This is a genomic window from Reichenbachiella sp., from assembly GCF_039941815.1.
Lineage (GTDB): Bacteria > Bacteroidota > Bacteroidia > Cytophagales > Cyclobacteriaceae > Reichenbachiella.
Map to the genome: position 1 here is coordinate 288,357 of NZ_JBDVDW010000059.1, position 57,671 is coordinate 346,027.

45 protein-coding genes (1 of these 45 only partly in view) are annotated in these 57,671 nt (G+C 42.4%); 14 read left to right on the forward strand and 31 right to left on the reverse strand.

What is annotated here, in order from left to right; all coding sequences use genetic code 11:
• A protein-coding gene (smc, locus tag ABJF11_RS13870) for a chromosome segregation protein SMC (RefSeq protein WP_348120472.1) crosses the window boundary here: on the forward strand, nucleotides 1-1,516 show its 3' end. Its footprint begins 2,033 nt before the window's first position; the window shows 1,516 of its 3,549 coding nt (coding positions 2,034-3,549); the start codon falls outside the window, past its left edge; its stop codon occupies nucleotides 1,514-1,516.
• Nucleotides 1,517-1,540: 24 nt separating this feature from the next.
• Here smc and ABJF11_RS13875 read toward each other — a convergent pair whose 3' ends face one another.
• Both ABJF11_RS13875 and ABJF11_RS13880 read right to left on the reverse strand, forming a co-directional pair.
• Complete coding sequence (locus ABJF11_RS13875; RefSeq protein ID WP_348120473.1) at nucleotides 1,541-1,951, reverse strand: DoxX family protein; 411 nt, start codon at nucleotides 1,949-1,951, stop codon at nucleotides 1,541-1,543.
• Nucleotides 1,952-2,043: 92 nt separating this feature from the next.
• Entirely contained in the window at nucleotides 2,044-2,808 is a 765-nt protein-coding gene (locus tag ABJF11_RS13880; protein ID WP_348120474.1) for a LytTR family transcriptional regulator DNA-binding domain-containing protein, read from the reverse strand.
• 371 nt (nucleotides 2,809-3,179) lie between these two features.
• Here ABJF11_RS13880 and ABJF11_RS13885 point away from each other — a divergent pair, with 371 nt between their 5' ends.
• Together ABJF11_RS13885 and ABJF11_RS13890 are read left to right on the forward strand one after the other, a co-directional pair.
• Entirely contained in the window at nucleotides 3,180-3,587 is a 408-nt protein-coding gene (locus tag ABJF11_RS13885; RefSeq protein WP_348120475.1) for a GNAT family N-acetyltransferase, read from the forward strand.
• Between the two features lie 17 nt (nucleotides 3,588-3,604).
• Nucleotides 3,605-4,228 (forward strand): hypothetical protein, encoded by a 624-nt coding sequence (locus tag ABJF11_RS13890; protein WP_348120476.1) that lies wholly within the window; start codon nucleotides 3,605-3,607, stop codon nucleotides 4,226-4,228.
• A gap of 506 nt (nucleotides 4,229-4,734) precedes the next feature.
• Here the strand turns inward: ABJF11_RS13890 and ABJF11_RS13895 are convergent.
• The 8 genes from ABJF11_RS13895 to ABJF11_RS13930 form a co-directional block, all read right to left on the reverse strand.
• Entirely contained in the window at nucleotides 4,735-8,955 is a 4,221-nt protein-coding gene (locus ABJF11_RS13895; protein ID WP_348120477.1) for a CHAT domain-containing tetratricopeptide repeat protein, read from the reverse strand.
• A gap of 200 nt (nucleotides 8,956-9,155) precedes the next feature.
• On the reverse strand, nucleotides 9,156-11,675 hold the full coding sequence (gene priA / locus ABJF11_RS13900) for a primosomal protein N' (RefSeq protein WP_348120478.1): 2,520 nt from the start codon (nucleotides 11,673-11,675) through the stop codon (nucleotides 9,156-9,158).
• 17 nt (nucleotides 11,676-11,692) lie between these two features.
• Nucleotides 11,693-12,988: a glutamate-1-semialdehyde 2,1-aminomutase gene (gene hemL / locus ABJF11_RS13905; protein WP_348120479.1), complete on the reverse strand. Its 1,296-nt coding sequence runs from the start codon at nucleotides 12,986-12,988 to the stop codon at nucleotides 11,693-11,695.
• Nucleotides 12,972-14,792: a hypothetical protein gene (locus ABJF11_RS13910; RefSeq protein ID WP_348120480.1), complete on the reverse strand. Its 1,821-nt coding sequence runs from the start codon at nucleotides 14,790-14,792 to the stop codon at nucleotides 12,972-12,974. The genes hemL and ABJF11_RS13910 overlap by 17 nt, the downstream gene beginning before the upstream one ends.
• Nucleotides 14,793-14,873: 81 nt before the next feature.
• A complete protein-coding gene (gene pyk, locus ABJF11_RS13915; protein ID WP_348120481.1) occupies nucleotides 14,874-16,295 on the reverse strand; it encodes a pyruvate kinase in 1,422 nt (473 codons plus the stop codon).
• A 15-nt stretch (nucleotides 16,296-16,310) separates the two neighbouring features.
• Nucleotides 16,311-16,739, reverse strand: a complete 429-nt coding sequence (locus ABJF11_RS13920; protein WP_348120482.1) for an IPExxxVDY family protein — start codon at nucleotides 16,737-16,739, stop codon at nucleotides 16,311-16,313.
• Between the two features lie 142 nt (nucleotides 16,740-16,881).
• A complete protein-coding gene (locus tag ABJF11_RS13925) occupies nucleotides 16,882-17,610 on the reverse strand; it encodes a LytTR family DNA-binding domain-containing protein (protein ID WP_348120483.1) in 729 nt (242 codons plus the stop codon).
• Complete coding sequence (locus ABJF11_RS13930; RefSeq protein WP_348120484.1) at nucleotides 17,600-18,682, reverse strand: histidine kinase; 1,083 nt, start codon at nucleotides 18,680-18,682, stop codon at nucleotides 17,600-17,602. Before ABJF11_RS13930 ends, ABJF11_RS13925 begins: the two co-directional genes overlap by 11 nt.
• Nucleotides 18,683-18,863: 181 nt before the next feature.
• On the opposite strand from ABJF11_RS13930, the gene ABJF11_RS13935 reads away from it, so the two are divergent.
• Nucleotides 18,864-19,949 carry a DUF2911 domain-containing protein gene (locus ABJF11_RS13935; protein WP_348120485.1) on the forward strand — a complete coding sequence of 362 codons (1,086 nt, stop codon included), beginning with the start codon at nucleotides 18,864-18,866 and terminating at the stop codon, nucleotides 19,947-19,949.
• A gap of 69 nt (nucleotides 19,950-20,018) precedes the next feature.
• On the opposite strand, the gene ABJF11_RS13940 is transcribed toward ABJF11_RS13935, so the two are convergent.
• Both ABJF11_RS13940 and ABJF11_RS13945 read right to left on the reverse strand, forming a co-directional pair.
• Complete coding sequence (locus tag ABJF11_RS13940; RefSeq protein WP_348120486.1) at nucleotides 20,019-20,708, reverse strand: hypothetical protein; 690 nt, start codon at nucleotides 20,706-20,708, stop codon at nucleotides 20,019-20,021.
• Nucleotides 20,709-20,788: 80 nt separating this feature from the next.
• Nucleotides 20,789-21,289 carry a paraquat-inducible protein A gene (locus tag ABJF11_RS13945; protein WP_348120487.1) on the reverse strand — a complete coding sequence of 167 codons (501 nt, stop codon included), beginning with the start codon at nucleotides 21,287-21,289 and terminating at the stop codon, nucleotides 20,789-20,791.
• Nucleotides 21,290-21,504: 215 nt separating this feature from the next.
• Here ABJF11_RS13945 and ABJF11_RS13950 point away from each other — a divergent pair, with 215 nt between their 5' ends.
• Complete coding sequence (locus ABJF11_RS13950) at nucleotides 21,505-22,989, forward strand: NAD(P)/FAD-dependent oxidoreductase (protein ID WP_348120488.1); 1,485 nt, start codon at nucleotides 21,505-21,507, stop codon at nucleotides 22,987-22,989.
• A gap of 70 nt (nucleotides 22,990-23,059) precedes the next feature.
• Here the strand turns inward: ABJF11_RS13950 and ABJF11_RS13955 are convergent, their stop codons facing one another.
• The 6 genes from ABJF11_RS13955 to ABJF11_RS13980 all read right to left on the reverse strand — a co-directional run bounded on the left by ABJF11_RS13955 (nucleotide 23,060) and on the right by ABJF11_RS13980 (nucleotide 28,820).
• Nucleotides 23,060-23,947 (reverse strand): hypothetical protein, encoded by an 888-nt coding sequence (locus ABJF11_RS13955; RefSeq protein ID WP_348120489.1) that lies wholly within the window; start codon nucleotides 23,945-23,947, stop codon nucleotides 23,060-23,062.
• A 55-nt stretch (nucleotides 23,948-24,002) separates the two neighbouring features.
• A complete protein-coding gene (locus ABJF11_RS13960; protein WP_348120490.1) occupies nucleotides 24,003-25,283 on the reverse strand; it encodes a deoxyribodipyrimidine photo-lyase in 1,281 nt (426 codons plus the stop codon).
• A 1-nt stretch (nucleotide 25,284) separates the two neighbouring features.
• Nucleotides 25,285-26,700: an SDR family oxidoreductase gene (locus tag ABJF11_RS13965; protein ID WP_348120491.1), complete on the reverse strand. Its 1,416-nt coding sequence runs from the start codon at nucleotides 26,698-26,700 to the stop codon at nucleotides 25,285-25,287.
• A 23-nt stretch (nucleotides 26,701-26,723) separates the two neighbouring features.
• Nucleotides 26,724-27,212, reverse strand: coding sequence for an SRPBCC family protein (locus ABJF11_RS13970; RefSeq protein ID WP_348120492.1), 489 nt, complete (start codon nucleotides 27,210-27,212; stop codon nucleotides 26,724-26,726).
• A 4-nt stretch (nucleotides 27,213-27,216) separates the two neighbouring features.
• The gene (locus tag ABJF11_RS13975) at nucleotides 27,217-27,378 is read right to left on the reverse strand and encodes a Lacal_2735 family protein (protein ID WP_348120493.1); all 162 of its coding nucleotides are present in this window, start codon (nucleotides 27,376-27,378) and stop codon (nucleotides 27,217-27,219) included.
• A 92-nt stretch (nucleotides 27,379-27,470) separates the two neighbouring features.
• The gene (locus ABJF11_RS13980; RefSeq protein WP_348120494.1) at nucleotides 27,471-28,820 is read right to left on the reverse strand and encodes a fasciclin domain-containing protein; all 1,350 of its coding nucleotides are present in this window, start codon (nucleotides 28,818-28,820) and stop codon (nucleotides 27,471-27,473) included.
• 164 nt (nucleotides 28,821-28,984) lie between these two features.
• Here ABJF11_RS13980 and ABJF11_RS13985 point away from each other — a divergent pair, with 164 nt between their 5' ends.
• Nucleotides 28,985-29,863 carry a MerR family transcriptional regulator gene (locus tag ABJF11_RS13985; protein WP_348120495.1) on the forward strand — a complete coding sequence of 293 codons (879 nt, stop codon included), beginning with the start codon at nucleotides 28,985-28,987 and terminating at the stop codon, nucleotides 29,861-29,863.
• A gap of 99 nt (nucleotides 29,864-29,962) precedes the next feature.
• Nucleotides 29,963-30,388: an OsmC family protein gene (locus tag ABJF11_RS13990; protein WP_348120496.1), complete on the forward strand. Its 426-nt coding sequence runs from the start codon at nucleotides 29,963-29,965 to the stop codon at nucleotides 30,386-30,388.
• 110 nt (nucleotides 30,389-30,498) lie between these two features.
• On the opposite strand, the gene ABJF11_RS13995 is transcribed toward ABJF11_RS13990, so the two are convergent.
• Complete coding sequence (locus ABJF11_RS13995; RefSeq protein WP_348120497.1) at nucleotides 30,499-31,170, reverse strand: SiaB family protein kinase; 672 nt, start codon at nucleotides 31,168-31,170, stop codon at nucleotides 30,499-30,501.
• Nucleotides 31,171-31,353: 183 nt separating this feature from the next.
• Here ABJF11_RS13995 and ABJF11_RS14000 point away from each other — a divergent pair, with 183 nt between their 5' ends.
• The gene (locus tag ABJF11_RS14000; RefSeq protein ID WP_348120498.1) at nucleotides 31,354-33,141 is read left to right on the forward strand and encodes an ATP-binding protein; all 1,788 of its coding nucleotides are present in this window, start codon (nucleotides 31,354-31,356) and stop codon (nucleotides 33,139-33,141) included.
• Nucleotides 33,142-33,203: 62 nt separating this feature from the next.
• Here ABJF11_RS14000 and ABJF11_RS14005 read toward each other — a convergent pair whose 3' ends face one another.
• The 5 genes from ABJF11_RS14005 to ABJF11_RS14025 form a co-directional block, all read right to left on the reverse strand.
• Entirely contained in the window at nucleotides 33,204-34,814 is a 1,611-nt protein-coding gene (locus tag ABJF11_RS14005) for an alpha-amylase family glycosyl hydrolase (RefSeq protein ID WP_348120499.1), read from the reverse strand.
• Nucleotides 34,815-34,837: 23 nt separating this feature from the next.
• A complete protein-coding gene (locus ABJF11_RS14010; RefSeq protein WP_348120500.1) occupies nucleotides 34,838-37,600 on the reverse strand; it encodes an alpha-amylase family glycosyl hydrolase in 2,763 nt (920 codons plus the stop codon).
• A 128-nt stretch (nucleotides 37,601-37,728) separates the two neighbouring features.
• A complete protein-coding gene (locus ABJF11_RS14015; protein WP_348120501.1) occupies nucleotides 37,729-38,787 on the reverse strand; it encodes a SusE domain-containing protein in 1,059 nt (352 codons plus the stop codon).
• Nucleotides 38,788-38,856: 69 nt separating this feature from the next.
• Nucleotides 38,857-40,488: a RagB/SusD family nutrient uptake outer membrane protein gene (locus ABJF11_RS14020; protein WP_348120502.1), complete on the reverse strand. Its 1,632-nt coding sequence runs from the start codon at nucleotides 40,486-40,488 to the stop codon at nucleotides 38,857-38,859.
• 23 nt (nucleotides 40,489-40,511) lie between these two features.
• Complete coding sequence (locus ABJF11_RS14025; protein ID WP_348120503.1) at nucleotides 40,512-43,553, reverse strand: TonB-dependent receptor; 3,042 nt, start codon at nucleotides 43,551-43,553, stop codon at nucleotides 40,512-40,514.
• A 639-nt stretch (nucleotides 43,554-44,192) separates the two neighbouring features.
• Here ABJF11_RS14025 and ABJF11_RS14030 point away from each other — a divergent pair.
• The 5 genes from ABJF11_RS14030 (at nucleotide 44,193) to ABJF11_RS14050 (ending at nucleotide 52,538) form a co-directional block, all read left to right on the forward strand.
• Nucleotides 44,193-45,215, forward strand: a complete 1,023-nt coding sequence (locus ABJF11_RS14030; RefSeq protein WP_348120504.1) for a LacI family DNA-binding transcriptional regulator — start codon at nucleotides 44,193-44,195, stop codon at nucleotides 45,213-45,215.
• Between the two features lie 201 nt (nucleotides 45,216-45,416).
• Complete coding sequence (locus ABJF11_RS14035; RefSeq protein WP_348120505.1) at nucleotides 45,417-47,834, forward strand: TIM-barrel domain-containing protein; 2,418 nt, start codon at nucleotides 45,417-45,419, stop codon at nucleotides 47,832-47,834.
• Nucleotides 47,835-47,850: 16 nt separating this feature from the next.
• Nucleotides 47,851-49,854 carry a glycoside hydrolase family 97 protein gene (locus ABJF11_RS14040; protein ID WP_348120506.1) on the forward strand — a complete coding sequence of 668 codons (2,004 nt, stop codon included), beginning with the start codon at nucleotides 47,851-47,853 and terminating at the stop codon, nucleotides 49,852-49,854.
• Nucleotides 49,854-51,212 (forward strand): alpha-amylase family glycosyl hydrolase, encoded by a 1,359-nt coding sequence (locus ABJF11_RS14045; protein WP_348120507.1) that lies wholly within the window; start codon nucleotides 49,854-49,856, stop codon nucleotides 51,210-51,212. The genes ABJF11_RS14040 and ABJF11_RS14045 overlap by 1 nt, the downstream gene beginning before the upstream one ends.
• Nucleotides 51,213-51,215: 3 nt before the next feature.
• Entirely contained in the window at nucleotides 51,216-52,538 is a 1,323-nt protein-coding gene (locus ABJF11_RS14050; RefSeq protein ID WP_348120508.1) for an MFS transporter, read from the forward strand.
• A 139-nt stretch (nucleotides 52,539-52,677) separates the two neighbouring features.
• On the opposite strand, the gene ABJF11_RS14055 is transcribed toward ABJF11_RS14050, so the two are convergent.
• The 7 genes from ABJF11_RS14055 to ABJF11_RS14085 form a co-directional block, all read right to left on the reverse strand.
• Nucleotides 52,678-53,370 carry a sulfotransferase family 2 domain-containing protein gene (locus ABJF11_RS14055; protein ID WP_348120509.1) on the reverse strand — a complete coding sequence of 231 codons (693 nt, stop codon included), beginning with the start codon at nucleotides 53,368-53,370 and terminating at the stop codon, nucleotides 52,678-52,680.
• A 96-nt stretch (nucleotides 53,371-53,466) separates the two neighbouring features.
• Entirely contained in the window at nucleotides 53,467-53,919 is a 453-nt protein-coding gene (locus ABJF11_RS14060; protein WP_348120510.1) for a GNAT family N-acetyltransferase, read from the reverse strand.
• Between the two features lie 36 nt (nucleotides 53,920-53,955).
• Nucleotides 53,956-54,459, reverse strand: a complete 504-nt coding sequence (locus tag ABJF11_RS14065; RefSeq protein ID WP_348120511.1) for a GNAT family N-acetyltransferase — start codon at nucleotides 54,457-54,459, stop codon at nucleotides 53,956-53,958.
• A 75-nt stretch (nucleotides 54,460-54,534) separates the two neighbouring features.
• On the reverse strand, nucleotides 54,535-54,858 hold the full coding sequence (locus tag ABJF11_RS14070) for a hypothetical protein (RefSeq protein WP_348120512.1): 324 nt from the start codon (nucleotides 54,856-54,858) through the stop codon (nucleotides 54,535-54,537).
• A gap of 2 nt (nucleotides 54,859-54,860) precedes the next feature.
• Nucleotides 54,861-55,301: an SRPBCC family protein gene (locus tag ABJF11_RS14075; protein WP_348120513.1), complete on the reverse strand. Its 441-nt coding sequence runs from the start codon at nucleotides 55,299-55,301 to the stop codon at nucleotides 54,861-54,863.
• Between the two features lie 83 nt (nucleotides 55,302-55,384).
• A complete protein-coding gene (locus ABJF11_RS14080) occupies nucleotides 55,385-56,473 on the reverse strand; it encodes a helix-turn-helix domain-containing protein (protein WP_348120514.1) in 1,089 nt (362 codons plus the stop codon).
• Nucleotides 56,474-56,600: 127 nt separating this feature from the next.
• A complete protein-coding gene (locus tag ABJF11_RS14085; RefSeq protein ID WP_348120515.1) occupies nucleotides 56,601-57,083 on the reverse strand; it encodes a YHS domain-containing (seleno)protein in 483 nt (160 codons plus the stop codon).
• A 173-nt stretch (nucleotides 57,084-57,256) separates the two neighbouring features.
• Between ABJF11_RS14085 and ABJF11_RS14090 the strand changes: the two genes are divergently transcribed.
• Complete coding sequence (locus ABJF11_RS14090; protein WP_348120516.1) at nucleotides 57,257-57,553, forward strand: hypothetical protein; 297 nt, start codon at nucleotides 57,257-57,259, stop codon at nucleotides 57,551-57,553.
• The last annotated feature ends 118 nt before the right edge of the window (nucleotides 57,554-57,671 follow it).

Here is a 57,671-nt window from a genome sequence, read left to right on the forward strand (position 1 = left end):
CAAAAAACTGACTGCTAAACTCAACGAGGTCAAGTCAAATCTTGAAGAAAAAGTCGCCGATCTCAACAGACTGAAAGAGAGCAACTATGAGGAGCAGCTAGGGACAGTACAGACTGAGCTAGCCCAGATCAGTGAAGAATATGTATCGTTCACTACGAAACAAGAACAGTTTTCGAATTTGCTGACTGAGAATACTTCCAAAAGCGAAGACATCATAGACAACATCAATGCACTGAACGAGGAGATCGCTGAGCTGACTCCCAAAAAAGAAACTGAGCAGCAGCTGCTAAATGAACTGGAACTCAAAAACGGAAGCTTCAAGGAACAGCTAACTGCCTATAACGAACTGCTAAATGAAAAGTCTGCGGCGTTTAACCAGGAGAATATTCTCTACCATCAGCAGCAAAACAAAGTAGCGAGCGTAGCTCAAGAGATTTCCTACAAGGAGGCCAACCTGGCGTCCGCCAAAGAGCGAATAGAAAAAAATCAATCGGAGCTCAAGCAAACTGACGAAGAGATTCGCCAGCTCATCGAGAAGTCCGATTCTAATGACGATCAACTGATCGGCATGTACGAGGAAAAAGAATCCATCGAGGCCGCTGTCACCGAAGCCGAGAAAGCCTACTACGCCGAGCGAGAGCTAATAGAGACCGTAGAGAAAGAAGTGAGGGAGGTGCAGCGAGAAAGAGAGCAGACGGATATGAACACGATGGAGGTGCAAAACGAGCTCAACGAAACCCGGCTACAGCTCAGCGGAGTCAAAGAGCGCCTCTCGGTGGAGTTTAATATAGACATCGATCAGCTGCTCATAGACAACACCGCAGAAGACGAAAAATCCAAAGAGCTGGTGGGCATGAGCGAAGAAGAGCTACGTGCCAGAGTAGAAAAGCTCAAGAGCCGTATGGATACCATGGGACCGATCAACCCAATGGCGATGGAGGCTTACGAAGAAATCAAGGAGCGCCATGATTTCATCGTGACGCAGAAGGAAGATCTAAATAAGGCCAAAGAATCGTTGCTGGAAACCATCGGGGAAATAGACGCAGTGGCCAGGGAGACCTTCCTCGAAGCCTTCGAGAGCATCAAAACTAATTTCATCCGGGTGTTTAGATCGCTGTTTACAGAAGAAGATCAGTGCGATCTCAAGCTATCCAATCCGGACGATCCGTTGGAGTCTACGATAGAAATCATGGCCAAGCCCAAGGGCAAAAGACCATTGAGTATCAACCAGCTATCGGGTGGAGAAAAGACCCTCACAGCGACATCACTGCTATTTGCGATCTATCTGCTCAAACCTGCACCATTTTGTATCTTCGATGAGGTAGACGCTCCACTTGACGATGCCAATATTGACAAGTTCAACAATATCATTCGTGACTTCTCGACTGAGTCGCAGTTTATCATTGTGACCCACAACAAGCGCACGATGATATCTACCGATGTCATCTACGGGGTGACTATGGTAGAGCAGGGCGTATCGCGGGTGGTGCCAGTTGACTTGAAGGAATTGGCTTAGGCCAAAACAGAAAGCTAAAGTTTCCTACTGGAGATTCTGGTGATACTGACGATCATGAGGCAGAATACTGGCCAGGAATAGAAATGCTATCGCATTGAAAGCGATAGCCATTGCATCGTCCAGACTCGTACCAAAAATAATCCTCGTAGACAGCGCCCCAATCATCACTACAGCAAGTATCAGTGCTCCGAGCGGTCTGGTTTTGGGAATCAGGACCAGCAGCCCACCTCCCACTTCCAGCACCCCAATAAAAATCCGAAACCAAACAGGATACCCCCATCGAATAAAGGCTTTAGTCCACATGCCGTCAGGATCAAACTTACGAATGCCGTTTATACCCAATCTATAAGCCAGATAGGCGCCGAGTAGCCAGAGTAGAACAGGTTGAGTTTTGGTTAGAAAAATACGCAGATTGAGAATAGTTTTTGTGAGCATGTTTTGAAGTTTTTGTCTGCCCAAACATAAATATGTGGCCTGCGTCTAAGCAAAAAAATGTGGCGTATGGCAGCTATTCTGTGGCGAGTTACTTATCGATGCTTTTCGGTAATAATCTTAAGCTTGTCTTTGTAGCCCTTGCTCATTTTTAAGATACTACCATCGGCCATTGTGATTTGATAACCTCCATGAGGGTCTGTTTTCCAACCGACTACCTTCCGTGTATTGATAATGTACTTTCTATGAATTCGCTGAAAGGAAGCGGGGTCTAGAGAAGATTCCAGGTTGCCAATGGTTTCTCTGATCAGATACTTTTGCACATCCTGTGTCATGACCATTACATAGTTGTCATTGGATTCGAGATACAAAATGGCATCTACTTCGACGCTTATATACTGATCTTTTTGTCTGGCTGTCAACCGTTTCAGGTATTGTGGTGATTGGGAAGTGGCCACTCCCAGCAAAATCAAAGCAGCGTAGATGATAGAAAAGGTGAGTAGCACCTGAAGTCCGGAATGCTGGAGGGTAAATGTAAAACCGGACCAATAATGATACGATCTTGTACTGACCAGCCATTCCATCCAAGACAATAATGCTACATAAAGTAATACAAACACTAATGCCGAAATTCCCAAAACGACAGCTTTGCGCCAACCCTGAAAAACCCAGCTCCATGGGGCAATAAAAGCGATCCCAGAGAATGCGAGATACTCAAAAAATATTGGAATCAGCCCAAAAGTCGAAGGTCGTTGATAGTGGCTTGTGATCAAATAAACTTTGAAGGCCTCAGCCCCACCGAGTACAATAGCAATCATGATGATCAATACGAATGCCTGCTTGCTTCGACTCTGACTCATATTTGCTACTACATGACTAAATAATTTGATAACCAATCTGTTTTTGTCCACCGTACTTTTGAAGTTTAATTTTAGACAAAAATCTGCATAAATGGGTTACCAATCTCCAGATAGACTTGGGCTAATGACAAAACCCACCATGACGCCACTAGACCTTTTGAGATGCGCCTGATAACATTAGAACTTTCAAAATGTGATCTCCATCTAGTCCAGGCCTGATTTCGAAATTCCTACGAAATCAAGATCTGTTTGAAGCTCAGAAAACGGCAAATCATCCGGACCATTAATTAATTGAAAAATGGACCCATTTAGTGGTCCAGATTATTTCTAACTTGAATTTAGTATTGAAGGAATTCTAAGTGGAAATTGATATGATTACTTACAAAATAGAGAAGGACCTCAAGGTCTCAGAGTTTAAGGACGTGCTCATCCGCTCTACTTTGGGTGAGAGGAGACCCATAGAAAGTAGTGGCAGGTTGAAGAAAATGCTGGGAAATGGCAATCTCATAGCTACCGCCAGAAGGAATGGGATGCTTATCGGTATTGCACGCTCGCTAACAGATTTTTCGTTTTGCACCTATTTATCTGATCTGGCAGTAGACGAGGCATTCCAAGGGATGGGTATAGGCAAGGAATTAATCAGGCTTACAAAACTGGCTGCTCCTGAGGCCAGGCTCATTTTGCACGCCGCTCCCGATGCAGCAGCATATTATCCAAAAATCGGAATGAGAACGCTGGCACCATGCTACTCGCTAGCCAATGATGAGGATCTACTATAAGCTCAAAATTTGATATTATGAAAAAGAACGCACACCTATATTACCTACTGATCTTCAGTTATATCCTTGCAGTAGCTGGATGCCAGCAGCCAGTTTCAGAATCGGTTAATAAACAGATTGACTATGGAAAGTTAAATCCCGATGCTCCGAAAGAAACCATCCAACTGGGACAGCTAGTTGGGGAATGGCAATGCCTGTCCAAAGATCTGGTCACAATCAAACCCGATAGTAGTGTGTGGTATGAGAATGATGCCACCTGGACATGGGAGTATACCCTGGGAGGACATGCACTGATCAACCACTGGTGGCAGGAGGACAACTCCCCTACTGCCCGAACGGCCGAGTATTTTGCAGCAGGCATATTTATTGTAAATCCCGAAACTCACCTTTGGGAGGCAGTAGTGATGAACTCTCGTCCGCATAAGCTTTCTCCAAAATTTGAAATGGAATATATCGATCAGACGCTTCAAATGCATGATGGTACAGGTCAATGGTTAGTTACCTTCTATGATATAGGCGAGCAATCTTTTGAATGGAAATACGAACTCATTGATGAGCAAGGCCATCGAAAGACCATTAGTCGTATTTCGGCTCAACGAACAAGCTCATTTACATCGGACAATTCCAGGGCTATAGATTAGTACAAGATCTGGATTGGCGTTTAGATTTCTCCTATCGTCGAAATGACAAAAATAAGGTCGGAAGGACAGATCGATGTCGAAATAACAAAATTGGGATCGGAAAGACGGGGTAATAACAAGTTGGGTGAAAGAAAGTGGGTGAATGGGTAAAACTGAATGAATCGAAAATTTTGAGCAATAAATCTGGTTGAGAAACGACCAGTTTAACACAAAAATACTTCCTCATCGTCTCGATTTGTCATTTCGAGTGGAGGCTCGGCCGGAGCGAGAAATCTATACGGTGCCTAACACCATACTGATTTGTTGTTGTGGATTTTGATTTGAAGTATAGATTTCCTGCTATCGTCGAAATGACAAGAACAGGGTCAAAAGGACAGGCTGTAGCTTATCCATTCTTGTAGCCTTCCCTAAGAATAGGACAGTTTAAAAAGCTTGAATGCATTCGTCATACCTAAGACAAATGCATTCAAGCTTTTTTATGAGCTTACTACTATTTTCAATAACAATTAATCCAATCCTATCATGATAAATGGTCCCCAGAAAATCGGGTCCTTATATTCATCTCGAATTTCTTGTTTGGCTTGGATAAAGGAGGCTCGCTTGTCACCCGTTTCCAGCCATTTGGAGTAAAATTTCACCATCAGCTTTTGCGTGGCCTCATCCGAGACTTTGAACAAACTCATAATAATAGTACGTGCTCCAGCCACCAAAAACGCCCGTTGCAATCCAAAAACACCTTCGCCAGCCTGTATCTCCCCCAATCCTGTTTCGCAGGCAGAGAGCACCACAAGGTCTGTCTGGTCAAGGTTGAGATTCATGGCCTCGTAGGCTGTAAGAATTCCATCATCGAGATTAAAATTGGAAGTGGTCTCATTGAGAATGTCCCCTGCCCCACTCATCAGAAGCCCGGTTTTGAGGAGCGGGTTTTGCGCTGCCAGATTTTCGTTCATAGCAATATCCTCTGCGCTCAAATCAGCATCAGGCTGAAAAAATCCATGAGTGGCAATATGGAATATCTTAGGATTATTCATGGCTTTTATCGCTTGTTCTGTGGCTTCTACTTCCTTATGATCAGTAGTCACCCATCCATCTCGTCTCAGAAGATCTTTCAACTCTGTAACTTCCTTCTCCGTGCCTGGCAGCTGACCTATGACGTCTGGATTTCCACTACGAGTAGTCGCTCTACCAGTCCAATTCCCCGGTTTAGACGACACGTAATAAGTAGGGTTTCCAAACATGATGGCTGTATTGGCGTCTTGCACCACGTTTGGAGTAAGCTTGTCAAAATACAAATCTTTAGTATTACTCACTAAGATAATGTTTGACCGATCTAATACATAGCTACCATCTTCCAGTTTAATCGCTTCCAGGTTGAGCTGATTATAAACACCATCTGCTGATACATAAATGCGGCCCGGGTTACCGATCACATCTTGAATAGGTCTCCAGAAGTTGTCATATGATTTTTGATCTTCGATTCTGAACTTGATACTGTTTCTATATCGCATCAGGAATTTCGATTCCATATCCGCCCCGTTTTTCAGTAGAATTAGGCCAGGCGTGCTCTTCTTTTCGTTTTTCACATACATCACTGCATACATGATCGAGTCCTTGGAGAAACGGTGATCAAACACTCGAAATCTTACCATCTCAAGTGCGACTTCGTCAGGATTCAATGATTGCTGTACATCCTGCCAGGTGACCACTTTAGACTCAAATCCAGAGCTAAAATCCTCTGATTGCTGACTCAGCTGCTTCTCCAGGTTTTCTACCTCGGCCTGCAGTACATTGCCATCAATACCTGCCTGCGCCAGCTGATCCGAGCTCATGGATAATACCTGGGTCAAGGTCTCCTTTTTAGCTTCCCACTCACGATAGGTCGCAATCAGTTCTTCATTGCCTGATGACAATATTCGTTGTCTGATTTTGATAGATGAACTCAATAGCAATGCCTTGGTAAGCAAAGCATTATTGTATAGCGTACCTACGAGATCAGAGTTCTTTCTATTGTAGTTGATGACTATGGTATTGTAAAACTCATAGTCCTGCTTGATGGTATTCCAGAATTTAGCTTTCTCTCTTTCTGATAGCGACGGGAAGTAATCTTTGATAAATACAGCATAGTTACCAAGTACTTCTTCGATCGATTCCTGAGACTTTTTAATATCCCCTTGCATAAAATAGGTCTTGCTCATCTTGGAGAGTACCTTTACATACTCAGGATGGGATTTACTAAAGAAATCTTCATATAGTTTTTTTGCACTATCATAGTACTTTTCAGCTTCACTGTATTGTTTCTGACTGTAGTAAATATCACCCCTCAGAATATTGATGGTAGCGGCATTGATATTGTTTCTTCTGCCGATTCTTCTATCCCAAATGTTGGCAGCATCCTCTAGATATACAAAGGCTTCGTCATATCTTCCTTCTGCTACATAGACAATAGCAAGGTTTTTTAGCACTTCGGCATAATGTGGGTTTGATCCGCCCAGTTTTTTGCCAATGATGCTTTCCGCTCTAAGAAAAAGGTCCTCCACCTCTACGGTTGGCGCACTGCTATAGAATCGGACCAACGCCAGATCTGAAACGGCTCTTGCTACATCTATGTGATTTCTGCCAAACTGCTTTTCTCGTATTTCGATGACTCGTTCCAACTGGGTTTCCGCCACTTCATAGTCACCAATTGTCGTATTTATCTTAGCCAGTGTCACCAGCCCGGGAGTGATTTTTGAGGACTCGGGTCCAAAAATATCAAGTGTAATATCATAAGCTCTCTGGGCAATGGTTTCTGCTAAAGTATAATCTCCCAGTATCATTTTCAGTCTTGCCTGGAGAATCAGCGGATCACTTAAATGACGACTATTGGCACCGTATCTCCTCTCCTTCTTGGATAAATCTGAGTTGATAAGTTTTTCTGCGTCTCTGTATCTTCCAATATCGACGTATACTTCAGCGAGTTCGTCTTCAATGGCTATACCGGAGGTCTCTACAGTCCGGATCCCTTCCTTTTGAAGTTTCTCTGACTTGGAAATGTTGTCTTCCGCTTCGTCGTATTCACCCTTGATTGCAAATAATGTGGCTTGGGTAATCAGTGACTGAGCATAGTATCCGCCGGCAAGGGTCTTATCGGCTTTCTCAAGTATTCGAAGCGCTTCATTGATGTTTTCTTCTGCCTCACTATACTTTCCAATTTTGAATTGGAGATTGGCAATTTTGTCCAGCTCTATCGCATACTCCACATCTTCGTTGTCGTATTTTCTACGAGATGCTTCCAGCGCTACATCCAATATTGCTGACGCTTGATCGTACTGGTCATTCTCTTCATAGAAGACAGCTTGGTGGTCCAATATATCCACATAATCCAAATGACCTTCATGGATTTCTTTTTTTACAATTTGATCCCAACTGGTTTGATAGATAGCCAATGCCTCCTCAAATTTCTCAGTATAGTCCACATAGTAGTTAGCCAAGTGGATTTTAGTCAAATTGTATGCTGGCGACTCCTCTCCGTATAGGTTTTTCTTGATTTCCAGAATCTGAGTCAAATACTGATAGGAGTTGTCATGCCGCCCGTTGATCACAGCCACGCTATTGGCGAATTCTAGCATATCAATTCGCTTATGGTGATTTTTAGGGATTACAGACTCTGCTCCCAATATCTCCGCAACCTCGTTTTCAAGCCCTACATCCTTGCCTCCCAATAGGACATCGTAATCGATAGTCTCTAGCATCAAACTATTGAGGCTATTCTTATCGTAATATTGCTTGATTACCTTTTTGAATTCTGTGATGTGCGTATTGAGCTTAGCCTTATTGTTATTTTTGATATAACTTTTGATCAGTCGCTCTTTGATGCGAATAGTGACATAGTGAGACGGCAAATACTTACGAATGGTATTGACATATGCTTTTTCGTATAGATTGACCACTGCGTCTTTTTCCAGTCCATTTTCCTCAAGTAGAAGGGTGTTCAAATATTGATTTTCACTAAATAAGATATCTGCCTTACCAAGGTTTTTCTGAATCCACCGATCAGCATAGACGAAGGAGGAGTCGGCACTTAGGTAGTTTCCCATTTGACGATAGGCATCGCCCTTGAACATCATCATTCGGGCAAATTCTCTTTTTCTTTCCCTCACCACATTTTTTTTGGCTCCGTCATCTAGCAAGGCTCTGCCTTGATAAAAATCCATTTTACCATTGATCAGTTGGATAGCATCTGAGTAATACCCTCTACCTACTTTGATTTGTGCATCAAGTACATCTAGAGAAGCAGCGAGGTTTTCATCCATCTCTGCTGCCTCAAGGATAGCTTTGGCCTTTTCCAGATATTCGCTTGCCTTTACATAGTTTCCATAGAGAATCATGACCTCAGTGGATTCCTTCAATAGCAGTGCATGAACTTCTGAGTCGGCGCCGTTGACTACCTCACTCATCTCCAATCCTTCTGCTACGGACTGGTGCACTCCACCGAGGATACCCAAGGCGACATCATACTTAGCTTCTTTGATTCTGGCAATTGGTAAAAATTCGTTTACCCCACCAATTTTTTTCGTGGTCTGTTTTTTAATTTTCTCTATTTCAGATCTAGCACCGGGATAATTCCCCAATTCATACAGGTCATCTGCTTTCTCTAGTTTTTTATCATACTTAGTCTGGCCAAACGTGAGTGTACAGCTTACCAAAAGAAGTGTTGTGAATAGCGAAAGACACTTTAGATTTTTCATGTTGGATAAATTTAAAACTACAAGACAAACGTTGTTTAAAAGATCATCTTGTATACAGGTTCATTCTATAAAAATAAATAATTTTTGGTCAACTAAATGGGCTATAAAAAACGATTTCAACCCCAACTATTCATTATTCGATCAATTTCTATTTATAATGGTCCAAATACCGGAGGAGAACCATGACTGAGCGTATTGATTTAAACGGGATCTACATCAAAATATAACCTGAGCGACTTCAAATCCTTGCTTTGCTTAAGCTCTAGTCCAAGTTTGTAGATCAGACCCTTCACTTTATTAATATTGATTTTCTTTTTTTCCACTTTCACATATATCTCTTCAATATAGAGATTTCTAATCCTGGAGATCACAGGCTCTTGTGGTCCAAGTACACGCTGTCGCCCAAGCTCACCTATCAGTCGGGTAACATATTGTCTAGCCGCATCTTGCAAGACATTTTTCTCTTTATGTTTTAGAATAATTTTGATCAATCGATAGAACGGCGGGTATTGATAATTTTGCCTTTCAAGTATCTCAGATTGAAAAAAGGATAAATAATCTCCTGTTTTGATTTTGTAAAGCAAGGGTTCGTCTGGCTCTCCGGTCTGAATGATTACTTTTCCACCATCATCTTTTCTTCCAGCCCTACCGCTCACCTGAGTGATCAATTGGAAGGCTCTTTCGTGCGATCGAAAATCGGGAAAGTGCACGATGCGATCGTAGTCAAAGACTCCAACCAGAGAGACTTTATCAAAATCCAAACCCTTACTAAGCATTTGTGTACCCACCAGAATGTTAGTTTCTCCACGTTCGAACCTGTCAATAATCTGCTGATAGCTATACTTGCTTCTTGTGGTATCCTGATCCATACGCTCAACATGGGCATCAGGAAACAATATTTTCAAATCCTCTTCCAGTTTTTCGGTACCGAATCCTACCGTTCTTATCGCGGTTGACCCGCAGGCATCACAGATTGCCGGGACTGACTCTTTGTGCCCACAGTAGTGACAGATCAAGACATTGTTGTGCATATGATAGGTCAAGCTCACATCACAGCTTTGGCATTTGGGCACGTGATTGCAATCATGACAAATCAAATATGGAGAATATCCTCTTCTATTTTGAAACAGTATGATTTGCTCATTTTTTTCGAGCGCATTCTTAATCGCCTCTAGTAATTCGGGAGTAAAATCCCCTTTCATCCGTTTGCTCTTTCGTGAGGTCAAAAGATTGGCGAGTTCGAAAGTTGGCAGCTGCCCCTGACCAAAACGCTCATCGAGTTTTACTAAGGCATATTTTTCATCGAGAGCATTTTGATAGCTGTCTATAGACGGTGTGGCTGTCCCCATGAGTACATTGGACTGATGCAAATGCGACAGCCATATTGCAGCATCCCGGGCATGGTAGCGTGGAGCGGGTTCGTATTGTTTGTAGGAAGTCTCATGCTCCTCATCAATAATAATCAGACTGAGATTGTCAAAAGGAAGAAAGATAGCCGAGCGAACTCCGGCTACCAGATTGATCTTGCCGTTGTTTACCCCGTTCCACACTTCGACTCGTTCGTTGTCCGAATATTTGGAATGATAGACGCCTAACTCGCTGCCAAACACCTTGTGCAATCGCGAAACTATCTGGGTGGTCAGCGCAATTTCGGGTAAGAGGTATAGCACCTGTCCTCCACTCTCAAGTGCCTGCTGAATCAATTGGATATAGATTTCCGTCTTTCCACTTCCCGTAACCCCATGCAGCAACACCGGTTTTTGTGCTTGAAATCCTTCGTGTATCTCTGCCAGTGCTTCCAGCTGCATCTCAGACAATTCCATTGATTTCCGTTCAGGAACAATGGTCTGATCAAGTCTTGAGATGATTTTTTCTTCTTCGATGAATATCTGATTTTTCAGCAATGTCTTCAGCGATGAGGCAGAAAGATCTTCGGTCATCAGATCGGACTTCAGCACCTCTCGACTTGATTCGGTCGCTTCATCTATTCTCACTATACTGAGATATTTCAATAAAACGGCCTGCTGTTTGGTGCTTTTTTCGAGCTTTTCGAAAAGTGACTGCAAAGCTTGATCACTTTCGAAATAATGATCTGCTAGCCGAATTGACTTGATAGTTTTTGGCTTGAATTTGTCTTTAACCTGCTCAAAAAGCAAAATGCTTTCCTTTTGCATGAGGGACTTGAGGACTGGATGAATCATCTTGATACCCAAAAGATCGGACACCTGATCAAAACTCAGTCTGTCGCTGCTCTTCAAAGCGTCCAGTATGACCAACTCTTTTTCGGAGTATTCTTGCTCACCTGTACCAGACTCAGGATTGAGCTGAATCAAAGATTCGCTGGTGAGCTTTAGTCCACTTGGCAAGGCAGCGTTGAGTACCTCGCCTATGGTGCACATATAATATTGGGCCAGCCATGTAAAGAAGTCGAGTTGCAAGCCATTGACCACCGGAGAATGATCGAGGCTGTCTAGAATGTATTTGGCTTCATAGACTTTAGGCACCTTGTGGTGTATTTCTTTTACAATGCCGGTCAGGATTTTTTTTCTTCCAAATTGGACCACCACTCGACTACCAGCTTGCACTAGCCCTTCCATATCTCTTGGGATACGATAGGTATAGGTTTCGGGGAGCGGTATGGGAAGTATTACATCAGCAAAATAGGTGACTCGCTCTTCGAAGCTTTCGTCCAGATCACTATTTAGTTCTAGTTGGGACAATTATATGAGGCTAGAGATCATCTTTTATGAATTTCTTTCAAGGTATCATAGTTGGCCTGAATGATCAGATCCGCTTCTATCTCATCTATTGCAGATGATATAAATAGGGTCTCAAACTGTGAAGGCGCCAGGTAGATTCCTTTTTCAAGCATCCCGTTGAAATATTTTCCGAATAGGTTCAAATCGGCCTTTTTAGCGCCTTCAAAGTCTATTACTTTTTCATCGGTAAAAAACAAGCTGAACATGGACCCTACTGAGTTGACGGTATATTTTAATCCCAATTTGAGGATATTAAGCTTGATGCCCTGCACAATGTACTCAGTCATGGTCTCCAGGCGGGTGTATATTTCCGTGTTTTCATTTAGATACTTAAGCATTGCAAGACCCGCAGCCATGGCTACCGGGTTGCCGGATAGCGTACCGGCCTGATAGACTGGCCCACTCGGTGATACCATGTTCATGATATCTGCTCGTCCACCATAGGCACCTACAGGCATTCCACCACCAATGATTTTCCCTAGGGTGGTAATATCCGGCTTCACTCCGTAGTACTGCTGGGCTCCTGCCTTTGAAATTCTAAATCCGGTCATGACTTCATCAAATATCAATACGATATTGTATTCATCACAGATATCGCGAAGGCCTTGCAAATAGCCATTGACTGGAGGTACGCAGCCCATGTTTCCGCCTATAGGTTCCAATATTATTGCTGCGATCTGATCCGGGTAATCCATGACGATCTCCTTCACCTTTTCCAGATCATTGAATGGAATGGTGATGGTATCCTGTGCAGTACCTTTTGTCACACCAGGGCTGTCTGGCTCACCCATGGTAGCCGCACCGCTGCCAGCAGCAATCAAAAACGAATCACCATGACCGTGATAGCAGCCTTCAAATTTTATTATTTTATCTCTTTTGGTAAACCCTCGTGCCAATCGAACAGCTGACATCGTTGCCTCCGTTCCCGAATTGACCATACGCACTTTCTCAATATTGGGCATCATCTGACAGATCAAATCTGCCATTTCTATCTCGGCATTCGTAGGAGCTCCAAACGACAAAGATTTCTTCACTGCCTCTATGACGGCACGCTCTATCTGTATCTTACCATGACCCAGAATCATAGGACCCCAGGAGTTGATCAGATCGATGTACTTGTTCCCATCTATATCATGCATGTATGCGCCTTTGGCAGACTTTATAAAGATAGGTTCGCCCCCGACTGCTTTAAAAGCTCTCACTGGAGAATTGACACCACCAGGAATATGATTTTGAGCTAACTTGAAGCTTCTGAGGCTATTGGTCTTGTCCATTCTCATTTGGGTTTACTACTTTTTGCTTTGAATCGGAAAGTATCGTAATTGGCACGTATTGATTGCTGTTTTTGAAGTTAAACTCTGTACCCTGGAGCAACTGACCTTTGACAAATCCCACTTCTGGATTACCTTTTTGAAAATAGTGACCAAATGCCTTGAGCATTTGCCCAACATAAAACATCATTTCGTATGCGATGATGGCATTGAACGATGGTTCTTCACGATAATTTTGGAGGTACGATTTTCGAAAACGTATAAAGTTCTCTGTGCTATAATCCACATAGTGCGGGTCTATAAAATAGATATTCAGACGCTCCATTTCTTCCAGCGTGAGTGTGGGGAAAAACTTCCAATCACCACGTCCGATCAGCAGCGTACTATCAGCACGAATGGATAGTGCACTGATGAAATTTGAAGCAAACAAGGCCTTTGAGGAGGCAACATAGATGTGCCCGATGCTGTCAATGCCCAGTGTAAAAAACTCTTCGTAATATTCGATGCTGTCCTTAGTGATACTCGATTTTCTTTCTTTGATAAACCTGGAAGCATCTACTGCACGGATTGAGTCTACTTCGTCCTCGGTATAACCGACTTCATATTCCTCGGTCAGTAGGTCATAGGCCTGTCTGACGGTAGTATCTACTACGGCCGCATTGACCAATACCTCGAACCCTGCTTCCTGAATACGTTGGCTATAGGTATAGGCACTCAACGAATCGCGTTCGTTGTTTTCATAGAATATCATGGCGTATTTGTTGGTCACGCTATCTATGGCAAGCTGAGCCGCAGTCAAGGCTAGTGTTTCTACTTCGGCTTTGAATAGGAAAGAAAACGGGTTGTTTTGTATCGCGTCCGCACTTGAAATAAGCGGATTGATCATGTTTATTTCGTTTTTAAAACTAAAATCGTTGGCTACTCTAAGTGGACCTGGAAACAGGGGGCCGACGATTAGGTCCATAGATTTCAATTCGGCAAGGTCAAAAATTTCTTCTGTGACTTCCGCACTTCTTTTTGTGTCGTATGGAAATATGTTTATCGTTGATCCACTCTGATTGAGAGTATCCACGGCTTTTATTATGCCGGCATATAAATCCATGACGAATTTGTTGCGCTCTACTCTCAGGGTGTAACTGAGATCATCAAACATGAATGGCAGCAGCACAGCTACGTTATAGGAAGATTTCATTTTACTTTCTCCTATTTCTGGTAATCCATACTTAGCCTTGTTAAGGTCAAACTGGTTGACAATCTCGTTGAGGAGCTGGTAGTTTCGCTGTGAGATCGGCTGTGCATTGATTTTTTCAGCAATGATCTTGGCAACGATTGAATCTTCAGGAAACTGGTCATGAACATGCTTGAGCACGGCCATGCTATCGACCTGAGCCAGGTTCTTTTGAATCAGGTCTTTGGAAACGTCCAGGCCTGATTTTTTCGCGAAATATACACCACGGGAATAGTCTTCTTCTTCGAAATACACCCTGGAAAGCCAATAATGAACTTCTTTGATTTGAGGCCAATCCACATTTTTTTTATCCATTTGCAACCACATGGCCTTTGCACTACTCAGATCATCTTTTCGATAGGCTGATAGGGCGTAGTAGTAGGCGGCGTATTCCTGAAAGGCATGCTCTTGATTATCCCCGGCTAGTCGCCGGAAATAATCCATAGCAAAAGTATAATTACCTTCTGAAAAGTACTGTTTGGCAGTAAGGAAGTCTGATTGCTCATCCTGGGCTAAAGCCGGCCAGATAAGCAGGGAAAAAAGCGGGTAAATAAATGCAAATTTTAGTTGTCGTACCAAGCCGTTTGATTTGAATATAGATATCAATAAATGAGGCTTAAAACTATAAAATTTGGCTATCCGAATCTATGAATGTGGTAATTATTTTACCACATCCAGCTTCATCATATTGGTATGCGCTTGCCAATGTAGTGGCATAGAGGCTGTATTGATATAAACGTCACCAGTTTCCATCAATCCTTTGCCTTTCAGAATCTCCAATACTTCGTCGAATGTCTCATCGATAGGCTTCTGCTCCGCATAATAAAATCCACGTATGCCCCAAACAAGATTCATTGTTTTCAAAAGATGCTTGTCACTGGTAAAAATGTAAATGGCGGCTTCAGGCCTATTTTTCGCCAAGCTAAAACCTGTATATCCGGACTTGGTCATTCCGATAATGGCTTTTGCTCCTACAGATTTACTAAGCTGGCAAGCGGACTTTACAAGCATGTCGTTTTTGGCCGTTTCGCTCATATTATCTTCCCAAAACTTATTAAACACAACATGCGCTCGACCTTCTATGGACAAAATGCATCTGGACATGGCTTTGACAGATTCTACAGGAAAACTTCCTGAGGCCGATTCGGCAGATAGCATGACCGTATCTGCCCCATCCAGGATAGAGTTGGCCACATCATTGGCTTCGGCTCTAGTCGGTCTGGGGTTGTCAATCATGCTTTCCAGCATCTGAGTGGCAATGATTACTGGCTTTCCAAGTTTGTTGCACTTGGCCACAATTCTTTTCTGAATCATTGGCACGTCTTCCATCAGCACTTCCACACCTAGATCACCACGTGCGACCATGATAGCATCGGTCGCTTCGATGATCTCATCGATATCTGCTACAGCTTCCGGTTTTTCGATTTTTGCAATGATTTTAGTCTGCTTGCCTTTACTTTTTATAATATCTCTTAGCTCATGGATATCATTGGCATTTCTCACAAAGGATAGTGCCACCCATTGCACGTCGTGCACGAGTCCGAATTCGAGATCTTCTCTATCTTTATCTGTGAGTGAAGGAGCCGATATGGCTGTATTTGGCAAGTTGATGCCTTTTCTCGATTTTAGTTCGCCACCATGAACCACTTCTGTGGTTACCTCATTTTCGCCATTCGCAATGACCTTAAGCTGGATTTTGCCATCATCGACCAGGATCAAATCACCCGGCACTACATCCGTGGATAACGGCTTATAGGTAGTGCTTACTTTCTCACTGGTACCCAAAATATCTTCAGTGCTAATGACAAGCTGCTGACCTGGTAAAATTTCAGCACCCCCATCTGTCATTTGACCAATTCTGATTTTCGGGCCTTGCAAATCCTGAAGTGTACAGATATTGGTACCTAGTTCATCGTTGATTTCATTGATCAATTGGATTCGTTCCAAATGATCTTCGTGTGTACCATGCGAAAAATTGAGTCGAAAGACATCTGCACCTGCCTCAATCAATTGTATGATAATTTCTTTTTTCTCACTTGCCGGACCCAATGTGGCAATGATCTTCGCCCGTTTTGATTGCATCAATTTGTTTTTTGTTTAAAATAATAAACTGTCTTTTTCTTTGATTTTTTTTACGTCCAACTTGACTATAGAATCGATCTTTTCAGACCTTCTAAGTGCAGTAAAGAGCATATCCAAATCGGAGGTTTCTTCAAACTCTTCAATTTTCAGTAAATAATCAAAAGTCCCTAGTGAGGGGACATATAGTTTTTGGGTCATTGCATTGTCAGCCACCACCTTGTTGTTGAGTAAGGTAAATCGTCGAAAATCATTCTCAAAAACAAAGTTTGAGATTATAAGCTTCTCCGAGTTTTTCAAATCTACCTCAAGATCCGACTGTTTCATCAATCCAATGTTCAGTGCTTTGTTAATAGCCCATGACACTGTATAGTCCTTGGATTGAGAAATAATACCAATCAGTTGAAAATCATAGCTATAAACTGCATTTAATTTTAGCTTTTTCACTGACCGATTCATTGTGATTCAAAATTGACAACATTTTCAATGAATTCAAACTTTCATTGCAACTATTCGTATAAATGCGATATTTTATTGACAAATAATAGTCTATTTCTCTCAATTAGTACAAATCACAACAAAAGTAATTTTAGAGCATCAGCTCGTCTAGTCTTCTATGTACGGCCTGCTTATAATGTCGACCAATAGGAATGACAGTACCTTCTATTTCAATATCTGTGGCTCCATAGGCTTGAATTGCCTGAATGTTGATAATATAGGATTTATGAGCTCTTAGAAAGAGCTGATCTGGCAACTGTTCTTCCAAGTAATTCATTTTTAGATAGGTCATCACAGGCCCAGATTTAGTTATTATTTTGACGTAGTCCTTGATGCTTTCTATAAACAGGATGTCAGTGAGCAGAACCTTCTTCATTCTCTTGTCCTCTCTGACAAATATGTATTCTCTGTCCAAGGTATTGAGAGAGTCAGAGGCACTTTCGTTGGCTGATTGTCCTGATGATGAATCGACTATCTTGGATATTGCCTTCAAAAATCTTTCAAATGAGATTGGTTTTAATAGATAATCTACAGCTGACATTTCGAATCCCTCAAGTGCAAAATCTCGATAGGCAGTTGTAAATATCACTGCTGGTGGTCGTCTGAGTGACCTCAAGAATTCAAGCCCTGTGATTTGAGGCATCTTAATGTCCAAGAACATCAAATCTATGGCTTGTGCATTGAGGATATTGAAGGCCTCGACCGCGTTTTGCGATTTCCCAACCAATGTAAGATGGTCCAACCGTAGTATGTACTTCTCAAGTACATTGGCGGCGAGAGGCTCGTCATCTACTATCAGACATCTGAGTTTATTCTTCATTGAGGTCTATTTTAAGTCTTATATTGAATGATCCAGACGCTTGTTCGATTTCGAGATCATATTTGCCCGGGTATTCCCCCTCCAGTCTTTTTTTCACATTATCAAGTCCGATTCCCGAATTCTTGACAGATACCTTTTCATGGTCAGGCAGGCTATTCTTAAGATTGAGATTCAGAATACCATGTACTACGGTGACTTCAAAATGAACGTAGCATTCGGCCATTGTATCTCCAGCTCCATGTTTGAAACAGTTGTCGACAAATGGCAAAAGGATCAACGGTGCGATATCTACACCTTCTACAGATGAATTGATTTCGAATCTCAAATCAAGGCGCTCACTATACCTGAGTTTTTCGAGATTGATATAATTTTCGATGAGTTCCAGCTCCGTTTTTAGCGGCATTCTTCTGGTATTGCATTCGTAGAGCATATAGCTGAGCAAATCTGAAAGTTCGAGCAAAGCCTGAGAGGTCTTGGGAGAGCGATCGAGAGAGAGTGAATAAATATTGTTGATGGTATTGAACAAAAAGTGTGGGTGCACCTGGGCTTTAAGGTATTTCAATTCAGCCTCTAGTTTTTCACGCTGCAGCTCCGTGCGCATTTGGTAGTCGCGAATCCAGTGGGACATAAGATAGATAGCTGTCCCCAGTCCAACTACAGGATAGATAAAAACCAGATTGCGAAATGCAGTACCAAAGTCCCAAAAGACGCCTTTATCAAAATACAACATGGATATAGGATAGGTAATATAAATATCCATTGCTCTTCGGGCAAAAGCGGCAAATACCACCAGTAACACGAGCCAAACCACAAATATCAGATACCTTTTATTCAGAAGAAAACGCGGAATCAGAAAGAAGATCAGCACATACACCAAAAACATTTTGAGTGGCAATCGAATCGCCTCTATCAAAATGACAGTGAACTTGTCCTCTCTAAAAAATTCTACAACAAATATTTTGACCAGTAGATAGCCGGTCCAAAATAGTACATGCCAAATCCACTCTCGTCTAAAACCATGCATAGGGTAAAAGAACACAAAGTTGAGAATAATCAGGTTGATTATTCTCAAATATCACGAATACCACCCTAACAACTGATGGGGTCAGACCAACTACGGTTTGAATCCTGCATATGCCCTCTGTGAGATTCTATGAGCAGTTTAACCACATCGATCCGTGTTAGATAGTATACCGGGTAAAAGGATAAACCAAATAATATAAGTTCGATTTCGAAATCAAAAAGACTCAAAAATGAAAACTAAAATAATTGCTGCTTTGGCTCTGTTGGTCTGTCCTTTTTTATGCTCTGCTCAATATCATTCACTAGATATGCCTCAGACGAGTCCAAAAGTGATCGAATCTCAAAGATTGGGAATCACCACTATAGCTGTAGAATACTCCTCACCGAAGGTAAATGGCCGTGAGATCTGGGGACCTGTAGTGCCCATGAATGGTGACCCTATTCCTTGGCGAGTAGGTGCTAACATGAACACCAAAATCGCTTTCTCTACAGATGTGACAATTGAGGGGCAACCCCTGCCTGCGGGCAGCTATGGTCTACATGCCATACCATTGAAAGGCGAATGGGCACTATTATTCGCAAAAAACGACAATCTGTGGGGCAGCTATTATCTTGATACACTCAATGGGGTGGCACTTCGAGTAAAAGTCACTCCTCAGGAAAGCGTTCATTCTGAGCAGCTTGATTTCGAATTTAAAAACAGGACAGATAGTACTTTGCAGCTCGCCATAGAATGGGAAAAAATCAGTGTCCCTTTCACTATTGAAGTAGATCTCAATAAAACCACCATTGAACATTTCAGATATCAGTTAAAAGGAGCTACTACCTATGCCTGGGAGGCATGGGATGCGGCGGCTCAATGGTGTCTCAATCGTAATACCAATCTCGAAGAGGCACTCAGTTGGTCGCAACGCTCTATCACTGGTGGATATGGTGGATATGCAGCCAATAGCAATTTCACAAATCTCAGCACACAATCGGCAATACTCTGGTCGTTAGACCGAAAGAAAGAGGCCGATGAGATTATGAAAAAAGCCATCCCTTTAATGAATGATGCACCAAACGATTATTGGGTGGGCAAGCGCATGTCGGATCAGGGAAGAGCTAAAATGTCGAAACTCTTTTTCGATCAAATGATTGCTAGTTTTCCTGACGTTTGGTATGTATATCTGGGTGCAGTCCGTGCGGAGTACCTAAATGGCAACAGCAAAAAGGCTCTACAAAGATTGAATAAAACTCGGGCCATGGCTCCGGCTAATTACAAAGAGTATTTGGATGGTCTGGAGGCCAAAATCAACAAAGGAGAAACACTTTAGTGAATGTGTAGTCATTTGACAAGCGCCCGTTACGGTTACGGTATGTTCTTCGGGCGTTTGTCTTTTTTTTTAATAAGAAATGAGCAGGTCTTTGTTCATTTCGAGGGGCTCGAAAATGTCCGTTCCTGTGAGCTCCATCAAATCAGACTTACCTACCGGATTGTGCAGCGGAATAGTCTTGATGGCATTGAAATGACGTGTAGCCACCATCACACCAGTCTCTAGCTCTACCCATTTCTCCCAGCTAAACTTCATACCACCCAGTGGAATGATTGATACCCACAGCTTCCAACTCTTAGGTCTACCGTTGTCATCAAGAATCCATAAATAGGAGTCTCCCGGAGTAGAGCCACCTGATGTATAAGTGACCAGCAGGGCCTCTTTACCATACCAATCTACTATCCTACGCTCAGTACCAGGATCGAAGATTTTGCTTACCGGATTCAACCAAAAGGAATCATTGCCCCAGTATCTCCAGGCCCAGAGGCACTTGTCTTTTTTCTCTTCCATAGTCCAACCAGTGGTATCACCACTTGTAATCAACCCCTGCCTGTTGTTGATGTCTATAAGCACCTGATAGCCCTCAAAATTTACCTCTGCCAGGTGTCGAAGTCTGTCCCAAACGAAAGCGCGGTCATCATATCCCCAACTTACCGCTCCGGTTTTTATCCATGCCTCATGATTAATAGATTCGAGCATACGCTCTGCCAGCTGGTCAGCTTCCGGACCTTGTTTGCCTTCTGGCAAACCTTCATCCATATATTCAAATAATAAGAAACAAGTAAGAAATATAGCGAGAAGTGTTACCCAAAGGATTTTTAGCTTGTTGAACATTTCGGTTAGATGGTTACGGGCTTTTCGAGTTTCGCCATCTGAATTCCCAATAAGGATACAATACAGTAGGCGGCAAAATAATTGAACCCTTCAAGCAGATTGGCCTCAATCGAGCTATTCGACTGTGTAGATAGAAATGCCATGAATACGCCTACTACAAACACATCCGCCATAGACCATTTGCCAATGATATATACAAATCGATAGAGTCTGACTTTCAGGGAGAAATTCTTAAAAAGAAGCACCGCCAAAATGATTACGCCTTTTGTAAAAGGTACCACCACGCTAAATAGGAAAATCAAAATTGCGACGAGCTTGTTGTTGGTATGGTACAAGGTATCCACTGTCTGTAGAATACTTTGCGTCTGTTCATAAAAAGTAGTCTTGCCGATGATAGGCAATTCGGCAGATATCACTAATTGCAGAATGGGTCTAGTCAGTCCGGGATATAGCAGGGCAAGAGACACAATTGTGAGTATTAATGCTGCAATATTTCTCTTAAGCATTGGGAGTTATTTTGTAATTTTTGACATTCTGGTTAGGAGGTATTATGTTCAGGATATACAAGTATAAGCATATTATGACAATTGTCGGGATGATTTAAAATAGAAGGAGAATTATCCAATATAAGTCTCAAATTATTGCTAATATTAAATTAATATTCATAAATTTTGATTGAGACTCAGCTAGCTGCCCATTATTAAAACGAGAGAATTAGAGCATGGATAAGTACGATGTATGTGTAATAGGCGGAGGCCCCGCGGGATATGCAGCAGCTATGAGGGCTGTTGACTTCAAAAAGAAGGTGTTACTCATAGAAAAGAATAAAATTGGTGGGGCCGGCATTCAAAATGGTGCACTTTCCAGTAAAACGTGGTGGGAATTGTCGAGGGAGGCTTTTGCACTTCGCTCGCATTGTAAATCTACTAACGTACCGACACCAAAACACAATTTTCAAATTCTGAAGGAGGAGGTGAATAAAGCTGTGAATAAAAGGCGTGAGCTATTGGAGCATCATATGCACAATATCAACCTCAATGCCGGTGCGGAGCTTTTTCATTTTAGACAAGGAGTCGCTAAGGTGGTGGGAGAAACGGTAGTCGTGGTGAGAACCGAAGATGGTGAATTTGAAATCGAAGCAGACCACATCATTTTGGCTACTGGAAGCCGTCCCAGAAAATTGGACAATATTCCAATCGACGAAAACATCATCCTTACCAGTGACGGTATCGAAAACTTAAAAGAGTTTCCTAAAAGTATGGTCATCGTAGGTGCCGGGGTGATTGGTTGCGAATTTGCTACCATTTTCTCCAATTTTGGTCAGACCAAAGTGCATATGATCGATAAAGGAGATCGCATCCTGCCATTTGAAGACGAAGATATCGTAAAGATCATCGAACAAAACCTTGAAAGCAAAGATGTATTGATTCATAGAAACTCCCGACTGGTAGATATGAAAATCGACAACGGTATGGTGGTCTATACCCTGGAATACGACAATGGATCTAAAGAAATATTCCATGTAGAAAAAGCACTTGTATCAGTGGGCCGTGTTCCCAACTATGAGAATTTGCTGTCTGCTTCTGTGAAGATCGATATGGATAGTAGAGGTATAATAGATGACCTCACACAAACCTCTGTGCTCAACATTTACGCCGTAGGTGACATTACCGCAGATATTGCATTGGTTAATGTAGGTGAGCTCGAAGGAAGATATTCCATTGAAAAAATATTCGGTAAGCCTGAAAAAGACCTTATCTACGAAAATATTTCTACAATCATGTTCCTGGCCCCTGAAGTGGCAGGTGTGGGACTCAACGAATTGAAAGCCAGAGAACAAAACATTCCCCATAAGGTGGTGAGTTTAGATTACAGCTGTATTACAAGGGCTATTGCCATGAGGAATACTGAAGGGTTTATCAAAGTCATCGTTTCAAATGACGAAGATATGCGAGTGCTTGGTATGCGCGTGGTAGGAGAGCACGCTTCGAGTTCGATTGAGGCAGTCGCCCTGCTGATTTCTATGGGAAAGGGTATCGAAGAATTAGCCGAACTGATCCACCCCCACCCTTCCATAATTGAAGGTATTCAGGAATGTGTACGTATGCTGCTAAACAAATCCATGCTAAAGCCAGGTGTATTGAGAGATGCCATGAGATGCACCAGTTACGCTGATGGAGAGATAAAAAATGTAGAATTCATGTAATTCATTAAAGACTTGTCATAAAAAAAGGGCAATCTTTCGATTGCCCTTTTTTGTGCGCCAATACTGGCATTTATTTCTTTAGTCTCGACAATATTCTTGTTAGCATCTTATCAACCGCTTCTACCTGCTGCTTATTTTCAGTAGGTCGTACACGTCCGGCATCATCACAGAAATCGTCATACAAGTCAATGGTATCGTCATAGGTATCTGCAATAAGCTCGCGATCTTCATCTGTCAATTCAGCGATTTTATCAAGACAATAGAGCAAATCATCATACCAGGGCACATAGGTACCGTAGAACCAGTTGCACAATTCTGTTGGGTTATTAGTGCTCAATCCGCTAAGGTCATTCGCAAGATCCTCCGCCGACTCTGCTATCGCTTCGGTGTCACAGTCACAGCCTACAGCTAAATCCTTGCAAGATGGATCGTCGCATGCGCCACATCCAAGTACTATGTTATTGATGTTTTCTTTAGAAATTCTATAAGACGTACCTCCATCACTGGCAACGGCAAACTCATAGCAGCGTACATCATGACAAATTTGAGAGATATCACCGCAAAGTCCGGAGGGAATTCCCATTCCGAATGACAAAGAACCTGAATCGTTGCCTGAGGCTCCATCGATAGGAATCAACCATGTCTGACCGTTGGTTCCAAATCTGATTCCGGCATGCGTCACATTCGAATTAGACGCGGAAAAGGAAATGTTGATATTGATGGTTTGACCGGATTCAACTCGTGCTGGAGTAGCATCGTCGTTAGAAGAGTCTATAACCTCGATGGTCTCGTCCTCTACCAAATCCTCATCAGCGACTTGAAATGATCCTGGAGGCAATACAATCTCTTCATTCAGAGCGTCTTCTCCTTCACCTGCCGGCACCGAAGAATCTGAGTCTTTACAGGCAACGAAGAGAGTGGTTAGGCATAGAAGTAAAACGTGAATTTTGGTTTTCATTGTGGCGTAGTTTAAATGTAGAATGGTAATAAAAACGTAACACCACAATACTAATCTAGTTGTCAAATGAAGTCAATACCTTTTTATAGGTATTTATGGCCCTTATCCTGACTGCTTTGTGGTCTACCATGGGCGGTACAAATTCAGAAACCCAACGCTTGATATATTCCATCTGTGGATCAAACTTCTTCAATTGCTCTGTTGGGTTGAATACTCTAAAATACGGAGCTGCATCGCAACCTGTGCCTGCAGCCCACTGCCAGTTACCATTATTGGACGCCAGCTCATAATCGAGCAACTTGCTCGCGAAGTAGGATTCACCCCACCGCCAGTCGATCAGTAGATGCTTGCAAAGAAAACTAGCCACCACCATTCTCACTCTATTATGCATGTATCCAGTCTGGTTGAGTTGACGCATCCCAGCATCTACCATCGGGAAGCCTGTCTCTCCTTTCTTCCACTTTTCAAATTCAGCCTCATTGTTTCGCCAGGGAATACGATCATATTTAATTTTGAAACTTTGACTTACCACCTGAGGGAAATGATACAAAATTTGCATAAAAAATTCCCGCCAGATCAATTCGCTAAGAAAGACCTCATCCGATACGCTCAGTTGTTTTATGACCTGACGAACTCCGACCGTTCCAAATCTTAGATGAACGCTGAGATAGCTTGTACCATCCGCAGCCGGAAAATCCCGAAGCGTTTTGTAATTTTCCAATTGACTCAAGTCATAGGGCTTTACGGCTATTTTGCTTTTCTCAAAACCGAAGGATTCGATTGTAGGAAAGGCTTCACTAAATCTATGAAGGTTTTCATAATTGGCATTCAGAAGTTCTATTGGAGGTTGCTTCTTGAAATATTCGAGCCATCTATTTTTAAAGGGGGTGTAGACTGTATAAGGTTTACCATCACTTGGTTTCAAAACTTCATTTGGACCAAAAATAACCTGATCTTTATAAGTATTCCATTTCACCTTTTGGGATTTCGCTAGCTGCCTAACGGCACGATCACGCTCCATGGCGTAAGGTTCGTAGTCTTCATTCGAGTAAATGGAAGTAATGTCAAACTCCAAGATCAGTTTTTTCCAAACCTCTGATGGCTCACCAAATCTGATGCACAATGAACTTCCGTATGAAAGCAACTGATTATGAATCTCGTTGAGACTTTGATAGATGAATGAAACTCTTGCATCATCACGGTCTAGCTCATCTAAGATGGCAGAATCAAAAATAAAAACGGGCACCACTTGTTTGCCAGTATTAAGTGCCTGAAACAGGCCTGTATTATCTTCCAGGCGGAGGTCTCTTCTAAACCAAAATGCAACTTTCTCCATTTTATTTTGCTAACGCTCTAATCATACCTTGAAACACCAAGCCGTGCATAGGATATACTGCATACCAATACAGACGACCAAGTATCCCACGTGGTCGAAACGTGGCAGTCTGGTACAAGGTGTCCCCTTCTATTCTAAACTCCAACCAAGCCTCGCCGGGTAGCTTCATCTCAGCGAAAAGCAGCAATCTGCTTTGTTTTCTATCTGCTAAGAGTACCCGCCAGAAATCAACGGCATCACCAGTTGCCAACATGTCCGGATGAGTTCTGCCTCTGCGTAATCCTACACCTCCAAAGATTTTGTCTATAAATCCGCGAAACTTCCAAAGCCAGGTCATATGGTACCATCCCCGATCTCCTCCGATGTGCCAAATTTTGTCGAGTGACTGTTGCTTGTTGTTGACCTTCATAGATCGGGCATCTTTAAGGCAACCAAAACTGGGCACTTTCATGAAATCTGATAGGCTGTGTGTAAATGTGCCACTTACGAGTGAGTCTTTCCAGCTTGAGACTATTTCATGGTCTTCTATTTTCATGAATGTTTTACGCAATGCCTCCGCATATGACTTGGGCTGTACTTGCAGGATATCATTGATCCGCTGGTCTCTACAAATGACTTCTATTTTCATGCTACTGACCAATGCCGTGGCTAGCTTGTAGGAGGTGGAGGTCACAAAATAGAGCCAATAGGACGAGAGTCTCGGGGTCATTACCGGAATGGTGTAAATACTGCGTTTGAGTTTTCTTATTTTGGCATAGCCCTGCAACATTTCCTTGTAAGTCAATACATCTGGCCCTCCAATGTCAAAATTTTGATCATACATGCTTGAGTTCATCATGGTCAGACTCAGCATATCTATGACGTCCTTGATTCCTATGGGCTGACATTTGGTATTGAGCCACTTGGGCGTGACCATGATGGGTAGCTTCTCTACCAAATCTCTAATGATCTCAAAGGAAGCACTGCCAGATCCAATAATAATTCCTGCTCTCAGGGTGGTCAGATGATAGCTCCCTTGGCTGAGTTCTTCTTCTACTGCCTTTCTGGATGACAAGTGCTTTGAGAGGGTGTCTTCGTTGACAATACCACTCAGGTAGACTACATGCTTGATATCGGATCGGTGAACTATACGCCTAAAATTCTTGGCTATGGTAAGCTCCAGATTGTCGTAGTCAGTGGCAGAGCTCATCGAATGCATCAGATAGTAGGCCCCATCTATGCCGGAAGGAAGATTCACCTCTTCTTTGGCCTGCAAAAAATCTATTTCGAATACCTCTATTTTTCCCTTTAGGGAATCGGGAGGGTTGAAACGGTTTTTATCTCTTACACAGCATATGACCTCATGACCTGTTCTGATCAATTCGAGAAGCAGTCGCTTACCTATATATCCGGTGGCGCCGGTCAGAAGAATTTTCATATTGTATGTTGTGCATTATACCTTTAGGCTAATGTCATATAGCTCTCGGTGTCCTTAGCAAAATATTTTTCAACAGCTACCTTTCTATATTCGAATATATTATTGAGCTGCCGTCTAATATACAGCGAATTCGCTATCGCGCCTAAAAACCCTAAGGGTGGTTGATAAGTGATGATATCTTTCATCACTACCGAGCTGCCGAGCGCTTCCAACATATGCTGGTGATGCCACATGACGTACGGTCCAATGCGCTGCTCATCCACAAAAAATTCCCGGTCTTTGACATGGGTGATTTCCGTGACCCAGTCAGTTCTAAAGCCTGGTATCGGACTCACTTTGTATGAGATAATCATACCCTCGTACATCTTTTGGTTTGCATTATCCGAGGTGATATCAAATCCCATGTGCTCGGGAGTGATTTTTTTGAGGTTGGCTGGTGAAGAGATAAAATCCCAAACTTCATCTAGTGATGCCTCGACCACTTGTACTTTCTTATATTGATAAAACGCCATAGTTCTATTGCTTTAGGATTTGTTCTAATATGGCCTGTGCTTGCGCAAACTTTTCGTCACTCAATGCTCGATTGACTTGAGAAAGCTTATGAGACTCGGACATGAGTTTTTCGTATTTGGATTGAAGCTTTTCTGCTTCTGATTTTCCTTTAAATATTGAAAACATAGTTATTAATTTAAAAATGCTCTTAAAAAAATAGAAATCGGGGAATATTAATTCCCCGATTTCACTCTTACCAACAACCTACTACGAATATTTTATGGAACCAATACTGCATCGATCACATGGATCACGCCATTGGCTGCATGTGTATTTACTGCTGAGATGTTTACATCAGTATTGATGGTCAGATCAGTGAGATTGAAGGTCAGGTCACTCCCCTCTACTGTTGTGACTCCATTATTGGCATCCAACGCTCCAGCCAAATCTTTGTCATAAACCCTTCCGGATACTACATGATATTGTAGAACAGCTATCAGAGTCTCAAGCGGAATATCACTTAAAGTAGTCCAATCATCATTGCTATCCAGCAAGGCAGTGAAAGCTGCATCTGTAGGAGCAAATACTGTGAATGGGCCATCTCCGCTTAGTACTGTGATCAGATTCTGATCTGCAGTACCTTCGTCTGCTGTACGTGTCAGGGCTGCTACTAGTGAAGTAAATTCGCCGTCTTCAGATAGAGCGACAGCTACATCTACCACTGTGCCTTCTTCAGGAATCAATACCTTATCAATCACATGGACCACACCTGATCCTGATTCAATATCTACATTGGATATTTCTATGTCTCCATTGATGAAGTTGCCTGCATCTACTAATGAGAAGTAGATGTTTTCACCGTTGAGGGTTGCTGCGCTGGCAGGAATATCTGCACTCAGTACCTTAGATGTGATCACGTGATAAGTCAATACATCCAGTAAATCTGCTGCATCTGTATCGGCAACTACTACTCCTGAAGCAGTAAAAGCATCGTTAGTTGGAGCGAATATGGTCAGATTAGCGGTATTCAATAGAGTGCCGACCGCGTCTGCTTTTATGGCGGCTTCTATCAATGTAGAAAAGCTTTTATTGAAATACGCTGGTTCTAAAACTGTATTTACAAACTGAACGTGCGAATCTGGCACCAGTACAGCATCTATCGTATGTATAATACCGTTGGAGGCTACCACGTCAAATGGCTCCACTACATTGGCACTATTGATAGTGATTCCATCTGTGCCGACAGCTATAGTAATGTCGGACCCTTCGGCGGTCTCAGCAGTACCTGCGGATATTTCTGTAGAAGAAATAGAACTTCCGGCCACCACATGATATAATAAGATATCAGTAAGTACGTCGTCTGGTACATCTTCAATGCTCGTCTGTCCTACTGCTTCCAGAAGATCAGCGAATGCTTCGTTTGTAGGAGCAAATACTGTAAATGGTCCATCGCTCTGAAGTGTGCTGATCAGATCCACTTGTGTAAGTGCAGTAGCCAATGAGGTAAATCCATTGGCTTGAGCCAACTCTACAATGTCTTGTGTAGATTCATTAGTATCATCGTCGTCATCACAACTTATGAAAAACAACGGTACAAGGAATAAAAATAAGAAGGTGAAATTTTTCATGTCTAAATTTTTTATGTTTTAGTTAGACACTTATACGCCATGAGATATATTTTGTTTAACTTTTTTGTGATTTTATTAGACATTATTACTTAAAATGACAGAAATACTCCCAATTTTCATTTAATAGAAGATTTTTGTCCATATTTATTTTCAAATAATTAGACATGATCACATATTCAGTAGCGCAAGTGGAGGCAATCACTGGTATTTCGGCTCATTCCTTGCGTGTATGGGAGCGAAGATTTGATTTCGTAGAACCTTTTCGAACAGCAACAAATATTCGCTACTATTCTGACGAGCAGTTAAAAAAGCTAATAAACGTTGGTGTTCTTCTTCGCAACAAGTTCAAGATCTCCAAGGTGGTAGCCATGAAAGACGCTGAAATTCATGAACATGTCAGCGACATTCTACTTCAGCCTCAGGCGGATATACAGGAAGATATCAGTGCGCTTACGCTTTGCATGATAGACATGGACGAGCAAAAGTTTAGTGAGTTATATAATGCTCACCTAACAAGAAAAGGACTGCTCAATACTTTTGTTTCACTTATCTACCCTTTTCTTAATCATGTTGGCGTCTTGTGGGGCACGAACAAGGCCATGCCTGCTCAGGAGCATTTCATTTCTAGTTTGATTCGTCAGAAGCTGATAGCTGCTACGGATGCCTTGCCTCAACCTGCATCGGACGCTCCCAGTCTCCTCCTCTATCTCCTGGACGGCGAGGATCACGAGATCGGGCTGTTATTGGCCAACTATATAGCCAAAGAAATCGGCTGGCGTACTTACTATCTTGGACAGAACGTGCCGTCAGAAAATATCAAATTAGTCACAGAACAGTTGAAACCCAATTTTATGTTTTCCATGATGGTTTCTCCGCGAAACTCCAAATTTGAGAAGACTCTGAAAGTGCTTTTGGATGACGTTGGGATCAAATTACTCTATTCTGGAAATACCCACCTGCTGGACCCAGAGCAATTCAAGGACCAAGCCATTTATTTAAACTCTCCTGGCGCATTCATTAATTACCTTAAGGAAAACAGCTAAGTCTGCCTCATACTATCACCTGCTGATTAGATCCTAACAATTGGGTTTTCAAATGTGTAAGATTTATGATATGCTTATATTTATATAAAAAAGATTCAAATGGGCACTTATGCAGTAGCGATTACCAAAAATGAATTAACCACTCAGTTGAACACTGAAGGACATATGGGTTTGGTGGATGAACCCATAGAAATTGGTGGGCAGAATAAAGGACCGACACCTTATGATCTGCTGTCTGGCGCCCTTGCTAGCTGCACCTCTATTACGCTGAGGCTTTATGCGAACAGAAAAAAACTTGAGGTATCAAGAATACGCGTACGCGTAGACTTTGGTCGCGAATACAGGACAGATTGTGCCAGCTGCGATGAAAAAGGACAAAAGGTGGATGTTTTTGAGCGAGTCATTACGGTTGAAGGAGATTTGACTGCTGAGCAAAAAAACCGTATGCTGGAAATCGCCAACCTTTGCCCGGTTCACCGAACATTAGAAGCTCAGGCAGAAATATCTACTCGCCTGGCTGAGTGAATATTCAAGCCTGAAATGTATTTCCTCGGTACAAATACTGGATAATACTGGTGTAAATGAAAAATCCGGCTAGCGCCGGATTCAATATTTTTTAAGGAGGCTAGAGCGCTTTAAACTCTATTAATCTTAATCTGGAATGTGAAATAAGAATACTCACTATTTACCTTGTCAAACTTGTAGTTGAGTCTCTCGCCTGTCTTGCGAGCCAATTGTATGAGTCCTAATCCGGCTGTTCCCTTTTCGGAGAACTCACCATTACTTAAAGTTTCTTTATATAAAGCTCTCAATCCGTCTTTATCGGTATTGTTCACCTCTTCTATTTTATCTTTCAGGTCGTAGGTATGCTTTGTGGGGATAAAGTTGCCAGTAATGATGTTATAAAACTTCTCTTTGGCTATCACCGTGATCAGGCCTGATTTGGCATCATGTTCGGAGATTTCTTTGAAGTGTCCTTTTACCTCATCCATATGATGGTACAAATTGTGAACACATTCCACTGCTGCACTATAAAACAACTTCTGAACTTTTTTGTCAGATTCTGTCATATTCACCTTTCTGTCCAAGGTCTCAATCACAGATGTCACCAAATCAAAGGTAATAGCTCCCTTGTACATGAGGAGTACATTCTCATTGTAGATTTTGTTATACAGATCAAAGCTATTTACATTTTTCGCTTCAACCTCTTTTCCTTTCTTTACATCATCAATCATGTCACCCTGGGTAGATTTTTCCTCCTTCCATTCGTCGAAGGCACCTAATATTTCATTTGTATTCTCTTCCATATAGCTGCCAACCGAATACTACGGCTTATAGTATACTACGGTTTAAATCTACAAAAATAATATGTGAATCTCCAATTATTTAAATTTTGCAAAATATCTACTCTTTCTTTGAGATTTTCCTAATCTGTCAATTAATTATCTAGCAATAATTTTTGCTCTTAGAAGAATAAGTATCTTTGGCACGTGAGGATAATTAGAAGCATTTTCTTTGCTCTGATGTACTTTTTGATTACTTCTACCTGTATTGGGTCTGATTTGACCTGGGCCGAGCTGCAGAAGAATAAAGAAGGTACTGTGACCATATATTATCGCAGCACGGAACCGTTTCTGATCCGCGAAGCCGATGGGTCGTTGCGTGGGCTGGAGTATGAAATGATGGTCGGGTTCAAATACTACCTGTGGAATAAATACGGGATCAAACTCAATCTCGACTGGCAGTCTCAAGAAAGCTTTAAATATGTGTTTGGTCTTATCAAAGACAATCCAAATGCCGGTGATCTGGGCCTTGATATTATCTCTCGTACGGCCAACCGTGAGGAAGAAGTTGGCTTTTCAAATCCCTATTTTCCTGATATCCAGGTTCTGGTATCCAACAAGTCTATCCCTACTGTAAATTCGATTGATGAGTTTAAGGAGTCGTTTCCAAGCTATACGGCGGTGTCGGTGAGCGAAACTACTTATGATCAGTATCTGACAAATATCAAGGACAAATACGACGTTGACTTCAATGTAATCTACAAGCAGTCAAGCAACGAAATACTAGAGGGTATTCTGGAGCAACCTGATCGATTTGGCTACATGGATCTTCCCAACTACCTCATCGCACTGAATCAAAATTTGGATATCAAAAGGCAACCCATTCTTCCGGTCAAAGGTATTGGATTCTGTGTAATTTTCGAAAAAGGAAGCGATTGGGCCATTCCTATCAATGAATATCTGGCCAGTTCTGATTATCAAATCTTAAGAAACAAAGGGATTCAAAAATATCTGGGCAACGATGTTTATGACTTGATAGAAAGTATCTCAGAGGGTGAAAACGAAGAAATTGTGCTCTTGCTTAAAGAAAAGGAGCTGGTAGATAAGGAATTATACGAACAATCCAAACAGGTACAACGGCAGGCTTATATCACCAATATGCTGATCGCCTGCGTCGTCGTGATCCTGATTTTCGCTTTTGCGCTATTCAATAGAAATAGGGTGAAGTCGAAGGCGAATGAAATTTTGACTGCGCATCGCAACATGATAGAGAATCAGAATGAGTTGCTAAGCAAAAGAAACAATGAACTACTCGATCTGGACGAGGAGAAAAACAATTTTATCAATATCCTTTCACATGATTTGCGTGCGCCTATCAATAATATTATAGGGCTTGCAGGGCTACTCAAAATGGACGAAAACCTGACCAAAGATCAGATTGGTACCATTGAACATATCACCTCTGAGTCGAGGCGTCTCAACAAGATGGTGACCAGGATTCTGGACGTGGAACGGATTGAATCACAAAGCACTGAGGATTTTAGAGAAATAGATCTCACTGAGGTGCTAAATCGTGTCTTGAGCAATTATCATCAGCAAGCTCATGACAAAAAGATCACCATAGCGCTACATACCGAAGATGACCAGAAGGTCTTTGGTTTGGACCAATATCTATTTCATGTATTTGAAAATCTCCTCTCAAATGCGATCAAATTCTCTCCATTAGGTGAAGCGATTTGGATACGCGTAGAAACGCATGACGGTTTTCATCATATTAACTTCACCGATGGAGGTCCCGGATTGTCTGAAGAGGACCAAAAACGCATGTTTAAAAAGTTCCAACGGCTAAGTGCTAAGCCTACAGGAGGAGAAAGATCCACCGGATTGGGACTATCTATTGTAGCTAAATATACAGAATTGCTTGGGGGACGGCTGGAGTGGAAGTCTGCCCCAGATCAGGGCACTACGTTTATCGTCATTCTCAAGGCAGTTTAGCGCAAGCGAAAAAAAAGAGGAGTGCCCCCCGGCACCCCTCTGTAACCCAAAACTGATCTTTGTTATTTTCTGAAGACTACACTTCCTCTGGCTGGAACCGTAAGTACCTCATCACTCCTGTCAATAGAGGTAGACACCCAATGTTCGATCTGATAGTCTTCTACCAATGTGGCATCCAGCTGCTGTGACTTAGCAGATAAATTATGAATCACTGCTACAGATTCTCCTTCAATATTTCTTGTAAAGGCCACAATACCGGAATTACCAAAATCCAAATGTTGGATGTCTCCTTCGGTGAATACTGGCTCTTTTTTCAGGGCAATTAATTGCTTGTATAGGTATAGCACAGAAGTTGGATCTGAGGCTTGAAGTTTAGCTGGTTTTACAGATTTGTCAGTCGTGTACGCCGGCTCCATCCAAGTTGCTCTAGCCGCATCTTCAGCCAGATTGTCCCATGGCATGGGTTCTCTTATGTTTTCATCCGGCTTCATGCCCAGCATTCCAATCTCCTCACCATAGTAGACGTATGGTGTCCCAGGCAAGGTGAATAGCATGGCTGCGGCCAGTTTGACCTTAGCTGGATCATTACCCAATACTGATGCTACACGGTTTTGATCATGGTTGCTCAAAAAGCTCGCTTCTACAAACTCCGGATTATATTTCTTAAACCAGGGCAAAGAGGTATTGATTACATCAGCCATATTGGCGGAAGAGTCGATTTGATATCCATGACCTTTGATATTGGCTGCCACCACTCTACCATTATTTATTGATTCTAATATGCTGAATGCACGGTCAAAATTGAATAATGAAGTAAATCCAGCTGCGTATGGGGAAGCGGTAGCGGCATCCGCCCAGACTTCACCGATGAGGTAGACATTGGCATTCACCTGCTCCATTTCTGCCTTGAATTCTCTCCAAAAAGCGTGACTATCTTCTGCTCTATCATCGGGATAGATGTGCTTTGCTGCATCCAGTCTGAATCCATCTACTCCGACGTCTTCCAACCAGTATCTTCCTGCCTGATAGACCTCTTGCCTGACTACTGGATTGTCATAATTCAAATCAGGCATTCCTCCATAAAAAAAACCATAGTAGTGCTCCTCGGTTGTATCTCCTTCCACTGGATGCCACTGACGGATGTTATCAGAGTCGAATGAAGTTTCTTTCTTAGCAATCTGCTCGACTATGGAGTCTTTGTCTGCCCATACATAATAATCTCTATACTTGGCGGATTTGCCTTGCAGTGCGTCTTGAAACCATGGGTGATCATACCCACTATGATTAATCACAAAATCAACGATGATTCTGATGTCCTTTTTATGTGCAGCCTCTACGAAAGCCTTGAAATCTTCCATGGTGCCATAATCAGGGTGTATACCAGTGTAGTCTGTGACGTCGTACTTGTGATAGCTCGGAGAAGGCGACATCGGCATCAACCAAATAGCATCCACTCCCAAGTCGCTTAGGTAATCCAGCTTAGCACTCATCCCATTGATATCACCAATGCCATCCCCATTTGAGTCAGCAAATGACTGTACAAATATTTCATAGAACACCATTTTGTTCCATTCTATTGGTTGATTCATAGCTTCCGCTTGTTGGTCCTGCTGGCCTTCGGTACACCCGGAGAGGGCCAATAAAAATACAATTACGATTATTTGAAGTTTCATAGCACTAGTTTATACTCTAAGATTTAGTTTTTTATAAATTTTCTTGAAATCAATCGATTTTGACCTTGTGTCCTAAACGTGTATACGCCGACTGGCAGCTTAGATATATCCAGGCTCACATCGGATTGTAGCATTGTACCATATAAAACTTCCTGTCCCAACACGTTGACTATCGACCAGGGGGTTTCAGATTTCCGGAAAGCCTCGTTCAAATTTATACGAATGTGATCACTAGCGGGATTAGGTGAAAAAAGTAGTGTATTTGCCTGTAGGTCAGACCCGAAACCAGTGACTATCCCTTCTACCGGGGTGTGAAGCTTCTGATCGGTAAAAATGTGATACTCGCCTGGTGCCAGTGCCAAATCAGCATTGACATCAGTCACCTCTATCTCTTCTCCTGTGATGAAATCAAACCATGTGCCTGTGTGTTGAAAATCAGGGTCGATGTCGCCTTCCTGTACGTCAAAATTTCCAATCACGACCACACTCGTGTCTGAGTTGGAGAGGTGAATGGTCTTGTGTACGCCTTCCGGGTTCCAGCTAAAGTCACCTTTTGTAAAGACATCGTATTCGTTTCTTAATTTGATTAGCTCTTTGTACGTCAGATACAAGCCTCTCCTTTGGGTGTCTTCCAAATATTCCCATTTCGCCGGTTTACGGCCGGTACGTCCATTCTCATCGATGGAGATATCGTAGCCAAATTCGCCCCATTGCCAAAACATCTTGGGTCCGGGTATAGTAAAAAAGAAAGCGGCTGATAGTTTTAATCGATCCAGGGCGTTGCCAAATTCCCGCACCCTGTAGACACCAGCTTCTACACCATCTTTCAGGAGACTAAACATATGTCTCTCTTCATCATGGCTTTCCATATAGGAAATCAAGTAATTGTTGGTCCAGCCGCGCTCGTCGAAATAGCCCCATTCGATAGATTTACCATCGGCATTGCCCAGAGCGGCTTCACCGTAGTCGTGATGTATATTGCCCCACAACATCATCCCGTAGTCGGACAATTCTATCTCTTCATCGTTATCTGCAAAGTGCTCTAATATCACGTAAGCGTCCGGCGTATGTTCCCAGATGGCGTCTGCCATTCTTTTGAGCAGGGTGATTCTGGACTCATCTTTTTTACCCCATCCACTTACACTTCCTCCAGCATCTACTTGTGTAAATCCTTTTGATAAATCGAATCGATAGCCATCAAATTTGAACTCGTTGAGCCAGTAGTGATTGATGGAGTCGAGCCAGTTTTGGGTGTACTCGCTTTCGTGATTGATATCGGAGAATACATTGAACGGGTGCTTGGCTTCCACATTGAACCAGGGGTTGTCTTCTGTAGGTTTGAAATCATCAAAATCAAAATACATTTGTGCATAAGGTGAAGGGATGTCGTTTTGATTCATAACCATGTCAAGTATCACCGCCATGCCTTTACCGTGGGCAGCATCTATGAATTCTTTGAGATCGTTTTTGGTACCATAGGCTTTGTCTACCGCAAACATGAATGTTGGGTTGTAGCCCCAGCTGTCATTCCCGTTAAACTCCATGATAGGCATGAGCTCAATGGCGTTGACCCCTAGTCCACTGATATAGTCCAGTGTATCAATCAGGGCTTGATAATTCATATTTTCCTCACCTAGAAAATCTCTCACCAGCAGTTCGTAGATGATCAAATCTTCTTTTTCTGGTTTTTCAAATGATGAATTTTGCCATTCGAAAGGTGTTTGGTTGGTTTGTAACACTGAGGCTCTATTGTGATACCAATTGGCATGAGCAGCACCTTCAGGGTATTCCATCAGGTCTGGGTAGGTAGATTCAGGGATCCATTTATCATCAGTATCAAGGATTTTATCGGCATGAGGGTCCGCAATCCAAATCTGTTCATCTACCAAATATTGGTATGCGTATTCTTTGCCTCTCGTCAGGTCATTTATTTCTAGCCAGAAGTGCTCGCCGTCTTTGCTCATCTGGAAGTCCGGATCTATTTTCCAATCGGTAAAGTCACCTACTACATATACGGTTGATTTTTCTGGAGCGAGTAGCGAAAGAACCACCTGGGTATCATCATTCTGATAGTTGATACCATCTACTACCCCAGCCGGCCTCGCGGCTTCAACGGTGGCTGTTCTGACTGTATAGGTAAAAGCTTCGCTGGCCTCATCATCGGATGTACTGGCCGCGAATTCTATATCATGAATACCATCGTCCGCAGCTGTCAGTGTGTATTCCAGGCTAGTGGCGTTGGTTTCGCTGGCCACTTCTTCGCCATCTACGCTCAAGGATATACTTGCACTTTCGGAGGTAGCCACTGCCAACTCTATTGATTCTCCGGCATCCACAAGGATGGGAAAAGAAGTTGGGCTGGTGACGCTAATAGCGAATTCATTTGACAGGACGTCAAAATCGTAGTCAGGTGTCTGACCGTCGTCCCAGGACTGGCCTTTTAGCAGCAGACCAATTTTTTCTATTTCATCAGCTTCCAGGTCGAAGAAGTCTGTTGGGGTAAATGTAATGGTGTAGATATTGTCGTCGCTTTCTGAGCGTGTCATCAGTGCGGCACTTTGATTTGCTGTAGCTGGATTGACATTGGTAGGTGCGTCTATATCACCTGCGGCTCTATCCACCCAGGTCCAAATCCAAATATCATCCGTATAGTCTTCTAAGGGAGTATCTGTGACGTCGACCGTGATTTCTACCTCCTGATCAGCCAGCGGGAATACTGGGTCAGTGGTGACCTGAGCCATTGCAAAGTTGGAGAGGAGAAAAAAGAATAGGATTAGTTTATTCATGCGGATTAGTTCAATTTGGATATAGGCTCCCCTTCTCCATGATCATTCATGGCGGGAATGAGAATAAACCATCCACCGTGTTATTCTCGGTGGATGGTCTTCTATTTTATTTACAAGAAGCTTAAAGCTTAGTTTGCAATGAGTTGATAAGTGCTATTGACTACATCAAGACGGATGGTGTAGTTGCCAGCGGCAACGGCAATATTATCTCCTCCACCTTCCAAAGTTCCATCGGCGCCAGTGTCGCCCAAGTTCAAATCCCAAGCATCATTTGCACGGAACTTAAATTCGCCTGCTGTAAGGTCTGTAGTAATTTCCCATACCTGACGCTGTCCGTTGTAAGTCATGTCCGTATCACCATCCCAGCCATCAGGTGTGCTATCTCCGATGATACCCCAGTCGTCTGTTTTCTCCATTGAGATGGTAAGGGCATTTACATCTACGATAAACTCGTATACTCCGGGAACAACGCTAAAATTGCCTCCAGCTGCGTCGAGCGTACCTGCGTAGTCTGTACCGTCAGCTGTAAGTGATCCACCCCAGGCATTGTCCCAGTTGGCCTCGGGAGTGATTTTAAACTCCGTATTAGCTGCCGGATCACCTGCTGCACCGTCTATGATTCTGATTACTCCTTGATATACTGAGTTGAAGTTGTAAGAATACAATCTACCGTCATCTGCACCAGGACTCCAGCCCTGATATGCACCCGGCACATAGGCCATAGGATAGTCGATGAGTGTCTCATATGGAGTCACCGTAAAATCAGATATTTCAGAGAATACGGTATCTACATCAGCACTTACTGTTGCATAAACACGGCCTTTGATAGTGGCTGACTCATCTATAGTCAGTCCCCATGCCAAGAGTACGGCATTTACATCAGCTACTACTGCAGAGCCAGTAGACTCTTGCGACGTCGCTATATCTGCCGCTCCGGTAAAAGTATCATCCATCGCAATTTGTACGACGTATGTAACTGAGGCATCAAATCCAAAATCAGCCTCATCCCAGGTATAATCAATAGTACCGGCGGCATCATCTTTTTCAAATTCCATCCCATCAGTACCGGGGCTAGTCAAAGCTGGTGCTGAAGGATCGCTGCTGATAGTCACTTTTTCCGCTTCTTCTTCGCAAGCGCTAAATAGTACGGCTACCACCAGAATATATAAATATGTTATTTTTTTCATGTCTTAATATTTTATTTAAGAGAAACCGGAGAGTAGGCTCGCCAACAGCGAGCTTCTCCAGCTTAGTTCTTAATTGGTGTAACCATCGTTTTGCTCAAGATTTGGATTTGCATTCAAATCGTTCGTTGGAATTGGGTACAGGTCTCTGAATCCTTCCGTAGAAGATCCAGCCTGCACATTTCCTTTCCATTCCCAAACCATACTTCCATTAGTAAACTGTCCAAATCTAATGAGGTCAGTTCTTCTGTGGCCTTCCCAGTATAGCTCTCTTCCTCTCTCTTCCAATATGAAATTCAAAGTCAAATCACCACTGGCAATATTGCCCGATGTGTCACCATATGCTCTTTCGCGCAGGTCGTTGATATATCCCAAAGCGGTAGATACTGTACCACCATTACCTCCTCTGAGAACGGCCTCTGCATACATCAAATAAGCGTCTCCAAGTCTGAATACAGGAAAATCTGTGCTCACAAAAGTTGGGTGCGCATTTGGTGCTGCACTTCCGTCGGAGCTGATGTTCTTAAACTTCGTAACGCCTACACCTTCTGTGAACGTACCGATATTGGTGATGTCCCACTCCCAACTACTTGGATCGAAGTAGAACATACCTCTTGTATCACTGATTGTAGAATACTCTGGATCTGCAGATGAGAAATCACTAGCTGAAGCGCCAAATTTCGAAGCCAAATCTTTGATTCCGCGGATACCGCCCCATCCACCATCTATTCCATTGAGTGGCATACCACCACCGTTGGATGCATGTAGTAGAAAGGTCATCCCGCCATACTGCTGAGTATTGATACCGTCGAATGCCAAAGGAAAGATGATTTCTGAGCTGAGATTGTTGTCTGCCCTGAATACATTTTCATAAGTAGGATCAAGGATATAAGACGCGCCTATCACTTCATTGATATAAGTAAGTGCGTCAGTATATCTCTCTGTACCTGTATATACCTCGGCATTGAGATACAACTTCGCCAAAAGCATCCATGCTGCTCCTCTATCCGCTCTTGCGTATTCGTTAGCGCCAGCTGCAACTAGTGAAGACTCCATGTCAAGCAATTCTGTTTCTATGTAATCGAAAAGGTCGCTTCTGGTGATTCTTTCTGGAAAAAAAGCACCTGGCAGGTCCTCTTCAGTGACAAAGGGCACATTGCCAAACATGTCTATTGCATGCCAGTATGAAAAGGCTCTAAGGAACCTTGCTTCAGCTCTGTATGCTCTCAAGTCTGTAAGGAACTCACCTGAGGCACCATCCGCTATGGCTGCGTCTACGTTTCTAATAAACTCATTGGCAATTGTGATAGAATAAAAAATTCTAGAATACAGGGCAGCGATGAATACATCGTTGGGTGCCCAAGTCTGCCAATGGAAGTTTTTGATGGTCGCATCATCCCAAGCAATAATAGCTTCGTCTGTAGAGAGCTGCTGTAGTCCCCAATATTGACGTAGATAGTTACCGAAGTTTTCGTCGATCCCTGCAATGTCGGGGTTACCCCCACCGTTTCCATCCTGGCCACTGATCGCATAGCTGGCATATATTTTAGCCAATGCTTCTTTGTAAGCCTGCTCATTTTTAAACACATTGTTTGACGTACTTACATTTGGATCTATTGGTTCTACATCCAAGTCGCCGATGCATGACGAAAATATTACAGTCGCCACGAGCATCATTAAGTATGTTATATTAATCTTTTTCATGTTTTCTACTTTTAGAATTTCTATTAGAAATTAAGATTTACACCCAACATATATGTTCGTGGTCTTGGGTATACGGAGTTATCAATTCCGACATTCGGGCCTAATCTTGATCCGCTGCTAATCTCTGGGTCCAGCCCGGTGTAATCTGTGATTACAAATGCGTTCTGAACTGTGAATGAGACTCTTCCTCTCAATTGATCTGTAAAGATTTTATCAAAGCTGTATCCTACAGAGATGTTGTCCATTCTAAAGAATGAGGCATCTTCAAGATAAAAATCTGACCAATATTGTGCAGTTGTAAACTGAGTATCTTCGACTGCTGTCAAAATGTTGGCGGTATATCCGGCCTGATTGTACAGGTTTTGATAAAGTGCCTTACTAGATGCATTGTTGTTGTACACATAGTTACCCAAGCTCATTCTTCCTGAGAAGGAGAAATCGAATCCTTTGTAGTTCACTCTAGAGGACAGCCCGATCAAATATTTAGGTGCGGGGTTTCCAAGGTAATACTTGTTCAACTCGTCTCCTGATACGACTCCACCGTTTCCAGTTTTGTCCACATAAAGCCCTTCGATAGGCAAGCCATTTTGATCATAGACCTGGCTAAATAGATAGAAGGTGTTTGTTGACTGGCCTACGCTATTGATCTGTACTCTGTTTCCGACACCTCCATCAATTTCACCCGTGTTGTACCCTGGATATGTAGGGTCATCTATTAAGGTCAACTTAGTGATCTCATTTTGATTGTAAGTCAGATTTCCTGATACTTCCCATGTGAGATCTGGAGTAGAAATAATTGCTGCTGTCAAGGCTACTTCTATTCCTTTGTTCTCCAAAGTTCCTACGTTGGTAGTAAGAAAGTTGGAGAAGTTTGATCCAGCTGCGATCGGAACTTCATTGATCAAGTCTTCTGTTACTCTTTTATAGAAATCGACGGATCCAGTGAATCTTCCGCTTAGAAATCCGAAATCCAATCCGATGTTTTGAGTCGTTGTGGTTTCCCACTTAATACTTACATCGTATGGATCAGGTCTTTGTGTTGCGTAAAAATTATTCCCAAACTGATAATAGGCGCCTTGGTTACTTCCAGTATAAGATGCAATGTACGGATAGAATGTCTTGTTATCATCTCCGATATCCTGCTGTCCTGTTTGTCCCCATCCAGCTCTCAATTTAAGCTCTGTCAGTACATCGACGCCTTGTAGGAAAGATTCTTCGTTGATTTTCCAAGCTACAGCTACAGCAGGGAAAAAACCTGATCTGTTGTCCTCGCTAAATCTGGAAGATCTATCGTTTCTAAGTGTGGCGGTCAAGAGATATTTATCTTTCAGCGTATAATTGGCTCTTCCAAAGAATGAAAGCAGATAGTATTCTCTCTTTGCAGTCACGGTATCAGCTCCAGCATCAGTTTCTACCCAAGATCTGTTTTCGTCGCGCTTGGTCACGTGGAAGTGCTGATAAGAGTAGCCACCTGTCAGGTCTAAATCATGATCTCCACCAAAAGTTTTGTTGTAGTTCAAGTAGAAGTCCAGCAGATTGTTTTTTCTAGTCTCCTCATAGAATTTTATATTTTGAGCAGGCTCTCTTTCCGACCAGGAAGCCAGAGGATTGACTACATCGTCTCCTTTTGAGTTGTAGTAGTCCATACCCAAATTCAAGGTGGCTTTCAATCCATCTACGAATGGCAGAGAATAGTCAAATTTACCACCAAGGATATACCGCTGAGCTGAAGAGGTGTTGTCTCTGTAGTTCAGCTGTGCTATCGGATTGTGCGTAGCGATATTGATTGGCGCTTCTTCTGGATCCATAACTAACGATGGGTCGTGATTAGTCCAGGCAAAATATCCACCGTATCGGCTGTTGCCATTTCTTATCTGCTGCGTCGGATCGAATGATACTGCTGATCCTATGGCGTCAGAATTTGAGAAGTCATTTTCAATCAATGATCCTTTAGCGTTCAACCCTATTTTCAAATCACCATTTAGTAGAGATGGGTTTGCACTTAAAGTGAAACTGGTTCTCTGCATGCTATTTTTCTTCAAAATACCGCTTTGATCGGTGTATCCTACGGAACCTCTCATAGGCACTCCTTTTAGATTGCCGCTTACACTTACGTTGTGATCTGTAGAAACTGCATTTTGATAAATTTCATCTTGCCAGTCTGTGTTGGCCGTGCCAAGATTAACTAAAGCGTTATCATCTAAATCGCCTGAAGCCACTCTGTCTGCTACCATCGCTCTATACTCATCTCCTGTGAATACATCATGAGTTTTTACAGGTACACCTACTGATACGTTACCATTGTACGTGATCTGCATTTTGTCCAATGAGCCTTGCTTAGTGGTGATAAGAATCACACCATTAGAAGCTCTTGATCCATAAATAGCAGTTGCCGATGCATCTTTCAGCACTGTGAAAGTCTCAATATCATTCGGATTGATCGTTGATAATGGGTTAGCCATACCGGATATACCTCTACTTTCGAGTGGCATTCCATCGATGACAATCAACGGATCATTATTGGCTCTCAATGAAGAACCTCCTCTAATTCGAATCTGTGATCCTGTACCTGCAGCACCGCCTTGTGAGGTGATTACTACTCCGGGTACTTTTCCTATCAACAACTCCTGCGGCGTTGAAATGGCGCCTTGATTAAAATCATCAGAACTTACCGCTATTACAGATCCTGTAACATCTCCTCTATCTACTTCACCGTATCCAATGACGACAATTTCTCCAAGTTGAGAAATATCATATCCAAGCTCAACATCTACTGTAGTACGTGTTCCAACGTTTACTTCCTGAGATTTGTAACCCACATAAGATATTACCAAAACAGCGTTTTGATCTACTTCTACACTGTAATTCCCATCAATGTCGGTCACTGCACCTTTGGAGGTACCTTTCGCGACGATGTTCACACCGGGGATTCCCTCACCGGATTCAGCGTCTCTAATCGTTCCAGATACAACGCTGCTCTGTGCGAAAGCACTTGAGATCGAAATAAAGAATATCATCCCCATTCCTAACAGCCATCTGAAAACTAACTGGTAATAGTTTTTCATAGTGTTTTAATTAATTGCGAATTTTGTTAATTGTATTTTTCTAAGATTTGCTTTCTGAACATCTCGTCCTCTCCGAAAAAAACATCTAATTCAAGCGCTAATAATTAATTAATGTTAACTTCTTGCAAAAACAATTCTGAAGTCCACTACTCCCTCGTAGTATTAAGTTTTCATCAACTTTTCGTCGTTCTTGCATATTCAATAATAACTCTAAAAACATATAATACAACTCCTATTCGCAGTTTTTTTCATGCGTTTCCGCATGCAAACGATTCCGCAAACGATTTCGGAATACATTTTTTTTTAATAAATTTTTCAATACCCTTTAGGTTCTTATTTTTACAAATAGGACACTTTTTGGTAAATTGAGCAATATCAATAATTGTACTATTACTATAAAATTCTAATTCTTTGACTTGAAATATCTCAAAGCCGAATTGCCGCTATTTATAGCAAAGAATCATTAGTTTGGTTCGAGCTAATTGGGAATTGAAATATTATACATTAGGTTTATCACCCAATAGTAATCTGGCACCATGATGAACTCAAAACTATCAACATGGCTTTAGCGGCATTAATTCCCTTAAAAACAGCTTAGATAGGACAACAAAGTAAGCTTCAAAGATAAAAAATAACGCAATGAAAAGCAGTCAAGTAACGATTAAGGATCTCGCCAAAGCACTGGGTGTATCTCCGTCTACTGTTTCTCGTGCGTTGAACGACCACCCAGACATCAGTCCTGAAACTAAAAAAGAAGTGAACGACCTGGCTAAACAGCTCAACTATGAGCCAAACGTGGTCGCACAAAACCTGAGAAGTCAAAAAACTAATACGATTGGCGTCATCATACCGGAAATCGTACATTTTTTCTTCTCCACCGTCATCTCTGGAATCGAGGAAGTGGCCTATAAAGCGGGCTACACGGTCATGTTTTGCCAGACCAGTGAGTCTTACGAGAGGGAGGTAAAAGACACAAAAGCACTCTTGAATCAGCGTATCGATGGATTGATCGTATCTTTTTCTAAAGAAACTCAGAATTTCGATCACTTTCATGAAGTCTCTCAAAAGATACCGTTGGTACTGTTTGATAGAGAGACAGAGGAGCTAAAGGTAAGTAAGGTAGTGGTAGATGACTATGAAGGAGCTGCCATGGCCACACAACATCTTATCAACCAAAAGAGCCAGCGTATCGCGCACCTGGCAGGGCCGGATAATCTGACTATTGGTGCTGAAAGAAAACGAGGGTATGAGGATACTTTAAAGAAAAACGAGATGGTGATCAATCCTGACTACATTCTTCCTTGCTTCAGAGGCACGCTAGAAGAGGGGTTTCATGCCATGCAACGTCTACTAGATTTGCCTACCCCACCTGATGCGGTCTTCTGCACCAATGATACAGCAGCCTACGGTGCGATGCGGGCGATAAAAGAAGCAGGCTTAGAGATTCCAAAGGATATTGCTATTGTAGGGTTTAGCAACTGGCAATTTTCCTCGCTGATTGAGCCACAACTCACTACAGTATCGCAGCCAGGTGTGGATATGGGAAGAGCAGCTGCCAAGCGGCTCATAGCGGAGTTGAAAGACAAGGAACTTAGGGACCGACCCATCCGTCAGGTGCTGAAAACTGACCTGATTATTAGAAAATCCTCCAAGAGACCCTAATTATTTTCGTTTTTTCCGCAAACGATTGAAACGAAGTGCAAACTGCGAAAAATGTCCTTTTTAGAGATTAATTAAACATTTTTGGCTTTACAAAGTTTGTATATACGGGTCAAATAAGTCTAGATTTAACTGCTTTTTGAAACATTTCGTGTCCTCTTCGGAAAACATCTTACAAGTTCTTTATACAAGATCTCACTGTTTATGATTGTTGAAGAGAGAAAAAATATAACCACCAATGGAACACTCGTTCGAGGGTCGTTATTATCTTATCGACTAGATACCTTTGGCTTTTACGGCAAAACCGAAACCGAACAAATCCGCATACAGGTGTATGAGCGGGGCATGGTTCGCGTGAGCCTCACTCACCAAAAGGATTTCGATGATTTTCATTATGCGCTTGATAGCGGCTTGAGTCCAAAGTCGATCGACTTTCTGGAAAAGGAAGATAGCATCGTCATTTCCACAGGTAAAGTGGAGGTTTCTATTATGAAATATCCTTTTCGGGTCGTTTTTAGAAACGAACGTGGCGAAATCATCAATGAAGATGATGCATCCTTTGGCACCTCATGGATCGGCGAGCAGGTCACTACCTACAAAAAATTACAACCTAACGAAAAATTTATCGGTCTTGGAGAGAAAACAGGACCACTCAATAAAAAAGGCCGAGGCTATCAGAATTGGAATACGGATCATTTTGGATATGATAAAAATACCGATCCCCTTTATTGTTCTATTCCGTTCTATATGGGCATCCATAGCAACATGTCCTATGGCATCTATCTCAATAACTCCTACAAAACTCACTTCAACTTCGGTGCTTCTAATAATCGCTTTTCCAGTTTTTCGGCGGATGCCGGTGACATGGATTACTTTTTCATGCACTATGATAATGTAAATGAAATCATAGGCGCTTACAGTCGTCTGACAGGCAAAATGGCGCTTCCTCCGAAATGGTCACTGGGCTATCAGCAATGCAGATATAGCTATTATCCTGAGGCAGAAGTTCTCAATACAGCGCAAACCTTCCGTGATAAGCAAATTCCGGCAGACGTCATCGTGCTGGATATCCACTACATGGATAAATACAAAATATTCACCTGGGACAAAGAGCGGTTTCCATGCCCTGAGACTATGATCGAGAAACTAAAAGCACTCGGCTTCAAAGTGGTGGTCATGTGTGACCCGGGGATCAAAGTGGAAGGAGGCTATAAGGCCTACGAGGATGGTATAAAAGACGATATTTTTATTAAATATCCTGATGGCAGCAACTATGAAGGTGAAGTTTGGCCAGGATGGTGTCATTTCCCAGATTTCACCAAAGCGGAAGCTAGAAAATGGTGGACGAACCAACTCAAATCATATAGCGATGTTGGAATCGAAGGGTTTTGGAATGATATGAACGAAATAGCCACTTGGGGACAGTCACTACCTGAGCTTATCGAATTTGATTTTGACGGCGCTAAGGCTACCACCAGAAAAGCCAGAAACATATATGGTTTGATGATGGCACGAAGTACATGGGAGGCTGCAAGAAAAAATCTGGCTGGAAAGAGACCATTTAACCTGACTCGTGCCGGATTTGCCGGAATCCAAAAATATGCAGCCGTATGGACCGGGGACAACGTGGCGTCTGATGAACACATGCTCCTCGGTATGCGTATGCTCAACAGTATGGGGCTATCTGGTGTCCCTTTTGCGGGATTTGATGCAGGTGGTTTTATAGGCAATGCGTCCGAAAACTTGTTTGCAAGATGGATCTCGATGGCTGCCTTCACTCCTTTCTTTAGAGGACATTCTAATGTAAACACTAAGTCTAGCGAACCCTGGACTCATGGTGAGCATACTGAAGAGATTTCAAAAAATTATATCAGTCTTAGGTATAGATTGATGCCTTACATCTACGCTACCTTCTATGAGGCAAGCGAATCAGGCACCCCAGTGAATCGATCACTGGCAATCAACTATACACACGACGAAAATATCTATGAGGAAGCTTATGAAAATGAGTTTTTGTTTGGAGACTCCATACTGGTCGCTCCGGTATCGAGCGAAAAAGAGATCGAGAAAATCTACCTGCCAGAAGGCGAATGGTATGACCTATTCACTGACCAGAAGTACACTGGCAACAAAGAAACGCTGATCGAGTGTCCCGTAGAAAAACTGCCTGTTTTTGCGCAAGCTTCGGCTATCATTCCTACACAATCACAAGTCTTCAGTAATCAGGAGAAACCGGATCAGACCTTAGAGCTCCACCTCTACAAGGGTGAAAACGACAAAACATTTGTATACTATGAAGACGATGGAGAATCATATGACTTCGAAAGCGGTCATTATTATAAGAGAAGCATACAATACACCCCTCAACAGAATAAGTTAAACTTCAGTGCCGTACAAGGAAATTATAGCAGCAATTTCAAAGAAGTGAAATTGTTTTTTCACGGATTTGAGCTTGACGAACTAAATTCATTATCTATCGAGCAAGAAGAATACAGGTTTATTTTTCCTCTTTCGAATTTCGACCCGATTGATACGATCAAACATGAGGACTTCAAAATTACCGACCTTCCATCTACTACTTTCAAACTTAAAAACGACGAATTTTCAATAAATTGGAAATAACGAATGCAAATCAACTATGAAAAGAATCTTACTCCTACTTTGTATAGCCGGGCTAACGAGCTGTGCTGTAGATCAATCAAGTCAACGATCAGCAAATCTGACATCGCCCGAGGGCAAAATGTCTTTGGACTTCTACATACTAAACGATGGTAGTCCAGGCTACCTGGTTAAATACGGTGAAAAAATGGTACTGGACAGCTCCAGGCTCGGTTTCGAGTTGGGAAATCAAATGAGCTTACGCTCAGGGTTTGAGCTGAGTAATACACTGACTACTTCTTTCGATGAGACATGGGAGCAGCCATGGGGCGAACAGCGGTTGATTAGAAACAACTATAATGAACTGAGGGTAGAATTGATCAATGAAAACAAAATCCTGCTTAATATCATATTCCGATTGTTTGACGATGCAGTCGGGTTTAGATATGAGTTTCCAGAGCAAGTCGGATTGACGGAGTTTGAAGTCATGGACGAGCTATCAGAATTCAATATGTCAGCCGATCATGACGCCTGGTCCATCCCTGCCTATGCCGGCAATCGATACGAATATCTGTATCAAAAAGCTCCAATGAGCGAATTTGATATGGTACACACACCACTTACTATAGAGAGCAAGGATGGATTGTATTACCACTTGCATGAAGCGGCACTATATGACTACCCAAGTATGGTTGTAAAAAACACCGGCGGTACATTGCTAAAATGTGACCTGGTACCCTATAGCAAGACCAACCCTGTGAAGGCGTATCTCAAAGCTCCTTTTAGTACTCCGTGGAGAACAGTACAGGTGGGAGAATCACCTGGGGAGCTCATCACCAACTACGCCATTCTAAATCTAAACGAACCGAGCAAGATTGAAGATACTTCATGGATCGAGCCAGGTAAATACATAGGGGTTTGGTGGGAAATGTTTATCAACCTCGGTACCTGGCATCAGGGTCCAAAACACGCTGCCAACACAGAAAATGTAAAAAAATATATCGACTTCGCTGGAGCAAACGGATTCAAAGGGGTGCTGGTAGAAGGCTGGAACTATGGCTGGGATGGCAACTGGATGAGTGGTGGCACCAAATTCGAATTCACCAAACCATACCCTGACTATGATTTAGATTATCTCAGTAAATATGCTGCCGAAAAAGGCGTGTATATAATCGGCCACCACGAAACTGGTGCAGACACTGAAAACTATGATGAACAGCTGGAAGATGCTTATCAGTACTTAGAAGACCATGGAATGAAAGCAGTGAAAACGGGCTATGTCGAAAATGGAGATACCCTTCCCAATGGACTTTATCATCACGGTCAATACTTCGTGCAGCATTTTCAGCGTGTAATAGAAACAGGTGCCCGTCACAAAACCATGATCGTAGCTCACGAACCGATCAAAGACACCGGCAAAAGAAGAACCTGGCCAAATATGGTGTCGCGTGAAGGTGCCAAGGGACAGGAGTACAACGCTATGGGTGGCAGTCCTACCGACCATGTAGTGACTGTACCGTTTACGCGATCGCTCTCAGGTCCATTTGATTACACTCCCGGAGTATTTGATATCAGGATTAAAACCAGCCCCGATCAGGTGAAAACCACGATTGGGAAAGAATTGGCTCTCTATACAATCATCTATGCTCCTATGATGATGGCCAATGATTTGCCACAAAACTATGAAGGCCATCCTGCATTCGAATACATAAAAGCAGTACCTACGGATTGGGAAACCACGCGTGTGATTGATGGAAAAATTGGTGACTATGTGACTATTGCTCGTCAAGAACGAAAGACTGATAATTGGTTTTTAGGATCGATTACTGACGAAAATCCTAGAAATTTCCAACTGGCTTTAAATTTCTTACAGGAAGGCAAAACGTACAAGGCCACAATGTATATCGACGGTGAAGATTGTCACTATGTAGATAATCCGACTTCCTATGAAATTAAAGAGGCAGAAGTCACTTCCAACACTATATTAGACATGAAATTGGCAGCCGGTGGTGGAGCTGCTATCAGCCTATACCCTATTGACTAATGAAAAATTACAAAATAACAATCTTTAGCCTTCTGGCGCTTTTCACATTGTTTTCTGCTTGTGAGAAGCCAACTCCAAAGGCCAATATCGATTCTATCACCTTTCCTGAGCGTGCAGCCGGCATGACCATTTATGAGGTCAATATTCGTCAGTATACACAAGAAGGCACCATAAAAGCATTCGCAGAGCACCTTCCCAGACTGAAGGATTTGGGTGTGGAGATGCTTTGGATCATGCCGGTACAGCCGATCGGCGTAGAACAAAGAAAAGGGTCATTGGGTAGCTACTACTCCATCGCTGATTACACTTCCATCAATCCTGAATTTGGCACTATGCAAGACTTCAAAGCACTGGTGAAGCAGGCACATGATTTGGACTTGGTAATTATTCTCGACTGGGTACCTAATCACACCGCATGGGATCATCCATGGATCACCAGTCATCCCGAATACTACGCCAAAGACAGTTTGGGTAATATCACCTATGAGGCGGATTGGAATGATATCGCTCTGCTCAATCACACGAACGAAGGAGTCCGTCAGGCCATGATTGAAGAAATGAGATTCTGGATCACTGAAACGGACATCGATGGCTTCCGGTGCGACCATGCTGCGCATGAAATTCCGCTTTACTTTTGGGAGGAGGCCACTGCAGCACTAGACCCAATCAAAGATTTGTTTTGGTTGGCAGAATGGGACGAACCCAGGCTTCACACCAGCTTTCATGCGTCGTACTCCTGGGAGCTACTGCATCTGACGGAGCACGTAGCAAAAGGCGAAAAAACTGCACATGACATCGATGAGTTTATCCAGAAGGATCTTGCGAGATATGGAAAAAATCCATTTAGAATGACTATCACCACTAATCACGACGAAAACTCCTGGGCCGGCACCGTTTTCGAGCGATATGGAGAGGGTCACAAGGCTTTTGCGACATTTATCTTTACGGCCTACGGCTTCCCGATGATATACAGTGGTCAGGAAGTAGGATTGGACAAACGACTGTTGTTTTTTGAAAAGGATACCATCAGCTGGGAGGACCCGAAGAATCTGACTCCGTTTTATAAGCGACTGGTGCAGTTAAAAAAGGACAATGAATCCTTATGGAATGGTGGTTTTGGGGGCACACCCAAGCGTATCAATCAGGATGAGTGGGTATACGCTTTTAGCCGGGAGAAAAACAGTAATCAGGTGATTGGAATAATCAATATGTCAGGAGCACCACAGGATTTCATCTTGACAGAGCCGGCCATTTCTGGCAGTTATGAGGATGTGTTTACCGGACAGGCTTTTACGCTGGCATCGGACGAACAGCTGGCACTAGCGCCCTGGCAGTACCTTATCTTTGAGAAAAATTAAACCATGGAAAAAAGACGCTTGAGTTTTTGGGAAGTTTGGAATCTGAGCTTCGGCTTCATGGGTATCCAGATGGGGTTTGCCCTACAAAATGCAAATGCCAGCAGAATACTTCAAAATTTCGGTGCTGATGTACACGAGCTATCCTGGTTTTGGATCGTGGCCCCGCTGATGGGCCTCATCGTACAACCGATTGTGGGATACTACAGCGACAGGACCTGGACGCGGCTTGGGCGTAGAAAACCTTTTTTCCTTGTTGGTGCCATTATAGCGGCCATCGGGTTGATTTTAATGCCCAACGCCGGAGCACTTACATCAGTATTTCCTGCATTGTGGATTGGGGCGGGAATGCTCATGATCATGGACGCTTCATTCAATGTGGCCATGGAACCGTTTCGTGCTTTTGTAGGCGACATTATGCCTGCAGATCAGCGTACGTTGGGCTTTAGCGTACAGACTGTACTCATCGGTATAGGAGCTGTGATAGGATCCTGGCTGCCTTATTTTCTCACCAATTGGTTTGATATCTCTAATGAATCTATTGAGGGCCAGGTTCCACTAAACCTAATTCTCTCATTCGTGATAGGTGCGGGTGTATTGATCACCAGTATCATGATTACCATTCTCACCACCAAGGAGTATTCTCCTGAGGAATTAGTAGCATTTAGCGAACCGACCACTGAACCGGAAGCGAAAGAAGAAAGCTTGCTCAATATTTTCACTGATTTCAAGAATATGCCGACCATGATGCGGCAGCTGAGCTGGGTACAGTTCTTCTCGTGGTTTGGACTCTTTGGCATGTGGGTATATGCGACTCCGGCCATTGCTCATCACGTATATGGCTTACCGCTGACAGACGATGACTCTAGCATGTACCATGACGCCGGAGATTGGGTAGGCATTCTATTCGGTGTATACAATGCGGTATCTGCGATTTATGCCTTTTTCCTTCCTGCTGTTGCAAAAAAAATAGGCCGAAAGTCTACGCATACGCTATCACTTGTACTTGGTGGATTTGGATTGCTGAGTATCTATTTAGCTCCAGACCCTAACTTTTTGATCCTCTCCATGGTACTAATCGGTATCGCTTGGGCCAGTATTCTAGCCATGCCCTATGCTATGCTGGTAGGGTCTATTCCCGCACGGAAGATGGGCGTATATATGGGTATTTTCAATTTTTTTATCGTGATCCCTCAAATCATCAATGCATTGATCGGAGGTCCAATGATCAAGTACATATATGGAGGCAATCCGATATACGCGTTGGTAGTCAGCGGTTGCGCTTTTATCGTCGCTGGATTACTCAACCTAAAAGTCAAAGACAATTAATCAGGAAACTGATGGATTTTAGTGAATAGTTAAAAAGCACTGCATGCCGCGGTGCTTTTTGCATTTTTGAATCTCCGTGTTTGGGTTTGCCCTTATTTTTAAGAATAATGAAAATAATACAAAACCGTATCCAAGAGACTTATTCGAACTTGTAAGAAAAGAGGTTGATATCTTTCTTATAAATTTCGGCTACTCTGCCTTTCAAATCGTCAGTGTAATACACTTGATTGTTAGCTCCTGACCGATTTAGATGAGGGATAGACATAGGTTCCATTTTGAGTACCTCCTGTACATGCTTAAAATCTTGCTCGAAGTTCTCAAACCTCCCTACAAAATCAACATTATTGAGGTCGATCAATTTTGACTGAAGTCTCAAATGATGATCGCACCTTTCAATATCCAGTGTGGCTACATACTTCACAAAATTTTCAAACTGCTGCATTTTCGCCAGTTCATTGCTCGAAAACTTAAAATAGTTACTCTCCACCACTTTGTTTTTCCAGCAAGAAACCAATCTACTCCAAGGATTTCGTACAAAAGCAAACTTGAAGTACTCGCTATACATCGCTGGAGAATAATGAACACACATGGCCTGTTCTGCATCTAAATCCAGACCAGAGTTTTTCAAGTGATCAAAAATCGATCGCGTGCATACTTTTGCCACTCTGAACCAGATGAATTTTGGCTTATCGCAAATCGTAAGGTTATAATTGTCTTGAGAAATTAGATCTGAATCCAGATTAAGCGAAAACCTTATCAAGGTTTGTCTGATCCGGGTTTTCAAATTAAGCTTGGTCGATAATCTATTATTTTTTCTAACTGTTCTAATCATAAAAATTAGGCTGATTACAAATAAAGGGAAGAATTAAAAACAAGCATACTGTTTAATGTGAATTCTTTTATCATCCGCTAGATATAAATCGAGGCTCTAAAAATGCATTTTCATGCCAATGTGAGAAGCTTTGAAACCCAGATCTTCGTAGAATCGAATGGCATCGGGTCGTTGCTTATCTGTGGTGAGCTGCAGGAGGTGAGCCTTACGAGATTTAGCTCTTTCTATGGCCCACTCAAACACCTGTTGGCCGAGGCCCTGCCCTCTATGATCCTTTCTAATCCGTACGGCCTCGATCTGCGCTCTGATTCCTCCCTGATAAGTCAAATATTGAATAAAGGATAACTGAAGGGTTCCAATCACCTCACCGTGATTGTCCTCTACTACAATGAGTTCTTGATTTGGATCGGCTCGTATTTGCTCAAAGGCTATCTGATATTCGGCTGGCAGTGGCTCCTTATAGTTTTCTCTTTGGCTGCCCAATTTATCGTCGGCCAGGAGTGCGACAATCGGTGCCAAATCATTCTTTGTTGCTTCTCTAAAGTTCATAGTCTAAAAATAAGAAGCTTTCGATTGTGAATGTATCTACATTCGATCTAATCTCATCACTGAACAGACACTTCCATCGAATGTTCTGGTTTCGACAAACTGGAATCCCAGTCGCGTATAAAACCGAATGGCTGCTGTGTTTGTTTCCAAAGGGTCGATCAAAATGGCGGTGACTTTTTTATTAGTAAAGCATCTGTCAATGGCTTTTCTCATCATGATGGTACCAAACCCTTGGTTCAAATCATCGGCTGCACCTATCCATATATCAATTGCTCTAAGGTTATCCGGTACCTCTCCCCAATAATGCGACTCCTCTTCGGCCGGATCTATGATCTGTACAAATCCTATAGGTCTGCCGTCTAGTTCTGCAATAAGTTGCTCTCGCCATTCGGGAAAATGCAAGAGTTCCAGCTCCCAGTCCCAGTCGTCATCCGGGTCAGAAGCTATTACATGTGGTTGTTCATCCCATAGTTTTACAAGAGGCAAATCGTCGATAGTTGCTTGTCGCAAAATGATGGAAGGTGTTAGTTTAGACATCATCGCAAGATACTCATCTTACCTGTAATTCAGACTCGCAATAATCTAGCATTCCTTCGAAAATGTCGTCTATAGTCTTTATTTCGGCTCAAGAGTCATCACGTAATCATAACTCTCATCCAGAAGGTTGGCAACTTTATCCAAATCCTTCAACAGCTCATCTGGAATCAGAATATAGCCTTTCATCACTGCGCCATAGGATTTGTACAAGGTAGTCTCAAACTCCTGCATATACTTCTCTTGTATTTCTTTGGAAAACCTAATCCCTATCTCCCCAGCTTTGTTGAGTAATGAGAACATGTATCCATTCGCCGATGTGTATGGCATAGTCTTGCCCTTTCTTTCCATTCTTGAACACTTGGAAATAAGTTCGTCATACAGTTTTAGTCTTTCTGCGTACATGGCTATTGTTTTTCTACAAATAATTTAAATTGATTGAGCCACTTTTCGGCTGGCTTGCGATACATGCCTGGGAAAAGTATAGCCATCAAACGAGGCATAACCCAATTGATCCGGGTATACTCATATTCGTACTCATAACGAGTGCTATTTTCATCCAATGAGACAAAATTGCATTTCATGGTATTGTCCATGTGTTCATGATGAAAGAATGCTTCATAAGTGTCCGGCAGCTGATTGGAAGTAATGGTCTCAGTCAGGACCATCTCCCTTCCATTGTGTTCGAAGAATATTTTCGATACGGCACCGTCCTGTCCTTGTGTGCCGCTTATCAATTCCTTGCTCATAAATCCGTCCTGATACTCCTTGTTGTACTTAGGGTCTGCAAATAATTTGACTACTGTCGCTCTGTCCTTTGCGATTACTATTGATCCTTTTATTTTCATATCTATTGTTTATGAGTGACAGAGATAGTCATTCTTATTTTCGCACAGGTTACCGAAAAGAACTGTAACCTCATTTTTTTTGATCATTCTTTTTTTCTCATCTTCAAATAGTCCGAAGGCGAATACCCTGTACGTTGCTTGAATGTACGATAGAAAGATACTTTATTATTAAACCCGGCACTATACGCAATTTCAATCAGTTTCAAACCCTCATTTCCTGTTTGATCCATCATAGACTTGGCTTCCTGAAATCTATATTGAGCCACTAATTTTTTAAATGAACAGCCAAATCTTTGGTTGATCAACTCGGATACATAGGATGTCGGCATACTGATCGACTCCGCGAAACCAGAAAGATTCAGCCTATCATCCAGGTATACCTTATGCTCCTCAAACTGAGCCTTAATAATTTTAGTATCATTTTCTGATTTTTGCAAATCATTAATATCCATAGCTTTCTTATCGCTGAATACAGATGAGCTCTTGATCAACTTATAGGCAATTGCCTGAATCACAAAGGTCATGACTAGCATACTGATTTGATTGAATACAGGAAATCTTAGCCATCCCAATGGGCTTTGCAAAAAGTACAAAAGGTGGATCAGGAGAAAACTGAAATAGGAATACAGTACTGTCTGGTACCAGTTGACCAACGAATTATTCTTAATCTTGGATTTGAATCTTGCCAAGTGTCGCAATGCGGCTATCATATACAAGCCAATGTGAAAAAAGAAGCTAAGGCTCAGCAAAAAGTTGAAACTGAAATACTCTGGGATGTGATTCATGAATGCATAAACTATCTCAAGTTTTTCCTCTGCTCTCATGCCATAAAATGGGAGATTGAAAACCAGGATAAGCATAAATGGAAAAAGATGGAGGATGTGCCCTTTGCGTAGCTTAAAAGTTCGATCTACAAGGACAAGTGCCATAAAAAACAATAGTGGAGGCTTGATAAAACTAATAGGATAGCTGATACCGATAAGGTGTGGGACAGATTCAATGAGTCTATTACCCACTAGCATTCGCTCCAGCAGGGTAATTCCTTCTATAATCAAAAAGAGGGCAAAGTATTTCTTGAAATCACTCCTACTCTTATCATTCAATAGTATAAGAGAAATGAAAAATGCCTGACAGGCACCAAATGCAATCAAGAAGTTTAACATTGTTTCCATAGCACTCACTAAAATTGCGCTCAATGCTAATGTTAGTCGAATTGATTCAAATAGTCAAGTCAGCTCCCTAATCAAAGCGAGATTCACAATAGAGACTCCGCAGGTCAGATGAAAGACACTTTTTTGTCTAGTAGGTGGACTTCAGGTGCTCCTCCCAATTGTCATCAGCCTTAGTTTTATAAGCTTCAGAGTCACTATTCCATTCTTTCTGAAGGCCACCTTGGATTGAAGTAATGAAATTGTCGAAAAACAGATAAAGCTTGCCGTCTTGAATCTCGTATTTGTCCGGATTAGAAGACATTAATGAACCATCATTGGCCATAGCATAGGCACACCAGCCTCCATAAGCTGGTAAATATTTCTCAGTATCTGCTTCAAATGCACTTTTGTTTTCTGCATTGGTAAACCTATAAATCACCCCGTCCAGCTCTACTGCATGTTTCGTACTTCCAAGTATGGGAGCCTCAGCTGTAAAGTAGCTCACAAGATCAAAGCCACTGACTGCTACTTGATTTTGAGTATACACCTCGTGATTTTCTATTGGCTGGTCAGAGCAGGCATATAGCATTGAAACAAAGGCTAGTAATTGAATTTTAAATAGTATTCGCATAGATGTTGATTTTCATAATTTCACTCTCAACCAAACAGCGATGGCATTAGTTCATCAAGATGCATAAATATACTATACAGCGAGAAGGCAAAATAAGTGGACCATATCTTGGTAAATACTCTTAAATTGTATTAGATTCTATAAAGCGATGTTAAACCAAAAATAACTACACGATGAAAAAGCTAATTTATACGCTTGGTGCCTTGTTGATATTTTGCATGGTAGGCCAGGCTCAAAGCAGAAATGACCTTAAAGGTCCAAAAGCCAAGAATTATAAGGTATGGAAAGACAGCAGTCCATCAGCAACTATCGTTAGCATCGAGGCAGAGTCGGTCAAAGGCCCAGCAGCGAAAAACGAGAAGGCCTGGTCAGAAGATGTAACTCTGGCTAAGAAGACCAAAGTTGCATTTGGTTCTAAAAAATTGAATTTGAAAGGACCTAAGGCTAAAAACTATAAGCCCTGGAAATAAGATAAATTGAATGCCAATAAAACTTGCTCTCCTCAATTTGACTGATGACGGCAAGTTTTTTTGTTTTGTTACATCTTCACTTGTTAGCATAGACTTCCCATCTCTAGACCCATTGAGA

Excerpts from the sequence above, each read along its gene's own strand:
- ABJF11_RS13890 (WP_348120476.1), top strand. The coding sequence starts at position 3,605 with ATGAAAAAGAACGCACACCTATATTACCTACTGATCTTCAGTTATATC.
- hemL (WP_348120479.1), bottom strand. The coding sequence starts at position 12,988 with ATGGACAAGACCAATAGCCTCAGAAGCTTCAAGTTAGCTCAAAATCAT.
- ABJF11_RS14070 (WP_348120512.1), bottom strand. The coding sequence starts at position 54,858 with ATGTACGCAGAAAGACTAAAACTGTATGACGAACTTATTTCCAAGTGT.
- ABJF11_RS13925 (WP_348120483.1), bottom strand. The coding sequence starts at position 17,610 with ATGAAGAATAAACTCAGATGTCTGATAGTAGATGACGAGCCTCTCGCC.
- ABJF11_RS14015 (WP_348120501.1), bottom strand. The coding sequence starts at position 38,787 with ATGAAAAAAATAACATATTTATATATTCTGGTGGTAGCCGTACTATTT.
- ABJF11_RS14085 (WP_348120515.1), bottom strand. The coding sequence starts at position 57,083 with ATGCGAATACTATTTAAAATTCAATTACTAGCCTTTGTTTCAATGCTA.
- ABJF11_RS13980 (WP_348120494.1), bottom strand. The coding sequence starts at position 28,820 with ATGAAAAATTTCACCTTCTTATTTTTATTCCTTGTACCGTTGTTTTTC.
- ABJF11_RS14065 (WP_348120511.1), bottom strand. The coding sequence starts at position 54,459 with ATGATGTCTAAACTAACACCTTCCATCATTTTGCGACAAGCAACTATC.
- ABJF11_RS13950 (WP_348120488.1), top strand. The coding sequence starts at position 21,505 with ATGGATAAGTACGATGTATGTGTAATAGGCGGAGGCCCCGCGGGATAT.
- ABJF11_RS14040 (WP_348120506.1), top strand. The coding sequence starts at position 47,851 with ATGAAAAGAATCTTACTCCTACTTTGTATAGCCGGGCTAACGAGCTGT.
- ABJF11_RS14010 (WP_348120500.1), bottom strand. The coding sequence starts at position 37,600 with ATGAATAAACTAATCCTATTCTTTTTTCTCCTCTCCAACTTTGCAATG.
- ABJF11_RS13985 (WP_348120495.1), top strand. The coding sequence starts at position 28,985 with ATGATCACATATTCAGTAGCGCAAGTGGAGGCAATCACTGGTATTTCG.
- ABJF11_RS14035 (WP_348120505.1), top strand. The coding sequence starts at position 45,417 with ATGATTGTTGAAGAGAGAAAAAATATAACCACCAATGGAACACTCGTT.
- ABJF11_RS14080 (WP_348120514.1), bottom strand. The coding sequence starts at position 56,473 with ATGGAAACAATGTTAAACTTCTTGATTGCATTTGGTGCCTGTCAGGCA.
- ABJF11_RS14050 (WP_348120508.1), top strand. The coding sequence starts at position 51,216 with ATGGAAAAAAGACGCTTGAGTTTTTGGGAAGTTTGGAATCTGAGCTTC.
- ABJF11_RS13960 (WP_348120490.1), bottom strand. The coding sequence starts at position 25,283 with ATGGAGAAAGTTGCATTTTGGTTTAGAAGAGACCTCCGCCTGGAAGAT.
- ABJF11_RS13945 (WP_348120487.1), bottom strand. The coding sequence starts at position 21,289 with ATGCTTAAGAGAAATATTGCAGCATTAATACTCACAATTGTGTCTCTT.
- ABJF11_RS13995 (WP_348120497.1), bottom strand. The coding sequence starts at position 31,170 with ATGGAAGAGAATACAAATGAAATATTAGGTGCCTTCGACGAATGGAAG.
- ABJF11_RS14045 (WP_348120507.1), top strand. The coding sequence starts at position 49,854 with ATGAAAAATTACAAAATAACAATCTTTAGCCTTCTGGCGCTTTTCACA.
- ABJF11_RS13975 (WP_348120493.1), bottom strand. The coding sequence starts at position 27,378 with ATGTTTTCAATATTTAAAGGAAAATCAGAAGCAGAAAAGCTTCAATCC.
- ABJF11_RS13970 (WP_348120492.1), bottom strand. The coding sequence starts at position 27,212 with ATGGCGTTTTATCAATATAAGAAAGTACAAGTGGTCGAGGCATCACTA.
- ABJF11_RS14075 (WP_348120513.1), bottom strand. The coding sequence starts at position 55,301 with ATGAAAATAAAAGGATCAATAGTAATCGCAAAGGACAGAGCGACAGTA.
- ABJF11_RS13875 (WP_348120473.1), bottom strand. The coding sequence starts at position 1,951 with ATGCTCACAAAAACTATTCTCAATCTGCGTATTTTTCTAACCAAAACT.
- ABJF11_RS13965 (WP_348120491.1), bottom strand. The coding sequence starts at position 26,700 with ATGAAAATTCTTCTGACCGGCGCCACCGGATATATAGGTAAGCGACTG.
- ABJF11_RS13885 (WP_348120475.1), top strand. The coding sequence starts at position 3,180 with ATGATTACTTACAAAATAGAGAAGGACCTCAAGGTCTCAGAGTTTAAG.
- ABJF11_RS14055 (WP_348120509.1), bottom strand. The coding sequence starts at position 53,370 with ATGATTAGAACAGTTAGAAAAAATAATAGATTATCGACCAAGCTTAAT.
- ABJF11_RS14060 (WP_348120510.1), bottom strand. The coding sequence starts at position 53,919 with ATGAACTTTAGAGAAGCAACAAAGAATGATTTGGCACCGATTGTCGCA.
- ABJF11_RS14005 (WP_348120499.1), bottom strand. The coding sequence starts at position 34,814 with ATGAAACTTCAAATAATCGTAATTGTATTTTTATTGGCCCTCTCCGGG.
- ABJF11_RS14025 (WP_348120503.1), bottom strand. The coding sequence starts at position 43,553 with ATGAAAAACTATTACCAGTTAGTTTTCAGATGGCTGTTAGGAATGGGG.
- ABJF11_RS14090 (WP_348120516.1), top strand. The coding sequence starts at position 57,257 with ATGAAAAAGCTAATTTATACGCTTGGTGCCTTGTTGATATTTTGCATG.
- pyk (WP_348120481.1), bottom strand. The coding sequence starts at position 16,295 with ATGCAATCAAAACGGGCGAAGATCATTGCCACATTGGGTCCGGCAAGT.
- ABJF11_RS13940 (WP_348120486.1), bottom strand. The coding sequence starts at position 20,708 with ATGGATGAAGGTTTGCCAGAAGGCAAACAAGGTCCGGAAGCTGACCAG.
- ABJF11_RS13990 (WP_348120496.1), top strand. The coding sequence starts at position 29,963 with ATGGGCACTTATGCAGTAGCGATTACCAAAAATGAATTAACCACTCAG.
- ABJF11_RS14030 (WP_348120504.1), top strand. The coding sequence starts at position 44,193 with ATGAAAAGCAGTCAAGTAACGATTAAGGATCTCGCCAAAGCACTGGGT.
- ABJF11_RS13880 (WP_348120474.1), bottom strand. The coding sequence starts at position 2,808 with ATGAGTCAGAGTCGAAGCAAGCAGGCATTCGTATTGATCATCATGATT.
- ABJF11_RS14020 (WP_348120502.1), bottom strand. The coding sequence starts at position 40,488 with ATGAAAAAGATTAATATAACATACTTAATGATGCTCGTGGCGACTGTA.
- ABJF11_RS13955 (WP_348120489.1), bottom strand. The coding sequence starts at position 23,947 with ATGAAAACCAAAATTCACGTTTTACTTCTATGCCTAACCACTCTCTTC.
- ABJF11_RS13895 (WP_348120477.1), bottom strand. The coding sequence starts at position 8,955 with ATGAAAAATCTAAAGTGTCTTTCGCTATTCACAACACTTCTTTTGGTA.
- ABJF11_RS13935 (WP_348120485.1), top strand. The coding sequence starts at position 18,864 with ATGAAAACTAAAATAATTGCTGCTTTGGCTCTGTTGGTCTGTCCTTTT.